Here is a 54,388-nt window from a genome sequence, read left to right as displayed (position 1 = left end):
GGCCACATCCTGCTCGCCGGCCATTTCCTCGGCTTCCATTCGACCGGCAAGGCCTTCGAGATTTTGATCCAGCTCGGCGCGATCCTCGCGATCCTCAGCGTCTATTTCCGCCGCCTCTGGAAGATGCTGCTCGAACTGCCGCATGACCGGCTGACAAGGCATTTCGTCATCGGCATCCTCATCGCCTTCCTGCCGGCGGCGGTCATCGGCGCGCTGGCGCATGACTTCATCAAGACCTTCCTGTTCGAATCGCCGCGCCTGATCTGCATCATGCTGATCATCGGCGGTGTGGTGCTGCTCGCCGTCGACCGCATGAACCTGAAGCCCATCTACCGCGACGTCGAGCGCTTCCCGACCAGGCTTTATCTCCAGATCGGCCTGTTCCAGTGCCTGTCGCTGATACCCGGCACCTCGCGCTCCGGCTCGACCATCGTAGGCGCGCTGCTCTTGGGCGTCGACAAGCGCGCGGCGGCGGAGTTTTCCTTCTTCGTTGCCATGCCGACTATGGTCGGCGCCTTCGCCTTCGATCTGTTCAAGAACCGCAACGTGCTGACCTCGGCCGACCTGCCGATCATCGCCGTCGGCTTCATCGCCGCCTTCGTCACCGCGCTCTTCGTGGTGCGCTTCCTGCTCGATTACGTCTCGCGCAAGGGCTACTCGCTGTTCGGCTGGTGGCGCCTCGTGGTCGGCGGGCTCGGACTGATGGCGCTGATGATCTGGGGGTGAGTGACAGGCCCGCTCAATAGCGCAACGTCGAGTTCCTTCGCGCCCCCTCTGTCCTGCCGGACATCTCCCCCACAAGGGGGGAGATTGGCAGCTTCGCCGAAGGCGCTATCTCCTGCAACATTGGCGATTGGCGAAGGCGACGGCGACATCTGATCTCCCCCCAAGTGGGGGAGATGGCCGGCCAAGAGGGGGCGCTGTCCCGCCGACGCCTCGCAAGCTACGGCCGCACAGCCCCTCAACTCCTTCCATAAAACGCATTCTCGACATGCACCGGCCAGCGCCAGGGCAGCACCGCCACCATGTCGAAGCGCACCGAAAGCCTGCCATAGTCGGGCTGGCGCGACAGCCAGAGGTCGGCGGCGCTTTCGATGCGCCGTTCCGAGGCGTGGGCGATCGCTTCCATCGCCTCCATCAGCGTCCGCCGCGCCTTGACCTCGACGAACAGCACCAGGTCGCCGCGCCTGGCGATCAGGTCGATCTCGCCGAGCCTTGTGCGATGGCGGCGCGCAAGGATGCGATAGCCCTTCAGCATCAGCGCCAGCGCCGCCAGCCATTCGCCGCGATGGCCGCGCCGATAGGCTTTTCGCCGATGACCGACGGTGCGCTCAGCCATTTTCTTGTTTGACCATGATCTCTTCCAAAAACCGGTTTCCACTTTTTGGGATCATGGTCTGTCCTTCAGCTCGATCAGCCGGCGGTAGAGCGCCTGTTTCTGGCCGCCGGTCATCTTCGCCGCTTCCGCCGCTGCCTTGGAGGCCGGCATTTCGGCGGCCAAAGACAACAGCAGCCGGTCGATGTCGGCCGGCTGGTCTTCGGCCGCCTCCGGCGGGCCGACGCAGACGACGATTTCGCCTTTGGGCGTCTCGGCCGCCGCATAGTGATCGGCAAGCTCTCCGAGCGTCCCCGTTCGCATCTCCTCGAACGCCTTGGTCAGCTCGCGGCCAATCGCCGCTTTGCGCGCTCCGCCAAGCACTTGCACCATCGCACCAAGCGTCTCGGCCAGCCGGCGCGGCGATTCATAGAAGATGAGCGTCGCCGGCACCTGCCTGAAGCTTTCGAGCTTGGTGAGCCTCTGGCCTGCCTTGGCCGGCAAGAAACCGGCGAACAGAAAGGCGTCGGAAGGCAGGCCGGAAGCGGTCAGCGCGGCAAGCGCCGCCGACGGTCCGGGCACCGGAATAACGCGGATGCCGCGCTCCAGCGCCTCGCCGACCAGCCGGTAGCCGGGATCGGAAACCAGCGGCGTGCCGGCATCCGAGATCAGCGCCACGCTTTGTCCGGCAGCGAGCGACTCGATCAGCTTCGGCCCGGCCTCGGCGGCATTGTGCTCGTGATAGGCCGTGGTGCGCCGGCGGATGCCGTAGCGCTCCAGCAGCACGCGCGAGACGCGGGTGTCCTCGCAGGCAACGATGTCGGCGCCGGCCAGCGTCTCCAGCGCACGCAGCGTGACATCGGCGAGATTGCCGATCGGCGTCGCCACCAGATAGAGCGCCGGCTCCAGCGGCCGCGCCGCAATCTCGGTCTGCCCGATTACATAGCTGCGTTTGTCGCCGGTCAACTGAGGCCCTCCCCACGCGCCACTGTTTGCCACGGCTCATCCCCGGTTGCAAAACGTGATGGCGACGAAAGCGAATCGCCATGCCTTTGCCATGATGCGGAACCAAACCGCGTAAGGCGTATTTTACCCCTGATTCCCCGAGGAGGAGGACAGGATGGACAGCCTGATCATTCAAGACGCTTTCACGCCCTATTATTCGGGCTGCAAGCGCTTTGCCGGATCGGAGAAGATTGCCGGTTCGGAGAATCGGGAACCCTCCGCCAGGACAAAGGACAAGGAAGTGATGAAGCCGCTTCCAAGCCCCGCGGTTCAAGACGCCTCGACCGAAACCGAAAGCACGACGGAGCACTGACCGGACGATGCCCAATCGCTTCGACATTTTCATCACACGACTTGAAAGCAAGACCGCCCGCGAGGGCATTCCTTCGCATCCGATCGCCGCCCAGCACGGGAACCGCCGCGACAAGGCTGACCTGAAGCAGGGCCGTTCCGGCGAGGCGCATGCGGAAAAGGATCGCGGGAAGCACCGCCAGAAGCACGACGCCTAGAACAGTCGCGACCCTTCGCGATCTCTCGCCTCATCCCAGGCGGAGCGAGGAGCGAGTCGACGCGGCGCAGACCCTGGGCCTCACATCGAAGCCCTCGCCAACGGTGCTCCGCCCCAGCCACGGCATGATCCTCGGGTCAAGCGCGCTCAAGCCCGAGGATGACGAAAGCGCCGCGCTCGGCCGTTCAACCACGCCATTCAGCCAAGATATTTCGAGACCTTCGCCTCGAGCAGCCGCACCAGCTCCGGATCCATGAACGCGTAGTTGTCCGGAATGTCGAGGCAAATCATTCTGGCGCGCTTCAGGCTTGACCGGAACTTCTTCTGCAGCTTGGCCCGATGCGCCTTCTCCATGACGAAGATGATGTCGGCCTACGCGACGAGCTCATGCGTCACCGGGTTGTCGGCATCGTGATTTGGTGCCGGCCGATTCGACCTCGATGTCGCGACGCCTGGAAAATACCTGTTCGGCGGTCGGACTGCGCAAGCGGTTCTGGCTGCAGACGAAGAGAACCTTTTTCACCGCGCGAGGTCTGCCACCACCGCATCCAGCACGATCATGCCGGCGGTCGTGGCGCGGAGCCGTGCATTGCCGACCGGCGCCACCAGCCCTTCGTCCTGCAGCACCGAGAGCCTTGCGCTGGAAAGGCCGCGCCCGGCAAGCGTCTCGTAGCGCTGAAGGTCGATGCCTTCGGCCAGCCGCAGCCCCATCAGCAGGAACTCGTCGGCCTCTTCGGCGCGCGTCAGCACCTCGCCGCCGGTGACGCCATGACCCCTGGCGTCGACCAGATTGGCCCAGGTCTCCGGCATTTTTTCCGCGACCGTCACGGTGCGGCGGCCGTTCTCGACGAAGCGGCCATGCGCGCCCGGCCCGACGCCGACATATTCGCCATAGCGCCAATAGGTCAGGTTGTGCCGGCTTTCCGCGCCCGGCCGCGCGTGGTTGGAGATCTCATAGGCCGGCAGCCCATGCGCCGCCGTCACCTCCTGCGTCAGCGCGTAGAGATCGGCGGCATGATCATTGTCGGGCAGGACGAATTTCCGCGCCGCATGCAGCGCATGGAAGGGCGTGCCCTCCTCGATGGTGAGCTGGTAGAGCGAGAGATGGTCGGCGGCGTGGCCGATCGCCTGCTCAAGCTCGGCCTGCCAAGCCTCAGGCGTCTGGCCGGGCCGCGCATAGATCAGGTCGAAGGAAAGCCGCGGAAAGATTTCCCGCGCCAGCCCGATGGCGTGCAGCGCCTCCTCGACATTGTGCAGCCGGCCGAGGAAGCGCAGATCCTTGTCGTTCAGCGCCTGCACGCCCAGCGACACGCGGTTGACGCCGGCCGCCCGGTAGCCGCGGAAGCGCTCGGCCTCGACCGAGGACGGGTTCGCCTCCAGCGTCACCTCGATGCCGGCAGGCACCGTCCAGTTCTTCGCCACGGCTTCCAGAACCGCTGACACAGTTTCCGGCTTCATCAGCGACGGCGTGCCGCCGCCGAGGAAGATGCTGGTCACCTCGCGCGGCCCGGTGCGGGCGCGCATGGTCTTCAGCTCCGTCTCGAAGGCCCGCGCAAAACGCTCCTGGTCGACGGGCTGATGGCGAACGTGGCTGTTGAAGTCGCAGTAAGGGCATTTGGCCGCGCAGAACGGCCAATGGATATAGACGCCGAAGCCGGGGCTGCGGTCGAGCGGCATGGTTTGCCCGGCCCCGATCATTTTGACCCGAGCCGCGCCAGATCCGGCCGCGCCAAATCCAATCGGGCTTGCGCAAACTTCTGGAAGGCGCGGGCGCGGTGCGACAGGGCTGTTGCCTGGCCGGGCTTCCAGCCATGCTTTTGCTCGGCGCTCATCTCGCCAAAAGTCTTGTCGAAGCCGTTGGGCAGGAACACCGGATCGTAGCCGAAGCCGAGCGTGCCGCGCGGCGGCCAGACCAGCGTGCCTTCGGCCTCGCCGCGGTAATATTCGGCCTCGCCATCGGGAAAGGCGAGGCAGATGACGGCGACGAAGCGGCCGGCGCGCTGCGCCGGCTCGGTCGCGCCGACCTCCTGCAACGCCACTTCGGTGCGCTGCATGGCCATGCCGAAATCGCGTGTGCCGCCCGCCGTCTCGGCCCAGTTGGCGGTGTAGACGCCGGGCGCGCCGTCGAGCGCATCGACACAGAGCCCCGAATCGTCCGACAGCGCCGGCAGGCCGGTGGCCTTGGCCGCGGCATAGGCCTTGATATAGGCATTCTCCTCGAAGGTCGTGCCGGTCTCGTCCGGTTCGGGCAGGCCGTATTCCTTGGCCGATTTCGCCTCGAAGCCGAACGGCGCCATCAGGTCGGCGAATTCGCGCAGCTTGCCTTCATTGTGGCTGGCAACAACGATCTTTTGTCCGTTCAAAGAATGCATCAGAGGCCCCAGATCCTTGGCTCGGCGAACTCGATCGAATTGCCCGAAGGGTCGCGGATATAGATCGAGTGCCCGCCCTGCGGCCATTCGAAATCGCTTTCGATGGCGATGTTCTTGGCCGCCAGATGGTTGCGCCATTCGGCGATCTCTGCCGCAGTCGCGGTGAAGCAAAGATGCCCTTCGCCGATCGTGCCGTGCGGCGGCACCTTCAGCCTGGCGTCGGGCGCCGGCGGAATTTTCGTCGCCTCGGCATTGAAGAGGAGCAGCACGCCGTTGCCGCAGCGGAAGAAGACGTGGCGGCCTTCGACCTTGCCGACCGCCTCGAGGCCGATAATGTCGCGATAGAAGGCCTCCGCGGCATTGAGATCAGTCACGTAGAGCGTCGATTCCAAAATCGCCGAGGGAGTCACGACGCACCCCCCTCTGTCCTGCCGGACATCTCCCCCGCAAGGGGGGAGATTGGCAGCTTCCGAGTCGCCGCACACTCTGCAACGTTGGTGATTGGCGAAAGCCAAGACAACGCCCAATCTCCCCCCTTGCAGGCGAGATGGCCGGCAGGCCAGAGGGGGGTGCGAAGGATCGCCAACCTCATCAATAACCCTACGCCACAGCCATCTGTTGCAGGCTCACCAGCCGAGAAATACCTTTTTTGGCCAGTCCCATCAGCGCCGAAAACTGCTCTTCGGAGAAGGGCTCGCCTTCCGCCGTGCCCTGGATCTCGACGATGCCGCCCTTGCCGGTCATGACGAAATTGGCGTCGGTGCCGGCCGAGGAATCCTCGAGATAATCGAGATCGATGACCGGCTGTCCGTCATGGATGCCGCAGGAGATCGCCGCGACATGGTCCTTGAGCACCTTGGAAACGCTGGCCATCTGGCGCGCTTCCATCCAGCGCAGGCAATCGTATAGCGCCACCCAGCCGCCGGTGATCGAGGCGGTGCGGGTGCCGCCGTCGGCCTGGATGACGTCGCAGTCGACGGTGATCTGCTGTTCGCCCAGCGCCTGCAGGTCGACGACGGCGCGCAACGAACGACCGATCAGGCGCTGGATCTCCAGCGTGCGGCCGCCCTGCTTGCCGGCGGAGGCCTCGCGGCGCATGCGCTCGCCCGTCGAGCGCGGCAGCATGCCGTATTCGGCCGTAACCCAGCCCTTGCCGGAATTGCGCATCCAGGCCGGCACCTTTTCCTCCAGGCTCGCCGTGCACAGCACATGCGTGTCGCCGAACTTCACCAGGCACGAGCCTTCGGCATGCTTGGAGACGCCGCGCTCGAAGGAGATGGCGCGCATTTCGTCGGGCTGGCGTTTGGAGGGGCGCATTCGGCCTTCTTTCCTTTGGTTTTGGATTCGTCGGCGGCTTGTAGACGCATGCGACGGACGGCGCAAAGGAAAAGGGCGCCAAGGAAGCGGGGCGCAAGGGAAAATGGCCCGGGTTGCGCCAGGGGGGCTTAAGTCTATATCTTTCAATAGGAGGTTTTTCGCTGGAATGAACAAGGCAGTCGATCCCGCATCGCAGCCGCCCGTGCTTCAATCGCTCGATATGCGTTCGCGCGACATCTTCCGGCGGATTGTCGATTCCTATCTGCGCGACGGCGAGCCGGTCGGCTCGCGCAGCTTGTCGCGCATCCTGCCGTCGTCGCTGTCGCCGGCCACCATCCGCAACGTGATGAGCGATCTCGAGCATCTGGGGCTGATCTACGCGCCGCATATCTCGGCCGGCCGCCTGCCGACCCAGACCGGCCTGCGCTTCTTCGTCGATGCCTTCATGGAACTCGGCGATCTGTCCGACGAGGAGCGTCGGGTCATCGAGGCACAGGTGCGCGCCTCGGGCTCGGGCGCCACGCTGGAGCATATGCTGACCGAGGCCAGCCAGATGCTCTCCGGCATGTCGCGCGGCGCCGGCCTGGTGCTCGCCGCCAAGAACGAGGTGGCTCTGAAGCACATCGAGTTCATCCAGTTGGAACCCACCAAGGCGCTCGCCGTCCTGGTGTCGCAGAACGGCGACGTCGAGAACCGCGTTGTCGACCTGCCGGCCGGTATCACCGTCTCGCAGCTGCACGAGGCCTCGAACTTCCTCAACGCCCATATCCGCGGCCGCACGCTGGCCGAGGCGCGGGTCGAGATCGCGCGCATCAAGGACGAGACCAGGGCGGCTCTCGACACGCTGTCGCAGGAGCTGGTCGAGAAGGGCCTCGCGGTCTGGGCAGGGGCCGAAAGCGGCCTGCCGGCGCGCCTCATCGTGCGCGGCCGCGCCAATCTTCTGGAAAACGTCACGGCCCAGGCCGATCTCGAATTGCTGCGCCATCTGTTCGAGGATCTGGAAACGCAGGACGGACTGCTGCAGCTCCTCGACCTCGCCGAGGAAGGTCCGGGCGTGCGCATCTTCATCGGCTCGGAGAACAAGTTGTTTTCGCTGTCCGGTTCGTCGCTCGTGGTCGCGCCCTATCGCGACAAGGATGCGCGCGTCGTCGGCGCGCTGGGCGTCATTGGCCCGACGCGATTGAACTATGCCCGCATCGTCCCGATGGTCGACTATACGGCCCAGTTGATTTCGCGCATGCTGAGGTAGGCGAGCGGGGAACGTCGCAAGGAGGGTGGAAATGGCGCTGGAATCGATCAAGGCCCAGATCAGCCTGCTGCTCGAGGAGATGGTGAACCAGCCGGAAGACGATCACGAAATCCAGGAGCAATTGCGCGAGAAGCTAAGGGAAATGCGCGCCATGGGCCTGCCTCTGCCGGCCGATCTGGTCGCGCTGGAAAAGCAGCTCGACGACGATCTGGATATCGAAGAGAGCTGATCGGCCGGCGCTTCCCGCCAAAAATCTGCATGCCCGGCTTCTCTTTTGGAAAGCCTGCCCGATATTCGCTGTCTGGTTGCTGATCGTGACATAGACGTTGGCGAATAACGGAGAACAGCATGATACGGATCGCCGGCCTTGCGGCCCTCGCCTTGCTCATGGCCTCCGGCGCCTTCGCGCAGCAGGCCGACCAGCCCTTGCTCACTGGCAAAAGGGCCTTCGGCGACTGGAAGGCCGACCGGCCCGGCGTGCGGCGCCTCATCCGGCCTGACGATCTCCCGAAGCCGAATGTCGCCGAATCCGCCTCGAACGGCGGCGGTGTCACCGATCGCCCCGAGGATGCCAAGCCGGCCCTTCCAGCCGGCTTTTCGGCCGAGCTGGTGGCTTCGGGCATCGACAGCCCGCGTGTCGTGCGCGTGGCGCCGAACGGCGATCTTTTCGTCGCCGACAGCCGGGCGAACCAGGTCCGCCTCTATCGACTGCCCGAAGGAAGCGCCAAGCCCGCCGAGAAGTCGGTCTTCGCCAAAGGCCTGACCCGGCCCTATGGCATCGCCTTCTATCCGCCGGGCGACAAGCCGCAATGGGTCTATGTCGCCAACAGCAACAGCGTCGTCCGCTTTGCCTATCGCGACGGCGACCTCAAAGCTTCCGGCAAGCCCGAAACGATCGTCTCGGACATCCCGTCGAGCCATCACTGGACGCGCGACATCGCTTTTTCGCCCGACGGCAAGACGCTATATCTCTCGGTCGGCTCGGGCTCGAATACCGCAGAGGGCATGGGAGCGAGGCCGAAGGGCGGTGTCGAAGAATGGGCGAGATCGGCGCCGCTCGGCGCCACCTGGGGGGCGGAGGAAGGCCGAGCGGATGTGCTCGCTTTCGATCCTGACGGCAAGAACCGCAGGATGGTCGCCACCGGTCTGCGCAACTGCTCGGGCATGACGGTGCAGCCGGCTACGGGCGCGCTCTGGTGCGTCGTCAACGAACGCGACGAGCTCGGCGACAACGTGCCTTTCGAATATGCGACCGCCGTCAAGGACGGCGCCTTCTATGGCTGGCCCTGGTACTATATCGGCGACAATGAGGATCCGCGCCACAAGGACGCGCGGCCCGATCTCGCCGGCAAGGTCACGGTGCCGGACGTGCTGATCCAGGCACATTCGGCCCCGCTCAACATCGCCTTTTACGAGGGTGGCAACTTCCCGGCAAACTACAAGGGCGACGCCTTCGTCACCCTGCACGGCTCGTGGAACCGCAATGTCCGCACCGGCTACAAGGTGGTGCGGCTGAAGTTCAAGGATGGCAAGCCGACCGGCGAATATGAGGATTTCGCCACCGGCTTCGTCATCGCGGACGATGCGGTCTGGGGCCGGCCGGTCGGTGTCGCCGTGGCGAAGGATGGATCGTTGATCCTGACCGAGGACGGCAACGGCACGATATGGCGCGTCACTCATGGCGACGACCGGTCCTGAAGCGGCGCTGGTGCAACCGAATCCGGTCGCAAGGGAATTAACGTCGCCCTGGCGCCGTGGTAAGAGGCTGCCGCTCTGGATCCCGATCTCGGGATAGCGCTGGGTTCAAACCATGACACTGACAGGATTTCTCGCCTACAGCGCCGCCCTCGGCGTCGCCGCCGCCATTCCGGGCCCCGGCGTGACGGCGCTTGTTGCCCGCGCGCTCGGCTCCGGCTTCCGTTCGTCGCTGGCCATGTCGTTCGGTCTCATGCTCGGCGACATCACCTACCTCACCGCCGTCGTGCTCGGCCTCGCCTTCGTCGCACAGACCTTCGGCATGGTGTTTCTCGCCATCAAGTGGGCGGGCGTCGCTTATCTCGCCTTCCTTGCCTGGCGCTTCTGGACGAGCGGCATCTCGCCCGAAACGGTCGAGGCGCGGAAGGGCAAGAGCGGCGGCCTGGCGTCGAGCTTCATCGCCGGGCTTGCGGTGACGCTCGGCAACCCGAAGACAATGATCTTCTATCTCGCCATCACGCCGACCATCGTCGACCTGAAGACGATCACGCCGGCCGATTACGGCATCCTCGTCGCGCTTACCGTCGTCGTGCTGTTCGTGGTGCTGGTCCCCTATCTGGCGCTGGCTGCCAAGGCGCGCTGGTTCCTGAAATCGCCGCGCGCGCTGAAGGTGCTGAACCGCACCGCCGCCGGCTTCATGATGGGAGCGGCAGCCGCCATCGCGGCCCGTCAATAGGCCGCATTCTCAACCGGCCCGCATTTCGGGGAAAGCATCCGTGAAACGGGCCGATCCGGAAAATGCATTTCCGGCGCGGGGAGGTTTTCAGCAACCGGCCCACTCGGATATTTTCGGCGGGCAGCCTATCTTGCGCGGCTGAAAGCCTTATTCTGTTTGCCTATGCCTTTGCCTTGGGAGCGAAACCAATGAACAAGCCCGTCACCTCCGCGCGCGTCCCCGGCCGCGGCCGCATCTTCAACTCGATCACCGAGACGATTGGAGACACGCCGCTGGTGCGGCTGGATAAATTCGCCAAGGAGAAGGGCATCGTCGCCAACGTGATGGCCAAGCTCGAATTCTTCAACCCGATCGCCTCGGTCAAGGACCGCATCGGCGTCTCGATGATCGAGGCGCTGGAGGAGGCTGGCAAGATTGCGCCCGGCAAGACCACGCTGATCGAGCCGACCTCCGGCAACACCGGCATCGCGCTGGCCTTCGCCGCCGCCGCCAAGGGTTACAAGCTGATTCTCACCATGCCGGAGACGATGTCGGTCGAACGTCGCAAGATGCTGGCGCTGCTCGGCGCCGAATTGGTCCTCACCGAAGGGCCGAAAGGCATGAAGGGCGCCATCGCCAAGGCCGACGAGCTTGCCGCGACGCTGCCCAACGCCATCATCCCGCAGCAGTTCGAGAATCCGGCCAATCCGGAAATCCACCGCCGCACCACGGCAGAGGAGGTTTGGAACGACACCAATGGCGAGGTCGACATCTTCGTCGCCGGCATCGGCACCGGCGGCACCATCACCGGCGTCGGCCAGGTGCTGAAGAAGCGCAAGCCCTCGCTGCAAGTCGTCGCGGTCGAGCCGGAAGCCTCGCCGGTGCTCTCCGGTGGCCAGCCCGGCCCGCACAAGATTCAAGGCATCGGCGCCGGCTTCGCTCCCAAGATCCTCGACACCACGATCTATGACGAGATCGTCAGGGTCTCGAACGAGGATTCGGTCGCCAATGCACGCCTCGTCGCGCGCCTCGAAGGGGTGCCGGTCGGCATCTCGTCGGGTGCTGCGCTGCAGGCGGCGATCGTCGTCGGCTCGCGGCCGGAAAACAAGGGCAAGAACCTCGTCGTCGTCATCCCGTCCTTCGCCGAGCGCTATCTTTCGACAATCCTGTTCGACGGACTGGGGGCGTAGGGCAGTCCAGGAATCGGCCTGGCCATCACGAAGCGCCGCTGGACCGCTGAAAAAAGGCGTTGGCAGCGCCAGCCTCTCGCTTGAGCCGGCAGTTGCTTCCGGTTCAAATCGCCGCCGGCCTCGAATCGGCCGGCGGGAGGATTTTATGTACAAGCTTTACACGCGCCCCGGCAGCGGTGGCTTCGTCGTCGAGGCGGCCCTGGCCATGGCCGGCGCGCCTTTCCAGCAGATCGACGTGCCGAAGAAGGATCCGCCCGATCCTGCTTTCCTCGCCATCAGCCCGTTGAACCAGGTGCCGGCGCTGACGTTGCCCGACGGCCGCTCGATGACCGAATCGGCGGCGATCTGCATCCTGCTCGCCGAGCGTCATCCAGAAGCGCATCTGGCGCCGCTAGCTGGCTCGCCGGCCCGCGCCGATTTCCTGCGCTGGATGGCCTTCATGTCGTCGGCGCTCTATCCCGCGATCCTGAGGCTCTATTATGCCCACCGTTACACCGCCGACGCCGACACCGTGCAGGCGGTGAAGGAGGCAGCTATCGCCGAAATGGAGCGCGGCTTTGCCATCGTCGACAGCGCGCTCGCCGGCCGTGAGTGGCTGGCCGGTGAGGAACTTTCGCTTGCCGACATCTATCTCGTGATGCTGGTGGCCTGGCATCCCGACACCAAGGGCGCTCGCGTGGTCTGGCCCAACATCGAACGGCTGTGGGGCAAGTTGCGCCGGCATACGATCATGCGGAAGCTGAACCTTTCTCATGAGATGTGGCCGCAGGAGTAATTGCCAGAACTGGCGTCTCGTCTCAGTTGCGGACTAGCTTCCCCCGCTCGGCCTGCAGGAAACGGCGCAAGGCCGGATCGCGCTCGAGTCCGATCGCCCGATCATAGGCCTCGGCGGCCTCGGCTGTCTTGCCGAGCCGGGCTGAGAGCTCCGCCCGCGCCGCCCAGTAAGGCTGGTATTCGCCAAGCCGCTTGTCGCTGCCGATCTCGTCGAGCGCGGCAAGACCCTCGGCAGCGCCCTCGGCTTCGGCGATCGCCACGGCGCGGTTGATCGCCACCACCGGCGAGCCGGCAATCGCCATCAGCGCGTCGTAAAGCTGACGGATCGCGGTCCAGTCGGTGCGGCCGCTCCGCCGTCTTGCAGTGTGCGCCGACTGCACCGCAGCCTCCAATTGGTAGCGGCCGATGGTTCCCCTGATCGCGGCGCGCCTGAGCAGCGCTTCCGCCTCGTCGATCAGCTTGTCGTCCCAAAGCGCGATGTCCTGCTCCGCGAGCGGCACGAAATCGCCGTCGGGGCTGCGCCGCGCCAAGCGCCGGGCGTCGGCGAAAAGCATCAGCGCCAGGAGCCCGAGCGTTTCCGGCTCGTCCGGAATCAGCGACGCGACCAGCCGGCCGAGCCAGATGCCTTCCGTGGCCAGGTTGCGTCGGCGCGTCTCGGTGCCGGCCGGATCCGACCAGCCCTCGGCGAAGGTGGCGTAAATCGCCTCCAGCACCGCCTCGAGCCGCTCGCCGAGCTCGGCCCGCTCCGGTACCCTGAAGGGGATGCCGGCCTCGCGGATGCGGCTCTTGGCGCGCACCAGGCGCTGGCCCATCGTCGTCGGCGAGACCAGAAAGGCCGAGGCGATGGTTGCGGCGTCGAAGCCCAGCACGGTCTGCAGGATCAGCGGCGCGCGTACGCTGGCCTCGATCGCCGGATGTGCGCAGGCAAACATCAGCCTCAGCCGCTCGTCGGGCAGATCCTCATTCGTCATGCGCGCCTCCGCCTCTTCGGCAATCAGCTGCAGGTGGTCGCGGGCCGCCTCGCCGGTCAGTCGGCGCCGCACGGCGTCGACGTCGCGGCGGCGCGCCACCGCCAGCAGCCAGGCCTCCGGCTTTTCGGGCACGCCGCTCTTCGGCCAGCGCTCCAGCGCGGCGGCGAACGCGTCGGCCAGCGCGTCCTCGGCGCCGGCAACATCGCGCATGCGGGCCGCGAGATAGGCGACCAGCTTGCCGTAGCTCTGCCGGGCGGCCGCCTCGGCCGCCGCCCGCGCCGTCTCCGGGCGCTTGTCCATATTGCTAGGACAGGTAGTCGGTCATTTCCCAGATCGGCCGCACCTCGACCGTGCCGGTGCTGGCTGCCGGACAGCGCGCACCCCATTCCATCGCGGTGTCGATGTCGGTCGCTTCGATCATGTAGAAGCCGGCAAGCTGTTCCTTGGTGTCGGCGTAGGGGCCGTCGAGCACATTGGTCTTGCCGTCGGCGAGCCGTATCGAAGTGGCCGCCTGGGTTGGGCGCAACCTTTCGCCGGCGAGGTACGCGCCGGATTTCTTCAGGGCTTCGGTATAGGCACCGTAGGCTGCAAGCGTCTGTTCGGTCTTGTCGCGCGGCGCATTCGCCATTGCCGCTTCGTCATTGTAGATCAAAAGCATGTATCGCATGGTCTTCTCCGTTTTCTCGAAGGCCGCGTTGTCGCGGGCCGACCTATGTCGTGCGGCCACGGCCGATTTCGACAGGCGCCGCGGAAATCTTTCGTCCCCAAAGCAATCGAGCGCAAGCCGGCGCTTTCTGCACCCCTCAACCGTTCGTCTAGACCATGATCCCAAAAGGTGGATTCCGGTTTTTGGAAAAAGATCATGGTCAAACAGAAGGGTCTGCAATTGCGGGTTGGCATTTGGCGCCTCCTGTCTAAACTCCTAGCTTCGCGCCGAGCGGAGGCGGCGCGACCATTTCAGGAGGAGGAAAGCATAATGCTCAATTTCAGGACGAAATTTGTTGCCGCCGGCGCTTTGGCATTGTCGCTCGGCCTCGGCGCCATGTCGGCTGGGGCACAGGAATTCATCAACGTGCTGACCGGCGGCACGTCGGGTGTCTATTATCCGCTCGGCGTCGCGCTGTCGGAGATCTACGGCAAGGGCATCCAAGGCGCCCGCACCCAGGTGCAGGCAACCAAGGCGTCGGTCGAGAACCTCAACCTGCTGCAGCAGGGCAAGGGCGAGATCGCCTTCGCGCTCGGCGATTCCGTCAAGCTCGCCGCCGAAGGCAACACCGAGGCCGGCTTCCCCGGCAAGCTCGACAAGCTGCGCGGCATCGCCGCCATCTATCCCAACTATATCCAGATCGTCGCCAGCAAGGAGTCCGGCATCAAGACGCTTGCCGACCTCAAGGGCAAGAGCCTGTCGGTCGGCGCGCCCGCCTCCGGCACCGAGCTCAACGCCCGCGCCATCTTCGCCGCCGCCGGGCTGAAATATGAGGATCTCGGACGGATCGAGTACCTGCCATTCGCCGAGTCGGTCGAGTTGATCAAGAACCGGCAGCTCGACGCCACGCTGCAGTCGGCGGGCCTCGGCGTCGCCTCGATTCGCGACCTCGCCACCTCGCTGCCGATCAATGTCGTCGCCGTGCCGGCCGAGGAGGTCGCCAAGATCGGCTCGCCCTATCTTTCGGTCGTTATTCCCAAGGGCACCTATGAGGGCCAGACCGAAGACGTCGCCACCGCCGCGGTCGGCAATTTCCTCGTCACCCGGGCCGATGTTTCCGACGAGACCGCCTATCAGATGACCAAGCTGATGTTCGAGCATCTCGACCAGCTCGCCGCCGCCCATGCCGCCGCCAAGGCGATCGATCCGGCCAAGGCGCTGGACGGCATGCCGGTGCCGCTGCATCCCGGCGCGGAGAAATATTACAAGGAAAAAGGGCTCATCAAGTAAGCGAGGATGCGTCGGCAATCTGCTATGTCTTCGCCAAGCACTCCCCTTGCCGGCCATCTCCCCCTCGAGGTGGGAGATCAGCAGCGTCGGTGTTGGCCGTCGTCCTGCAACGTCGGCGATTGGCGAAGGCTGTCGCGATGGCCAATCTCTCCCCTTGAGGGGGAGATGCCCGGCAGGGCAGAGGGCGGCGCCTCGCGCTACAATTCGCTCGCTTTGGAGCGCGTTCGATGAGCGAAGCAACGTCTGGAACAACGACCGACGGCAATTCGACCACTTTTCATCTCCCTGTCGCCGAAGAACAGGTCGAGGGCCTGCCGCCGGGCTTCGGCAACGGCATCGCCGGCAAGGCGGCCTTCCTGATTGCCGTCGCCTTCTCGGTCTTCCAGATCTACATCGCCGCCTATGGCAGCCTGCCCAGCCAGGTGGTGCGGGCCATGCATGTCGGCTTTCTGCTGCTGCTCGGCTTCGGCCTGATCGCCAATCTGCGCGCCACGAGCATACCGGCCAAAACAGTGTTCTGGACGCTTGGCGTGCTGGGCTTCGCCACCGGCCTCTACAACTGGGTGTTCTACACCGATCTTATCCGCCGCTCCGGCTTCCTCACCACGCCGGACCTGATCGTCGGCACGCTACTGGTGGTGCTCGTTTTCGAAGCGGCAAGGCGGCTGATGGGGTTGCCGCTCGCGGTGATCGCCTTCATCTTCCTCGCCTATTGCTTCGTCGGCAATCATCTGCCGCCGCCCTTCATCCATCGCGGCTATGATTTCGCCCAGTTGGTCGACACCTTCGCCTTCGGCACCGAAGGCATCTACGGCACGCCGGTCTATGTTTCGGCCGCCTACATCTTCATCTTCGTCGTCTTCGCCGCCTTTCTCGAACGCGCCGGCATGATCGCGCTGTTCAACGATTTCGCGCTTGGCCTTGTCGGCTCCTGGCGCGGCGGCCCGGCGCAGGTCTGCGTGCTCTCCTCGGCGCTGATGGGCACCATCTCCGGTTCGGGTGTCGCCAATGTCGTAGCGAGCGGCCAGTTCACCATTCCGCTGATGAAACGCTTCGGCTTCCGCTCGGCCTTTGCCGGCGCCGTCGAGGCGACCTCCTCGATGGGCGGCCAGATCATGCCGCCGGTGATGGGCGCGGTCGCCTTCATCATGGCCGAGACGCTGAACATCCCTTACGCCGAGGTGGTGAAGGCGGCGATCATTCCGGCGCTGCTCTATTTCGGCGCCTGTTTCTGGCAGGTGCATCTGGAGGCGGGCAAGGCCGGTCTGCGCGGCATGGCCAAGGGCGAGCTGCCCAATCCCTGGGACGCGGTGCGGCAGCACTGGCCGCTGGTGCTGCCGCTTGCCGTGCTGGTCTACCTGCTCTTCGCCGGCTACACGCCGATCTTCGCCGGCACCATGGGCCTGGCACTAACCATCGTGCTGATCCTCGGCACGCCGCTGGCGGCCCTGATCGGACCGTTCGCCTTCCGCGTCGTCTTCTGGCTGGCGCTCGGACTTGCCGCCGCCTCCTTCATGCGCTTCGGCGTCAACATCCTCGGCCTCGTCATCGCGGCGCTCGTCGCCGCCTGCGTCACCTTCAAGGGCGGCCGCGAGACGCTGCGCATCTGTGTCGAATCGCTTGCCGAAGGGGCGAAGAACGCGCTCCCGGTCGGCATCGCCTGCGCCATCGTCGGCATCGTCATCGGCACGCTGACGCTGACCGGCATCGCTTCGACCTTCATCGGCTGGATCATCTCCATCGGCGAGAACAATCTGTTCCTGTCGCTGGTGCTCACCATGATCACCTGCCTGGTGCTCGGCATGGGCATCCCCACCATCCCCAACTACATCATCACCTCCTCGCTCGCCGGCCCGGCGCTGCTGTCGCTCGGCGTGCCGCTCATCGTCAGCCACATGTTCGTCTTCTATTTCGGCATCATGGCCGATCTCACCCCACCGGTGGCGCTTGCCGCCTTCGCCGCGGCGCCGATGGCCAGGGAAAGCGGGCTGAAGATCGGCATCCAGGCGACCAAGCTCGCCATTGCCGGCTTCGTCGTGCCGTTCATGGCCGTCTACACGCCGGCGCTGATGCTGCAGGATGCGGGCCCGATCGCCGCTTCGTTCGGCTACCCGGTCGAGGTTGCCTACATCGTCGTCAAGGCCTGCATGGGCATCGTGCTCTGGGGCGCCGCCGCCGTCGGCTTCCTCGCCCGCCGCATGGCCTGGTGGGAGCGCTTGGTCGCCTTTGCCGCCGGCGTGCTGCTGGTGGCGGCGCTGCCGCTCACCGACGAAACCGGCTGGGCCATAGCGCTGCTCTGGATCGGCTGGCACTGCTGGCGCGCGCGCCAGGCATCCGCGGCCGGCCCTGCATGAGCCTGTGCATTCTCGGAGCCGGCAAGACGGTGACGCTTGCCGTTGCCGCCTTTACCTTGTCCTGGACGCATTCGGTGGAACGGACGCGCTGGCAGGAGGATTGGAAGGTGACGCCGGCAGGTCTGCGCGTCGTCGAAGCGCGCATAAAGGGCTCCGGCGCCGGCATGGAGCCGCCCGAGGGCTCGGTGCTGCAGGACGGCTGGTGGGTCTTTGCGCCACGGATCGGGCCACAGCCGCGGCTGGTGCTCGCGGCATCCGGCGCAACCGGGGAGGGCTGGACCTTGTGCACGGCCAAGGGTTGCCGGGAACTGGGCAAGGCAGAGGGAGAACCGACCGTGCTCGAACCTTGCGAGGACCAGGGCCAGTCGCGATAGCAGGGCAACACGCCCGCCAGAGCGAGCGCCGGGGCGAGGCTGTCCGTGATGATGAAAAGAGAAGGCTTCGGGCAGGTCGGTCAGTCGGCCCCGGCTGCTCGTGCCTCAAGGCACCAAGCCAGCCGGCGGCCGCGTCAAAGTCGCGGCGTTGTCGCACGCCTGCCGTCGGCGACGGCGGGGCGCTCGTCACGATAGGTCGTGGCGCGGGTGTCTGCGGCCGGCTTGCAGATCCGGCTGTTGTGGCGGCTGTCGAACATCGTGGTCAGTGCGTGCCGATGCCGAGCGAGTTGCCGCGCCGTGCGCAGGCCGGGCCCGGGCCGCGCATGTAATAGCGCTCGGGCCGATAGGTCGGCGCGACGAATTCGCGGATGGCGGCGGCATAGCCGGCGATGTGATTCCAGAAGTTCATTTTCCCTGTCCCTGTCCCGTTTTCGGATGTCCCTTCCGAATTGCGAGGATCGTAGCCTTGAGGCGTGAATAGTCGGTGAACGCGATGTTAATTTCTGGTCCGAAACGCGTTGCATCGTGGCTGGAATGCGGCTGATTCGCGGTCTTTCGATGCCTTTTGCCGCGTTTTCGGCTCGTGTGACTTTTGCATCACATATGTTTCGTCTGAATGTCGCTTGGGCGCGCTTCTGTTTCAGGCACCGCGGGCGGCTTGAAATTTCCTTCCGGCGTCGTCCGGCGGCAGGAACTTGCCCTGCGCGCTGACGTTGATCGATCAAGGCCGGGCCCGAACCCGGCCGCGTTGGCGGCGGACCGGCCGCGCAACTTCCGGACAACACCAGACATGGAAGGCAACCGCCATGGGTTTCTTTTCGAAGGACATCAAGACGCTGGACGACCTCTTCGTCCACACGCTGCGCGACATCTACTATGCCGAAAAGCAGATCGAGAAATCGCTGCCGAAGATGATCGACAAGGCGACGGATTCGCAATTGAAAGCCGGTTTCGAGAAGCATCTCGCGCAGACCAAGGGCCATATCGAACGGGTCGAGCAGGTGTTCGAGCTGCATGGCGTCAAGGCCAAGACCGTCAACTGCCCCGCCATCGACGGCATTCTCGAGGAGGCTGACGACGTGAGCGGCGACGTGGAGGACAAGGAAGTCCTCGATGCCGCACTGATCGCCTCGGCCCAGGCCGTCGAGCACTACGAGATAACGCGCTACGGCACGCTGATCGCCTGGGCCAAGCAGCTCGGCCGCAGCGACTGCGCCAATGTGTTGGCCAAGAACCTCAAGGAAGAAGAGGCGACCGACCGCAAGCTCACCGAGATCGCGGAAAGCAAGGTCAACCTGCAGGCTGCCGAATAGCTAGTCGTGAGCCCGAACGGCCGGCGGGGAACCGCCGGCCTTTCGCATGCCCGGAACCGAAGCGGAGCCTTGGCCGTTGCGGTGGCACCCGCATGCCAAGGAGGTCGCCGTGGCGTCTACGTCCAGGCGCAGATCCGCATAGGAGCACGATGTCATGGCCGGCCTCGAGCAATATCACGCCAAGCGCGATTTCCGGAAAACCTCCGAGCCGGCCGGCAAGCTCGCGCCCCGCAAGAAGGGCGACGGCGGCGGCATCTTCGTTGTCCAGAAGCATGCCGCGACGCGGCTTCACTATGACTTTCGGCTCGAGCATGAAGGCGTGCTGTGGAGCTGGGCGGTCACGCGCGGACCGAGTCTCGACCCGCACGAGAGGCGGCTGGCGGTGCATGTCGAGGACCACCCGATCGACTATGCCTCTTTCGAGGGCACCATTCCGAAAGGCGAGTATGGCGGCGGTTCCGTCCTCGTCTGGGACGAAGGCCGGTGGATTCCCGACGGCGACCCGGCCAAGGGGATGAAGAAAGGCCATATCGACTTCGAGCTCGAAGGCCAGAAGCTCAACGGCCGCTGGCATCTGGTCAGGCTGAAGCCGCGCCCGCGCGAAAAGCGCGACAACTGGCTGCTGATCAAATCCAACGATGTCGCCGCCCGCCCTGGTGAAGACATACTTGTAGAGGCGCCGCAATCGGTAAAGTCGGGCTTGACGATCGAGGAGATCGGCGAAGGCAAGACGGCCAAGGGCGCCAAACCAAGGGTCTGGCATTCCAACAAGCCGGCTGCAGGCAAGGCAAAGTCTGCACGCCTCGAATTCGTCGAGCCGCAGCTGGCGACGCTCGAAAAGAATGCGCCTTCCGGCGAGGAATGGGTGCATGAGGTGAAGTTCGACGGCTACCGCATGCAGGCGCAGATCGCCGGGAGCGATGTCCGGCTGCTGACCCGCACCGGGCTTGACTGGACGAAGAAGTTCGAAGGTCCGGTCGTGGCCGAACTTGCCGGACTGAAATGCCGCGACGCCATCATCGACGGTGAGATCGTCGTGTTGGCCGACAGCGGCGTGTCCTCCTTCGCGATGCTGCAAGCGGATCTCTCGGCCGGCCGCACCGACCGCTTCATCTACTACGTCTTCGACCTAATGCGGCTCAATGGCGAGGACCTTCGCCGGGAGCCGCTGGTCGAGCGCAAGCAGGCGCTGGCCGAATTGCTCGGCGAGCGGTCCGAGCAATCCGCCGTCCGCTTTAGCGATCATTTTGCGGAACCCGGCAGCGTCATGCTGCAGCATGTCTGCCGCATGGGTCTCGAGGGCGTGGTGTCGAAGCGCGCCGACGCGCCCTATCGCAGCGGGCGCGGGCTCGCCTGGATCAAATCGAAATGCACGCTGCGCCAGGAATTCGTCATCGGCGGTTACTTGCCCTCGGACAAAACCGGGCGCGGCCTGCGCTCGCTGCTGGTCGGCTATCATGAAGGCGGCAAGCTCAACTATGCCGGCCGCGTCGGCACCGGCTTTTCCGGCAAGGTGGCTGCGGACCTGAAGAAAAAGCTCGACAGCCTCAAGGCGACGAAATCGCCTTTTTCTGCCGCGGTGCCGAAGGGCAAGGGCCTCGTCTGGGTCAAGCCCGAGCTTGTCGGCGAAGTGGAGTTCCGCAGCTGGACATCCGACCATATAATCCGCCACGCCTCGTTCCAGGGACTGCGCGAGGACAAGCCGGCGGAGGACGTGGTGCAGGAAAAGCCGAAGCAAGCCGACGGCAAGACGGAAAGCGGTGCAAAGGCGAGCAGCGGCAAGACCGCGCCGAAAACCTCGGCCGGAACGGCGAAGACCTCGGTGAAGCTGTCGCATCCCGACAAGCTGCTGTGGCCCGATGAAAAGGTCTCCAAGCAGGATCTCCTCGATCACTACGCCCTGGTCTGGCCGCGCATCGAAGCCTTCGTCGTCAACCGGCCGCTCAGCCTTGTGCGCGCGCCCGACGGCATCCACGGCCAGCGCTTCTTCCAAAAACATGCCTCACCGGGCATGAGCGACAAGATCGCCAGGATGAACGATCCGACCGACGGCGAGGAGATCTTGTTCATCAGGGATTTCGACGGGCTTGCAGCCCTTGTCCAATACGGCGTCGTCGAGGTGCATATCTGGGGCTCGACCGTCGACGAACTGGAAAGGCCGGACCAGATCATCTTCGACCTCGATCCGGACGAGGGCATCGGGGTCGAGGCGGTGCGTGCCGCCGCCCTCGATATTCGAGCCAGGCTGAACGATCTGTCGCTGCCGACCCTGGTCAAGACGTCTGGCGGCAAGGGCTATCACGTGCTGGTGCCGCTGAAGCCCTCGGCCGAATGGGACGAGGTGAAGGACTTCGCCCATGATTTCGCCCGCGCCCTGGAGCAGGCCTCGCCCGATCGCTACACGGCGACGCTGTCGAAGAAGGCGCGCACCGGCAAGATCTTCGTCGACTACCTGCGCAACGGCCGCGGCGCGACCACGGTCGCGCCCTATTCCTCGCGCGCCAAGAAGGGCGCCACGGTGTCGATGCCGGTGACCTGGCCGGAGATCGAAAAGGGCTTGCCGCCCAACGCGTTTCCGCTCGGCGACGCCACGACGCTTAAGCAGCTGAAGAAGGCCGACCCGTGGTCGGATTTCTTCAAGCTGGGCAAACCGCTCAAGCGAGGTTAGCGAGCAGCCGAGCCGGCCAGTCCGTCACGCCAGAAACACCCTCTCGAATTCCTGCTTGCCCTTGGGTGAGAACACCACGGCACGGCTGTCCTTCTCGCGCCTCGCCCATTTCTCGGCGATGACCTTGTCGAGGATGGCGGCGCCCAGCGCGCCGGCCAGATGCGAGCGTCGCACGCTCCAGTCGAGGCAGGCGCGGCAGACCGGCCGCCTGGCCTTGTCGTCGATCTCAATGCCGAGCGCGGCGAAATGCGAAATGGCTGACGGCGACAGCCTGATCTCGTTCTCCTCGCGCAACAGCAGCTTCCTGTCGACCAGACTGTCGAGCATCGCCACCGCCTGCTCGCCGGCAAGATGGTCATAGCACACGCGCGCCACGCGCATGGCCGCATCGCGCGGGCCGGGCCGCACCCGCTTCGGGCCGACCGCCTCGGCGACGCCGATGATCGCCTCGATCATGCCCGCCACCTGCGGGCCGGCGAGGCCGTAGTAGCGATGCCGGCCCTGGCTCGCCAGCGTCAGCAGCCCGCCATCCATCAGCTTGGAGAGATGCGAGGACGCGGTGGGCAGCGATACGCCGGCTTCCAGCGCCAGTTCCGATGCGATCAGTGCCGTGCCGCCCATCAGCGCGTTGAGCATGTTGGCGCGGGCCGGGTCGCCGACCAGGCTGGCGATGCGGGCGATATCGGGTCCTTCGCGCATAGTTCGATCCTCATCGAAGCATCCCCGTGAGGGAAGCACTATTCTCGGGCGAGCTCAAGGTGCCCGGCAAACGCTCCTGACAGAGAATGCCTAGCACAGCCAGTGAAGCGATGCTTCGACCGTGGTCGAACCGTCGTCGCCAGCAAGCCAACCGACCCAGTAAGCCAATCGAAGAGGAGACCGAAATGACCATCACCTGCTTCATCCGCTACGAGATCGACCCTTTCGGCAAGGCGGCGTTCGAGCAATATGCGCGCGCCTGGGGCCAGGCCATTCCGCGCTGCGGCGCTGAGCTGATCGGCTATTTCGCGCCGCATGAGGGTTCGGCCACCACGGCTTACGCGGCCTACAGCATCGACAGCCTCGCTGCCTACGAAGCCTACCGCGCGCGGCTTGCCGCCGACCCGGCCGGCAGGGCAAACTACGAGTTCGCGCGGCGCGAGAAATTCATCCTCAAGGAAGACCGGATCTTCCTGAAGCTGGTGTCGGCACCGCATGGCCCGAGGCAGCTCTTTCGCACCGTCGTGACGGTCAAAGAAGGGATAGAGGCATGATCGCCGTCATCTTCGAAGTTGAGGCGGCGGAAGGCAAACGTGACGCCTATCTCGGCATCGCCGCGGAGCTTAAGCCGCTGCTGGAAGGCATCGACGGCTTCATCTCGGTCGAGCGCTTCCAAAGCCTTACCGATCCGAAGCGCGTGCTCTCGCTGTCCTTCTGGCGCGACGAGGAAGCGGTCAAGGCCTGGCGCAACACCGAGGAGCACCGGCAGGCGCAGAAGGCGGGGCGCGGCGGCATCTTTGCCGGCTATCGGCTGCGCATCGCCCATGTTGTGCGCGACTATGGGATGGAGGAACGGGCGGAGGCGCCGCAGGATAGTAGGGCCGTAAATGGGTGAAACTCCACCTTCCCCCAAAAAAGAGGGAAGGAAAACTACGCATTGCCGATCAGCACACCCGCCCCGAACACCAGCGCGCCGCCCAGCACCACCTGGAAGGCGGCGCGCCAGAACGGCGTCTGCATGTAGCGGTTCTGGATGAAGGCGATCGCCCACAGTTCGAAGAACACGACGATCGCGGCAACGATCGTTGCCGTCCAGAAATAGGGAATGAGATAGGGCAGCGCGTGGCCGAGTCCGCCCAGCGTCGTCATGATGCCGACGGTGAGCCCCCGTTTCACCGGCGAGCCGCGCCCGGACAGCTTGCCGTCGTCGGAGGCCACCTCGGTGAAGCCCATCGAGATGCCGGCGCCGATCGAGGCGGCGAGGCCGACGAGGAAGGTCTGGAAGGTTGCATGCGTGGCGAAGGCGGCGGCGAAGATCGGCGCCAGGGTCGACACCGACCCGTCCATGAGCCCGGCCAGCCCCGGCTGCACATAGGTGAGGATGAACTGGCGCTGCTCGGTCGTCGCTTCCTCCTCCTTCACCTCGCCCGGGACGTGCTCCTGCTCGAGCTCCTGCGCGGAGTTCTCGTGCCCGAGTTCCGCCGCCGCCAGTTCGTCGAGCAGCTTTCGGGTCGACGCATCGGTGGTGCGCCTGGCCGCCTCGACATAGAAGCGATAAGCCTGCCGCTCCATATCCTCGGCCTGACGGCGCACATGCTCGATGCCGAGCGGCCGCACCAGCCAGTCGGGCTTGCGTTCGTAGTAGCCTCTCACATGCTCGCGCCGGATCAGCGGGATGCGCTCGCCGAAACGTCTGCGGTGAAGCTCGATGAGGGAATCGCGGTGGCCGTCTTCCTCCTCCGCCATGGCCTCGAACACCTTGGCCGATTGCGGAAACTCTTGTGCCAGCCCGTCGGCATAGGCCCGGTAAATGCGCCCGTCGTCCTCCTCCGACGAAATCGCCAGCGCCAGGATCTCCTGCTCCGACAACGAATCGAAAGAGCGGCGGCCAAAGCCGAAAACACGGGAAAGCATGAGGAAATCACCCTAGATTAGAACGATTCTAAACTAGGGATTCCAGCTTCGAGGGTCAATCACGAATGCCGCGGGACAAGCAGAATTCATCGAACCGATGGCGCATCCTTCATTATTGCCGAATGTTCACCTATATAGGACGCATCAGCAAAAAATGAAGGAAACACACGGGATGACGGACAAGAAGTCCCCGCACGCATTCGATCCAAAGCCTGTTCTCGATCTCATCACCAGCATCGAGGCCGACCTGCAGCGTCTCAAAGGCCTGATCGAGCAGCAGGCCGAAAAATTCGACCCGGCCAATCCGCACAACAAGACGCCGGACGGCAAGCTGACCGAGGAAGGCGTCGAATGCTGCTACCGCATGTTCGACGACGGCAAGTCGCGCTATACGGTCGCGCAGCAGATGAAGATCTCCTTCGCTGCCGCCACACATCGTTTCAACGGCTGGCGCAAGCTGGGTGGGAAGAAGAGGACGCGGGCGCTGCTGGGGTGAGGCGGTTGGCTGCAACTTGTGCAATGCCGGCGGGACAGCGCCCCCCTCTGCGAAAGCCGAGGTGACGGCTGATCTCCCCCCTTGTGGGGGAGATGTCCGGCAGGACAGAGGGGGGCGCGAAGGAACGCCAACTCGCCAAGACTGCCGAGCAACATTGTCTCCATCACATTTTTTCGTTGGCGCGCTACGGCCTTTTCCGTGCAGCATAGGGAACCGATCCTCGGAGGCCCACGCCCATGACCACCCCACCCGGCATCTCCGACATCCACGCCGCTGCCGCCAGGCTTTCCGGGTTGATCGTCGAAACGCCGCTGATCGAATCGCCGGAACTCAACAAGCGCTATGGCGCCCGCATCCTGTTCAAGCCGGAGACGCTGCAGCGCACCGGCTCCTTCAAGATCCGCGGCGCTTACAACAAATTGTCGTGCTTGAGCGAAGAAGAGCGCAGCCGCGGCGCCGTCGCCTTTTCTTCCGGCAATCACGCGCAGGGCGTCGCCGCTTCGGCCGCCATGTTCGGCGTCAGGGCGGTCATTGCCATGCCCGCGGACGCGCCGGCGCTCAAGGTCGGCAATGTACGCAAGATGGGCGCCGAGGTGGTGCCGTTCGACCGCTTCAAGGACGATCGCATGACGATCGTTCGCCCCTATATCGAAAAGGGAATGGCGCTGGTGCCGCCTTTCGACGATCCGGCCATCATTGCCGGCCAGGGCACGATCGGGCTGGAGTTGATGCGCCAGGCAAAGGCGCTGGGCGTCAGCCTCGATGCGGTGGTCGTGCCCTGCGGCGGCGGCGGGCTCTCGAGCGGCATTTCCGTCGCTGTGAAGGACGCCTCGGCACAGACGCAAGTCTGGGCAGTCGAGCCGGAGCATTTCGACGACACGCGCCGCTCGCTCGCCAAGGGTGAGCGGGTCTCGAACCAGCCCGGCCACACCTCTATTTGCGATGCGATCCTGACCGCCAAGCCCGGCGCCATCACCTTCGAGATCAACCGCAAGAACCTCGCCGGCGCCGTCGCCGTCTCCGACAAGGCAACGGCGCAAGCCATGCGCGACGCCATGGCGTACCTGAAGCTGGTGGTCGAGCCCGGCGGCTGCGTCGCGCTGGCCGCGCTCGCCTCCGGCGAGATCGACCTCGCCGGCAAATGCGTGGCGGTGGTGCTCTCCGGCGGCAATGTCGATTTCGGAACCTACGCGGAGATCATGGCGGCGGCGGCCTGATAAGTCAGTCGCGGCTCAATCCAGCGTCCGCCGGAACCGCACCAGCGCAACGCCGGCAAACAACGCCACGAACACCACGAGCCAGCCGATCTCGGTTGCCACAGCCGGCAGTTCCGCGCTCTTCAGCATGACGGCGCGGGTGATGCGCAAAAAATGCGTCAGCGGAAAGATCTCGCCAAGGATCTGCGCCCAGCCCGGCATGCCGCGATAGGGGAACATGAAGCCCGACAGCATGATCGAGGGCAGGAAGAAGAAGAATGTGAGTTGCAGCGCCTGCATCTGGGTGCGCGCGATCGTGGAGATCGTGTAGCCAAGCAGCACCAGCGCCAGCACGAACACCAGCACCGCCGACAGCAAGAGCGACAGCGATCCCATGAAGGGAATCGCAAACAGAAGCTTCGCCGCCGCCAGCACCACCACCACCTGTACCGCGCCGACCACCAGGTAAGGCAGCACCTTGCCCAGCATGATCTCGAGCGGGCTGGACGGCATGGCCAAAAGGTTTTCCATGGTGCCGCGCTCGGTCTCGCGCGTCAGCGCGATCGAGGTCATCATCACCATCGTCATCTGCAGGATGACGCCGAGCAGGCCGGGAACGATGTTGTATTGCGAGATGCCTTCCGGATTGTAGCGCCGGTGCACGACGACATCGAGTTGGCCGCGCGCCGCCTCCTTCGCCGCTTCCTGCATGCCTTGCGCTCTCAGCAGCGCCTGGCCGGCGACGGTGCTCAGCGTCGAGATGGCGCCGCTGGCCACCGCCGGATCGGTGGCGTCGGCCTCGATCAGGATCTGCGGATTGTCGCCGCGCTCCACCCGCCGCGCGAAATCGGCCGGGATGGTGACGACGAAGGCGACATCGCCGCGCGACATCAGGAATTCGGCTTGCGACGCACTTTGCGTCACATGGTCGAAGCGATAGTAGCCGGTGGTCTGCAGCGCCGAAACCATTGCCCGCGTGTAGGGATCGCTGCTGGTCGCGACGAGTGCAGCCGGCAGGCTCTTCGGGTCGTTGTTGATGGCGTAGCCGAACAGCACCAGCTGTATCAGCGGCACGCCCAGCATCATGGCGAAGGTGATGCGGTCGCGCCGCATCTGGATGAATTCCTTGATCAGCAGCGCGCCGAGTCTCGCGAAGGAAAAGATCGCTCTCACGCCATCTCTCATGCCATGTTGTCCTTCGAGCCGGACATGAACTGGATGAAGACATCTTCCAGGCTGGTCTCGCCGGGCGTCGCCGTCACGCCCTTGTGCTCCTTCTCGACATCGGCGAGCGCCTTTTCGAGTGCTGCCTTGTCGGAGCCGACGATATGCAGCGTGGCGCCGAAGGGCGCCACCTGGTCGACGCCCGGACGCCCCTGCAGCGCCTCGGCCACGCGGTCGAGCCGCGGTCCCTGCAACACGAAGGTGGTCAGGCCGGCATTCCTCACCACCTCGTCCACGGTGCCGGTGGCCAGCATCTTGCCATAGGAGATGTAGCTGATGCGGTGGCAGCGCTCGGCCTCGTCCATGTAGTGGGTGGAGACCAGCACGGTGAGCCCGCCGCTGGCCAGGCGGTGGATCTCGTCCCAGAACTCGCGCCGCGCCTTCGGGTCGACGCCAGCCGTCGGCTCGTCGAGCAGCAGCAGCTTCGGCTTGTGCATGATGCAGGCAGCGAGTGCCAGCCGCTGCTTCCAGCCGCCGGAAAGCGTGCCGGCGAGTTGGTTGCGGCGCGTGGTCAGGCCGAGCTCCTGCAATGTTTGCGAGACATACTCCTCGACCGGTTTCATTTGGTAGAGCCGCGCCACGAATTCGAGATTCTCGCCGATCGTCAGATCCTCGTAGAACGAGAATTTCTGCGTCATGTAGCCGACTTCGCGTTTGATCTTGAGCGCGTCGCTAAGAATGTCGAAGCCGAGCACCGTGCCCTCGCCCGCATCCGGCGTCAAAAGTCCGCACATAATGCGGATGGTCGTCGTCTTGCCCGAGCCGTTCGGTCCGAGGAAGCCGACGATCTCGCCCTCGGCGACCGTCATCGTCACATGGTCGACGACGGTCTTGTCGCCGAAGCGCTTGACCAGCCCGCGGACGTCGATGACGTTCATCTGCCGATATCCGCCAGGTCGACATCGACGATCTGGCCGGGCTGCAGCGGATGGGCATCGCCCTCCGGCCGCGCCTCGACGAGATAGACCAGCTTCTGCCGGTTCTCGAGCGAGTAGATCACCGGGGGGGTGAACTCGGGATCGGGCGACACATAGCTGACGCGTGCCTTCAAATCCGGCCCGCAGCCGTCGCAACGGACGCTGAGCAGCGTGCCGACCTTGACCGAGGAGAAGGCGGTCTCCGGCACATAGACGCTGAGCTTTACCGCGCCGTCGGGCAGCATCGAGATCACAGGCGCGGTCGGTCCGGCCGTATCGCCGGGATTGCGGATCACGTCGTCGATGCGGCCGGGCGAGGGCGCCGCCAGCACGCGCTTGGACAGTCGCCACTCGGCCTGCCCCAATTCCGATTGCGCCTGCTTGACCTGGTTCTCGGCCGCCCTGATCGTTTCGGCCCGCGCCGGCAGGCCGCCGACGGCAAGGTTGGCCTCCGCCTGGCCGACCTGCGCGTTGGCGGTCTCCAGCGAAGCCGAGGCGGTGTCGTAGTCGGCCTGGGTGCCGGTGCCGCGCTTGTAGAGATCGCTGGCGCGGTCATATTTGCGCTTGGCGTCGGCGGCCTGCGCCTTCGCCATGTCCACCTGCGCCTTGAGCACGGCGATCTCTTCCGGCCGCTTGCCCACCTTGAGGTCGGCAAGCTGCGCCTGCGCTTGGGCGAGCGCGGCCTGGGCTTGCGCCACGGCGATCTTGGCGTCGGCGCTTTCGAGCGTCACCACCGGCGCGCCCGGCTCGACACGGTCGCCGCGCTTGACCGTCACGGTCTCGACCTGCGCGACTTCGATCGGCGCCAGCAGCACATATTCGCCTTCGACATAGCCGACGGCCAGCGGCGCGGCCGGCGCGCAGGCGCCGAACAGCTGGGCCGCGAGCGGCAGCGAACACAGTAAGCTCATGATTTGACCTTCCTGTCGGCGGCTGCATCGCGCGCCGCCAGCATTGCCCTGAGGTTGGCGGTCGCGACCGCCACCACCTTGGCGGCCTCCGTGTCGCCGATCTCGCGCCAGCCCATCCTGCGCATCACCGCCTCACGTCCGATGCGGAAATAGATGACCTGCCCGATGATGGTGAACACGGTGAGCCTGGTGGCCTCGCTCTCGGCCGGTTCGCCGGTCGCCTGCTCCCAGATCTGGCACAGCCGCCGATGCGTCGGTTCGAACACGCCGGCATAAATGCGATCGAGCGCCGCCGTCGGATGCGAGAGCTCGCGCAGTACGAATTGTACGATCTCGCCGGCCTGGGGACTTGCCACGACAAAGCCGACCATCCGCGCCAGCGCGGCAAAGAGTTGCGCCCGCGCGGCTTCGGGGCTCGAAGGAGCCCCCGCCTGGGGTGCGCCGAGCGCCTGACCGGCGATACCCTGGATGGTCTCGACGATGAAGTCGGCGGCGGCGGCGCGCAGCCCCTCCTTGCCGCCGAAATGATAGGCGATGGAGCCGATATTGGCCTTGGCCTCGGCCGCGATCTCGCGAGTCGAGGTGCCGTCGAAGCCCTGCCGGCCGAACAGCTTGAGCGCGGCCTGCACCAGCGCTGCGCGCGTTTGATCGGCGGGAGAGGTTTCGCGTGGGGCCCTTTTTGGGTGCGCTTGTTTGCTCATCCTTTGCATTTAATCAATCGATTGATTAAAGTCAAGTTGAATCCGAACTCGGCTTGCCATCTTCTTGCGCGCGGGCTTTAGTGCGCGGCCATGGGCAAGGAAGTCGAGCGCAAGTTCCTGGTCGCTGATCCCGCCTGGCGCAGCCTGGTCGAGGCGCATATCCGCATTCGCCAGTTCTACGTCGCCGCGCAACCCGGACGCACGGTTCGCGTACGCATCAGCGACGGAGGCTCCGCCAAGCTGACGCTGAAGTTCGGCAACAAGGCGCGCGAGCGGGACGAATTCGAATATCCCATCCCGCTTGCCGAGGCCGAGGAATTGATGGGCTTCGCGATCGGGCGTGTCATCGAGAAGACACGTCACCATGTTAGGCACCGCGGCTATCTCTATGAAGTCGATGTGTTCGGCGGAGTGCTCTCGGGGCTGGTGGTCGCGGAGCTGGAGACGCCGGAGGACGTACCTGACGAAATGCTGCCCGACTGGCTCGGTCGCGAGGTCACCGGCGAGTCGAGGTTTTACAACGCGTCGCTGGCCCTCGGGGGGATTCCGGAGATAGCCGCATGAGCTTTCGCATCGATCCGCGCTTGCCGCTGACCGGCGAGGTCAGGCGCATATTGGCCGACGAGATCGGCAAGGTGCTTGGCCAACTCGAGACGGCGCGCGACAAGCCGGAGCAGGGGCTGCACAAGTGCCGTAAGCGGCTTAAGTGCGTGCGTGCCTTGCTGCGCCTGGTTCGTTCCGGTGACGAACCGTTTTGCCAGACCGAGAACGAATGCTACAAGCAGGTGTCGGCGCTGCTTGCCGGCCCGCGCGAGGCGACCGCTCTCATCGAGACCATCGACCGTCTGACCTCCGCCTTTCCGGATGAGACCGCGGCCGGCGGGCTCGATCCCGTCCGCGAAAGGCTGGTGCTGCGTCAGCATGAGCTCCATGCCGGTCCCGGTCTCGACGCCGCCATAAACGCGGCGGTCGCTGCCTGCCGGGAAGGGCTGGAGCGTATCGACAGGCTGTCCCTGCCCGATCAGCCCGAGCAGGCGGCCGACATACTGGCCGAAGGCGCCCGCGCCACCTTGCGGCGGGCGAAAAAGGCGCTGGATAAGGCGAGCTCGCGCGGCGAGGCCGATGACTTTCACGACCTGCGCAAGGCGGCCAAGACGCATTCGATGCATCTGTCGCTGCTCGGTCGCTTGTGGCCGGCGCCGATCAAGGCGCGCCGCAAGGCGGTCGACAAGCTTGGCGAACGGCTGGGCGAACTGCATGACGTCTTCGTCATGCGCGCGCTGCTCGCCGCCGATGGCGAGCCGCTCGGTTCGCCCGAAGACACCAAGCTTCTGCGCAAGCTGTTGAAGCGTTCGGAAAAAAGCCTCGGCAAGACCTGTCTCGCCGATGCCGCCGAACTGTTCGGCGACAGCCCCAACCGCTCGGCCAGAAAGCTCGCGCGCAAGGCGCGCGACGACCTCGCGCCGCCGCCTGAGGAAGCAGGCTCGGCCGCGGCCTGACGCCCTACGCCGGCAGCGCCCGCCTTGCTTTCGACCCGCCATTCGTCCGCGCGCCGGCATCGCGCGGATGCGGCCCGATCGGCATGATCGCCGGAAACGGCGTCGCGCCGAAGGCAAAGGTCCATTTGTAGCCGATGAGCTGGTCTTCCGGCGTGGTGTGCTGGTCGTGATGCGCAAGCAGCCTGACGCGCTCTGCCAGGTCCTCCGCCTCGCGCCGCACCATCTCCGCCGTTTCCGGCCGCATACGCCGCGAGAAGCTGACAAAGGTCGCTTCCCGTTCCAGATGGGTTATCGCCCAGCCGACAAAATTCTTGTTGGTTGTCTCGAAGTGCGGCCGCAGCGGGCCCTCGAAATCCCACTGGATCGGCGTCTCGACCAGCAATCTTGCCGACAGGCCGCGCCCGAGCGCCACCAGCCCAAGCTCTTCCAGGTCGCGCAGATAAAGGAACATCGAGGCTTCGCTGAGACCCTGTGAGCGCATGATGCCTTCGGGCGTGAATTTTTCGGACAGCATGATGAAGACGAAGAGCAGCGCCGGCCGCGCGGCCAGCTTGCGCTCGATCTCCGGCGCGACATGGTTGGCCGGTCCCGGTCCCCGATTCATCGAGCCTAGCACATTCTCCAGTTCCACGTTCGCAGCGGCGCAGATCTCCATCAGCCGATCGAGCTTGCAGTTGCGCTCATGGAAGATGCGCTTCACCGTCGGCTCGGAAACGCCCATGCGCTCGGCCAGCGCCCGGTAGGTCAGGCCCTTGGCCTTCAATGTCCGTTTCAGCGCCTCGAAGATCGGGCCGTTCATGAAATGCACCTCGTTTGCGCGAATTCGTATCACTCCTCGATACTACGCTCGAACTGGCTTCCGGGAAAGTATCGAAAAGCCTAGCTCTCGATCATCATCACAGGAGAGAATCATGAAAACCCTCATCGCTTCGACCTTTCTCGCCATCGCCGGCATCGCAACGGCTTCCGCCGCCCAGGCCGGCGAGATCTGGCGCGCCGGCGGCTTCGAGCAGCCGGAATCGACGCTGGTCGATGCCGCCAACAAGCGCATCGTCGTCTCCAACATCGTCGGCAATCCCGGCGAAGTCGACGGCAACGGCTATTTGTCGCTGCTGTCGCTGGACGGCAAGGTCATCAGCCGCCATTGGGTGGACGGCATGGACGCGCCCAAGGGCATGGCGATCGCCGGCGGCAAGCTCTACGCCGCCGACATCACCAAGGTCCGCGTCGTCGACCTCGCCAGCGGCAAGCTGGTCTCGACCATCGATGTGCCCGGCGCCGTCTTCCTCAACGACATGACCGCCGATGCCTCGGGCGAGGTCTATGTCACCGACATGCTCGCCGACACGATCTACCGTATCGACAGCGACAGGCCGGAGATGTTCATCAAGGATGCGCTGCTCGCCTCGCCCAATGGCGTCTTCGCCGATGGCGACCGGCTGATCGTCGCGTCCTGGGGCAAGGGCATCAAGCCCGATTTCAGCACGGCGGCGCCGGGCGGCCTGCTGGCCGTCGACCTCGCCAGCAAGAAGGTGACGCCGCTGCCGGGCGCGCAAAACTTTGCCGACCTCGACGGAGTCGTCGCTATCGGCGACACAATCTTTGCCACCGCCTATATGACCGGGACCCTCTACCGCTACAAGGGCGGCGGCGCGCCGGAAGCGATCGCCACTTTCAAGCCGGGCAGCGCCGATATCGGCACCGACGGCAACTCGACCATCTATGTTCCGCTGATGAACGAAGGAGGGGTCGCGGCGCTGAAGATCGACTGAGGACCATTTCGGCAACGAGGTCGATCGGGGCTGGACCGCCATATCGACGGGGGCTGCCATCTGGTTCAGCCGGTCGCTCCGGGATATCCGGCTGCAACCCGTCACATGAGCCCAGCCGTGAAGACATCCAGCCTGACCGGCGCCGCCGTTTCACCGATGATCCCAGTGCTCGTATGCGCCCTGGCGATCTTCCTCTTGTCCGGGATGGACGCGGCGATGAAGTCCCTGGTCATCGCGGTCGGTGTGTACAACACAGTGCTGTGGCGCAGCATGGTATCGACCTTGATCGCCGGCGCGGCCTGGTCGGCGGGGCCGCGCTCGAAGCCGGCTCTTCCGGTGCTGGGGCTGCATGCGCTGCGCGCCGCGGTCGTCGGCATCGTCCTGGTTTCGTTCTTTTGGGGTCTCGCCAGATTGCCGCTCGCCGAGGCGATCGGGCTCAGCTTTGTCGCGCCCCTGTTTGCGCTGCTCCTCGCCGCACTATTGTTGGGCGAACGTATAAAGCGCCAGGCTGTGTGGGCGTCGCTGGCCGGCATCGCCGGCGTCGCGATCATTCTGGCCGGCCAGTTTGGGGCCGCAAGCCGTTCGCAAGATGCCCTGCTGGGCACGGCCGCGGTGCTGGTATCGACGGTGTTCTACGGCTACAATCTGATCCTCGCGCGGCGGCAGGCGCTGGTGGCCAAGCCGGTCGAGATCTTGCTGTTCCAGAACCTCTGCATCGCAGTCATCCTTGGTCTCGCCGCGCCGTGGCTCGCCGTCGCGCTGCCGAGAGACCTGTGGCTTCACCTCGTCGGGGTGGCGATGCTGTCGCTTGCCGGGCAATTCCTGATGAGTTGGGCCTACGCCCGCGCCGAAGCGCAATATCTCATCCCGACGGAATACTCGGCCTTCATCTGGGCGATCGCGCTCGGCTGGTTCTTCTTCGGCGAGGAGGTAGCCTGGACCACGCTGACCGGGGCTTGCCTGATCGTCGCCGGCTGCCTGATCGCCGCGCGCGCCAATCCAAAACTTGCCGAGCCGATCGAAGCGGTAGTTTGAGAGGACATGTCGCTCTACGCGGTCTGCACTTTTCCTCTCAGCTGCGCCCGCGCGTCGCCAATCGAGGCGGCATAGGTGACCAGCGGCCGCTTGAGGCCGTGGTTGATCAGCAAGCGCCTCGTCTGCGGCGCGGCACCCGCGATGATGAAGCGCACGCCGGCTTGTCCGGCCTTGCGCGCGGCGCCCTCGATGACGTTTGCCGCCGTGGAGTCGAGGAACGGCACCGCCGAGCAATCGAGGATGAAATTCTTGCGCTGGTCTGCAATGCGGTCGAGCACGGCACCGACGGTCGAGGCGGCACCGAAGAAGAAGGCCCCGGAGATTCGATAGATGACGGTATCGGCGTCGGCCGCCTGGCTCGAATCATAAGTGGCGGCGCGATCGGCGACGTCCTCCGGCACCAGCGGCAGATCGGCCTCGACGGCGATGGACTTGGCCATGCGATCGACGAACAGGATCGACCCAAGCGCGAAGCCGACGACGATGCCTTCCGTCAGATCGCGGAAGATGACGATCAGGAACGTCGCCATCAGCACCAGCGCGTCGCCACGCGAGGCTCTGAGCAGCGTGGCGAAGGCCTGTTTCTCGAACATGTTCCAGCACACGATGGCGAGTACGCCGGCCAATGCGGCGAGCGGGATGTAGCTGGCCAAGGGCGCCGCCGCCAGCATCAGGACAAGCAGGATCGCCGAATGCAGCATGCCGGAGACTGGGCCATGCGCGCCGGCCCTCACATTGGTGGCCGTGCGAGCGATCGTGCCGGTGGCACATATGCCGCCGAACAAGGCCGACGCGATGTTGGCGAAGCCTTGCGCCACCAATTCGCAATTGGAGCGGTGCCGCCTTCCGCTCATACCGTCGGCGACCACGGCCGAGAGCAGCGACTCTATCGCTCCGAGCAGCGCGAAAGCGATCGCGTCCGGCAGCACGTCGATCATCCTGTCGAAGCTGACCAGCGGCAGGGCTGGCCATTGCAGGCTCCGCGGGATGCCGCCATAGCGCGTGCCGATCGTTTCCGCAGGCAAGGCGAACAGCCCCACGACCAGCGAGGCGATGCCGATGGCGATCAGCATCGCGGGCCATCTCGGCCGCCAGCGCCGCAGTAAGACAATAGTAAGGACCGTCAGCCCCGCCACGAAGGTCGCGGCCGGACTGATCGTGCCGATCGCCTCGCCGATCGCGGTCAACTTCGGCACCAGCGGCCCGGGCTCCTTGCCGGCGAGTTTCAGTCCGAGCAGTTCGACGATCTGCCCGGAGAAGATGATGACCGCAATGCCGGCGGTGAAGCCGACGGTCACGGGATAGGGAACGAACTTGATATAGGTGCCGAGCCTGAGATAGCCGATGGCGAGCAGGAAGACGCCGGCCATCATCGTTGCGAGCAGGAGCCCCTCGACGCCGACGCGCGCCACCGTCGCCGCTACCAGCACGATGAAGGCGCCGGCCGGGCCGCCGATCTGGAAGCGGCTGCCGCCAAGCGCGGAGATGATGAAGCCGCCAACGATCGAGGTGTAGAGGCCTCGCTCCGGCGTCACGCCGGACGCGATGGCGATCGCCATGGACAACGGCAGCGCGACGATGGCGACCGTCAACCCGGCGACGGCGTCGGCCCTGAAATGCGCCAGCGTGTAGCCTTCGCGCAGCACCGTGACCAGCTTGGGCGTGAACAGCTCGGCAAAGGACGGCCCCGCCTGGGGGTGGATTGACCGCCGGACCTGATCCATGGACTGCCTCTTCCGCTCCGTAAGGGCGGCGGGATCGTCGGCAGGGCTGTCGGCGGTCGCCGTCGCGACTTCTTGTGCGGCTCAGCCTTGGGAGTTCTGCGGCGAGGCAGGCTTGAGGCGCACGCCCCTGCCGCCGCGCTCGCTGGCCTGGTTCTCGCCGATCAGCTCCACCCCGGCCTCGTCGAGTGCCTGGATGACCTTCATCAGCGTGTCGACCACGCCTCTGACGACACCTTCACTCGCTTCCATGCGTTGGATGGTCGGAAGCGAAACCCCGGCGCGCTCGGCGAGCGTTTTCTGGTCGATACCGGCCAACGCCCTAGCGGCGCGCATCTGCGCGGCAGTGATCATCGGCCAGAACCCCTGTCTGAGTCTGCAGTATCAATGGATAATGCCAATATGATGATGTTTCAAGCATCATAATAAACAGTTGAAACATTAGCAATCATTCGCTGTCCGCCACCACTTTGCGCCGCTGCAGCAGGCGCGCTGCAAGCCAGCACAACATGGCCCAGGCAAAGCCGGCGCACCAGCCGGCAAGCACGTCGGACGGCCAATGCACGCCGAGATAGACGCGGCTGGTTCCGACCAGCACCGTGATGAGCACGGCGAGGCCGAGCACGAAGATCTTCGTCCTGCGGTTCGGCAGGAAGCGCGCGGCGAGCGAGCCCAGCGTGAGATAGGTCACCGCCGACAGCATCGCGTGGCCGCTCGGAAAGGAGAGCGATGTCTCGTTGACGAGGTGCGACACGAGATCGGGCCGCGGCCGGTCGACCTCGAACTTGAGCAGGCTGGACGCCGCCTGGCCGCCCGCCACCGAAACGAACACGAACAGCGCGGTCGTCGGTCGGCGCATCAGCAGAAAATAGACGATCACCGCAGTCGTGATCAGCACCAGCACGCTGGTGCTGCCGAGCGCGGTGATATCGCGCACCGCGCCTTGCAGCCAAAGCGGACCGACCGGGCTGTCCGGCTGCCCGGCATGGCGGAAGGCGAGCAGGATTTCCGTGTCGAGGGCATGCGGAGTCGTGCCGCGCGCCACGCCCATGAGTTCCACCAGGGCCCATAGCCCGCAGGCAATGGCCAGCCCGGCCACAAGCACCGGGAACTCGATTCTGTTGAGCAGCGACTTGGCGGTCGATTTCATGCGGAGCCTGGGTCCAACTACAGCCGCTGCATATAGGGTCCGAGCGTGATCAGCGCGACGGCGGCGATCGCCAGCGCGACGCCTGTCGCTTGCAACGCGTTGAGGCGCTCTCCAAAGAAGACCAGCGCCACGACATTCACCGACACCAGCTGGATCACTGCCGACAGGCTGAACGACACCGACATGCCGAATTCGCGGATCAGCCTGAGCATGATCAGATTGCCGGCGGAGTAGAGCGCCAGCGTCAGCACGATCTTGCCGAGACTCGGCGCCAGTCCCCATTGTTTGGCCGCCATCGCGGCCAGCAGGAAGATCACAGTCGAAACGCCAAGCTGCGCCAGTCCCCAGAGACTCACGTCCATCCCTCCTGAAGCGGCCTTCGCCGCGCCGCTCGCCGCTTTTGTTTCCGAAGCGCGCGAAGCCGTCAAGCTGATCGCGTCGGGCAAGCTACGCTGCGACGGGATCGAAGGCGAGATCACGCAAAGCAAGCCCCGCAGCTATGGTTGGCGCCCTTGTGCCGAGGCCGCTCGGGAACCTGCTCGCCGTGTTGTTGTGCCCCTTGATTGGCGTCAATGCGGGCGCGGCCGGAGGCGAACAGTCATCAGCCGGCAAAATGGCATTGTTTAATGGGCCTGTTGTCACGAAAGTGTGATCGGCCGCCTATAGGGATCGACCGGTTACTCGTTCCAGCCACCTCAAGAGCCAGAGGACAGCCCATGACCCAATCCCCTGAGATCCGCTTCCGTACCAGCCAGCTCGAGGAGAATGACGGCCCGCCCGTCAATCCTACCGACAACCGCACGATGGGCGAGATCATCGCCGCGCGGTTCTCGCGCCGCGACTTACTCAAGGGTTCGCTCGCCGTCTCGGCCATCGCCGCCACCGTGAGCCCGCTGGCGCTCGTCGCGGCAGACGAGGCGCGCGCCGCCGAGGCCTCGGCCTTCAAATTCGACGAGCTCGACGCCGGCATCGACGACAAGCACCACGTCGCGCCGGGCTACGATGCCGACGTGCTGTTGCGCTGGGGCGACCCGCTCTTCGCCGATTCGCCGGAATTCGACCCGGCAAAACAATCGGCCGAAGCCCAGGCAAGACAGTTCGGCTACAACAACGACTATATCGGCTATATCGCGATCGACGGCTCGGCCGAGCATGGCCTGCTGGTCGTCAACCACGAATACACCACCCCCCATCTGATGTTCCCCGGCATGGTCAAGATCGTCGACAAGGACGGCAAGAAGGCCGCCGAGGTGGCGCCGCTCAGCAAGGAGCAGGTCGATGTGGAGATGGCGGCGCACGGCGGCAGCATCGTCGAGATTCGCAAGGAGAGGGGCAAATGGCAGGTGGTGCGCGACGGCAAGCTCAACCGCCGCATCATGTCCACCACCGAGATGGCGCTGTCCGGCCCCGCGGCCGGCCATGATCGCCTCAAGACCAATGCCGACCCGTCCGGCACCAAGGTCATCGGCACTCTCAACAACTGCGCCGGCGGCGTCACGCCCTGGGGCACCTATGTGATGGCCGAGGAGAACATCCACGGCTATTTCTCGGGCGAGCTGCCGGAAGGCCACAAGGAGGCCGCCAACTACAAGCGCCTCGGCATTCCGGAGGGCGCCTATGAATGGGGCGCGCATTACGATCGCTTCAACCTCTCCAAGGAACCGAACGAGCCCAACCGCTTCGGCTGGATCGTCGAGGTCGACGTCAACGACCCGAATTCGGTGCCGAGGAAGCGAACCGCCATGGGTCGCTTCAAGCATGAGGGCGCCGAGTCGATCGTCGCCAAGGATGGCCGCGTCGTCTTCTATCTCGGCGACGACGAGCGCTTCGACTATGTCTATAAATTCGTCACAAAGGCTACGTTCAATCCGAACGACCGCGCCGCCAACATGAACCTGCTCGACGAGGGCACGCTCTCTGTCGCCAAATTCGCCGAGGACGGCTCGGTCGAATGGATGCCGATCGTATTCGGCGAAGGTCCGCTGACGGCGGAAAACGGTTTCTCCGGTCAGGCCGACGTTCTGATCGAGACGCGTCGCGCCGCCGACCTGCTCGGCGCAACCAAGATGGATCGACCGGAAGACATCCAGCCCAATGCCGGCAACGGCAAGGTCTATGTCATGCTGACCAACAATTCGAAGCGCAAGGCCGAGCAGGTCGACGCCGCCAATCCGCGCGCGGCGAACGCCTTCGGCCACATCATCGAGATCGTCGAGGACGGCGGCGATTTCGTTGCCACGAAGGGCAAGTGGGAAGTGCTCCTGAAATGCGGCGATCCCTCGGTGGCCGATGTCGGCGCCACCTTCTCGACCGCCACCACGGCCAATGGCTGGTTCGGCATGCCGGACAATTGCGCCGTCGATTCCGCGGGCCGGCTGTGGGTCGCAACCGACGGCCAGGGCCCGAAGGCCACCGGCCGCACCGACGGCCTGTGGGCGGTCGACACCGAGGGCGCGGCGCGAGCGACCTCAAAGCTGTTCTTCCGCGTGCCGATCGGCGCCGAAATGTGCGGCCCGCTGTTCGCGCCGGACGACCAGACCGCCTTCGTCGCGGTCCAGCATCCGGGCGACGGCGGCGAGGACTGGGAAGCCTTTGGTCGCCCCTCCTATTATGAGGACCCGTCGACCCGCTGGCCGGACTTCAAGCCGGACATGCCGGTGCGTCCGGCGGTGGTCGCCATCACCAAGCAGGGTGGCGGCAAGATCGCGGTCTGATAGGCGGCTTCGCCTAAGCAGGGGAAGGGTTGCGGTGATCCGCGACCCTCCCTCACCTTGCAATTATTCCATGCGATTTTCCCGAACTGCAGGTTGAGCGCTATGAAAAATCTCAGGCTTTCATCAGCCACTCATGCTCGGCGGCGTTGTGGAATTTCCACGTCCGCTTCGGGCCGGCCATGACGTTGAGGTAATAGAGATCATAGCCGTGGCAGGCCGCACAGGGGTGGTAGCCCTTCGGCACCAGCACGACGTCGCCATCCTCGATCGCCATCGCCTCGTCCAGATCGCGCACGCCATTCCTGTCGGCGTCGGTGTAGACGCGCTGGAACGCGAAACCCTGCGGCGGGTTGAGGCGGTGGTAATAGGTCTCCTCGAGATAGGACTCGGCCGGCAGATTGTCCTGGTCATGTTTGTGCGGCGGATAGCTGGAGGTGTGGCCGCCGGGCGTGATGACCTCGACCACCAGCAGCGAGTCGGCCGGCTTGCCCTCGGGCAGAATGTTGGTGACGTAGCGGGTGTTGGTGCCCTTGCCGCGCACTTCCTGACCGAGATCGTCGGGCGCAATGACGCGAGCGGGCAGGCTGCCGCCGAGGCCCGGCGCCGAGCAGACGGCAAGCTCCAGCTCGGTGTCGGCGGTCACCGACCAATCGGAGCCTTGCGGCACATAGACCGACCAGGGCTTGCCTTCGAAGGGCGACATGCGCTCGCCGAGCAGGCCGAGATCCTTGCCGCCGGCCGCAGCCTTGCCCTTGCCGGTGACGAAGACCAGGCAGACCTCGCGCTCGGCCGTCTTGCCGGCCGCCGTGTCGCCGGGCTTGAGCCGATGAAGATCGAAGCCGACATAGGTCCAGCCGGCGCTTTTGGGCGTGACATGGGCGACGCAGCCGTGGCCCTTGTCGGCCTTGACGAGCAGTTTCGACATTTGTTGTCTCTCCTAGTTCCTCGACGCTTTGACTTTGACAAGTCGCAGGCGGTTGGCAGCCAAGATTTCACGCGCGTCGATGGACCGTCGCGAAACCTTGGAGATTGGCCGAGGCCTCTCAACTTCGTCATCCTAGGGCGAAGCAGGAGCGAAGCTCCGTCGCGAAGACCCTAGGATGACGAAGCGAGGGGCGTTCCGGCCAACCGCCAATGCATGCGATCCGCGACGCTCGCTGCGTCCGATCCACAAAAGCGTTTTCGCCATGGCCGTCATTCCTTCGGCTCGGCCGGAGGCTTGGGCTCCTCGGCCGGCTTGTAGAGGTAGAAGAACTGCCACACCGCGTAACCGGCGAAGCCCAGCGCGATGACGCCCCAGAACGGCGTGCCGGAGGCGAATTCGATCACCGACCAGACGAGGCAGACGGCCACGACGGCAATGCGCCGCCACAGCGGCCGGAAGAAGGGGTGCTCATAGTCTTTCATCGCGCCAATCCAGGATTTGCCCAACGCGCATCAGATAGATCGAGCGCCAGGCCAAATCCACCGTTTAGGCCGGGAAGCCCTGCGTCTCGACCGTATAGCCGGCGGCCGTCATCACCCGCATCAGCTCCTTGTGGCCGACCTCAGCCATCTTCAGCGGCGGGTTCTTCTTCGGATCCTGCTCGGCCTCGACCACGAACCAGCCTTCATAGCCGTAGTCGGCGAAGCGCTGGACGATGGCGCCGAAATCGAGCGAGCCGTCGCCCGGCACGGTGAAGGCGCCGAGCGCGACGGCATCGAGGAAGGACTGTTTCGTGCGGTCGAGCCTGTCGATCACGTCCATGCGAACATCCTTTACATGGACGTGGTTGATGCGCTTGTGATGGTTGTCGATGGCGCGCAGCACATCGCCGCCGGCAAAGGCGAGATGGCCGGCATCGAGCAGCAGCGGGATGCCTTCGCCGGAATGGCGCATGAAGGAATCGAGTTCCGGCTGGGTCTCGACCACTGCCGCCATGTGATGATGGTAGGAGAGCTGCATACCCTGGTCGGCGCACCATTCGCCGAATTCGGTGACGCGGCGGCCATAGGCCTTCATCTCGTCGCCGGAAAGCTTTGGCTTGGTGGCAAGAGGCTTGGAGCGGTCGCCCTGGATGGAGTGGCCGACCTCGCCATAGACGATGCAGGGCGCGTTGACCGCCTTGAACAGGTCGATCATCGGCTGGATGCGATCCTTGTTCCGAGAGATGTCCTCATTGACCAGCGTGCCGGAGAACCAGCCGCCGCAGAGCGTGACGTCGGCCTCCTTCAGGATCGGCAGCATCACCTTCGGGTCGTTGGGGAAGCGGCGGCCCATCTCCATGCCGGTGAAGCCGGCCGAGCGTGACTGACGCAGGCATTCCTCCAGCGACACGTCATCGCTCAATTCCACGAGATCGTCGTTCCACCACGCAATGGGGGACATGCCCAGTTTGGCTTTCAAGTCGTCACTCCAGCTTCAATCGTTCAATTTTCGCTCGTCGGCCCTGCCCTCATCCGCCTGCCGGCACCTTCTCCCCGTGAAGGACGGGGAGAAGGGACAAGCTCCGGCGCTGGCGACCCCCTCTCCCTGTTCTTCACGGGGAGAGGGTAAGGGTGAGGGGCGGCGCCAGCTCTAATCACCCAAGCTCTGCATGAGCTTTTTCTCCTCATACGCCTTCCGCGCGGCGTTGACTTCGCGACGCGACGAGACCTCCGGCACGGCGACGTCCCACCAGTGGCCGCCGGCCTCGGTCGACACCAGCGGATCGGTGTCGATGACCAGCACGGTGGTCTTGTCGTTGCCCTTCGCCCTGGCGAACGCCGTCTCCAGCTCCGCGATCGAGGCCACTTTCTCGGCGACCGCGCCGAGACTTGCCGCATGGGCGGCGAAGTCGACGTCGGGCACCACCTCGTGGCGAGCGTCCTTCAAAAGATTGTTGAAGTTGGCGCCGCCGGTCGCCATCTGCAGCCGGTTGATGCAGCCATAGCCGCGGTTGTCGAGCAGCACGATGGTGAGTTTCAAACCCAGCATCACCGAGGTGGCGATCTCGGAGTTGAGCATCAGATAGGAGCCGTCCCCGACCATGACGACGACCTCCTGATCAGGCTTGGCCATCTTGACGCCGAGGCCTCCAGCGATCTCGTAGCCCATGGTCGAGAAGCCGTATTCGGCATGGTAGGACCCTGGCGCGCCCGCTTGCCAGAGCTTGTGCAATTCGCCCGGCAGCCCGCCGGCGGCATGCAACAGCGTGACGCCCGAACCCATGGCGCGCTGCACGGCGCCGATCACCTGCGCGTCCGAGGGATAGGCGGCATTAGTCGATGCCGTCACCTTGGCGGCTGCGGCCTGCCAGTCCTTCTTGCCCTTCAGCGCATTGTCGGTCCAGGCGCTTGGCGCCTTCCAGCCTTTCAGCGCGGCGGAAAGCTCGGAGAGCCCCTCGGCCGCGTCGGCGACCAGTGGCAGCGCCCAGTGCTTGCCGGCATCGAAGACCTGCGTGTTGAGCCCGATGATCGTCTTGCCGGCATTCTTGAACAGCGCCCAGGAACCGGTGGTGAAATCCTGCAGCCTTGTGCCGACGGCAAGAACCACATCGGCCTCTTCCGCCAGCCGGTTGGCCGCCGATGTGCCGGTGACGCCGACCGCTGCCATGTTGAGCGGATGATCGTCGGGCAGCGAGGATTTGCCGCCTTGCGTTTCGCAGACCGGAATGCCGGCGCCTTGCACCAGCTTGGCCAGCTCTCCGGAAGCCTGCGAATAGAGGACGCCGCCGCCGGCAATCACCAGCGGCTTCTTCGCCCCCTTCAGCGCCGCGACGGCGGCGGCTAGCTCGTTGCGGTCCGGGCGCAGCCGGCGCGGCATCCAGACGCGCTCGGCAAACAGGCTTTCCGGATAATCATAGGCCTCCGCCTGCACGTCCTGGCAGAGCGAAAGCGTGACCGGGCCGCATTCGGCCGGATCGGTCAGCACCTGCATGGCGCGGTTGAGCGCCGGGATGATCTGCTCCGGCCGCGTGATGCGGTCGAAATAGCGCGAGACGGGGCGGAAGCAGTCGTTGACGCTCGCCGTGCCGTCGGAGAAATCTTCGGCCTGCTGCAGCACCGGGTCGGGCAAGCGGTTGGCGAAGACATCGCCGGGCAGCAGCAGCACCGGCAGGCGATTGACGTGGGCGAGCGCCGCAGCCGTCACCATGTTGAGCGCGCCGGGGCCGATCGAGGTGGTGGCGGCCATGAAGCGGCGGCGGAAATTCGCCTTGCCGTAAGCGATCGCGGCATGCGCCATCGCCTGCTCGTTATGGGCGCGGAAGGTCGGCAGCTCGTCGCGCACCTGATAGAGCGCCTCGCCGATGCCGGCGACATTGCCATGGCCGAAGATCGCCCAGACGCCGCCGAAGATCGGCGCCTTTTTGCCCTCGATCTCGGTGATCTGGCGCGACAGGAAGCGGGTTACCGCCTGCGCCATCGTCAGGCGAATTGTCTTGCTCATCTTGTTTTCCTCCGCTGTCCTTATGCCGCCTTGCGGCCGCGCGCGGCAAGCCATGCCTCGGTCAGCTGCTCGAAGCGGGACGCCATATCGACGACCGCCTCTTCATCCGACATCTTGCCGGCCAGCCATTGTTCGGCGGCGTTGATGAAGATGGTGCGACCGACGGCGAAGCCCTTGACGATTGGCGCGTTGGCGGTGGCGGCAAAGGCGGCTTCCAGCTCGTCCTGTGGAGCCTCCAGGCCGAGCAGCACGACACCGCGGCACCATGGATCGTTCCTGACGATCACCTGTTCGATCCTAGCCCAGGCATTGGCCGAAGCCTGCGGCTCGAGCTTCCACCAGTCGGGCTTGATGCCTAGCGCATAGAGTTCCTCCAGCGCGCGCGGGATGGTGGTGTCGTCGAGCTTGCCGTGCTTGCCGGCGATGATCTCGACCAGCAATTCGCGGCCGACCTTGCGCGCGGCCTCGAACAGGCTGCGCAGCTTCTGCTGCTGTTCCAGCTTCAGCGCCTCAGGGTCGTCCGGGTGGTAGAAGCAAAGGCATTTGATGCAGTGCTCGACCGGCCAGTCGATCAGCTGCGAGCCGATGTCCTGCGAGAACTCGAAGCGCAGCGGCCGCGATCCGGGCAGCTCGACCGGGCGGCCAAGCCAGGCGAAGGGGTGGCGGGCGAATTCGAACATCGCGTCGCGGCCATATTTCTCGTCGAGCAGCATGCCGTAGCCGGCGCGGCCGGCGGCGACCCTGGCAGCCGCCTTGACCGTCAGCACCTTGAAATCCTCGATGCGCGCGACATCGGCACCAGCCTTGGCGGCGACGTCCTCGAGCTGGATTCGATGGTCACAGGCCAGTGCCATCAGCGAGGGAACGTCGCGCCGGCGCGTCGTCGCCCAGTGGATGTGGTTGATCGCCTCGTCCTTGCGCAGCGCCAGATGCTTGCTGCCGTGCTTCAAGAAGAACTGCAGTTCCTCGAAGGTCGGATATTCCGGCGCGCAGAGCAGGCGCGACACGGCGAAGGCGCCGCAGGCATTGGCCCAGGTCGCCGCCATGGCAAAGCTTTCGCCGCCGAGCCAGCCACGCAGGAAGCCTGACATGAAGGCGTCGCCGGCTCCGAGCACGTTGTAGATCTCGATCGGAAAGCCCTTGCCGACGATGCCGTCCTCGAGGTCGTCGCTGATCGGCCCGTCATAGACGATGCAGCCCTTGGCGCCGCGCTTGAGCACGATGGTGGCGGCCGACAGCGCGCGGATCGTCTTCAGCGCGCTCAGACAATCGTCGGCGCCCGACGCGATCATGATCTCCTCTTCGGTGCCGACGATGAGATCGCAATCCGGCAGCACCGTCTTCAACTGCGCCGAGACTCGATCCGACTTGACGTAGCGCTCGAAGCCTTCGGCATGGCCGGCGAGCCCCCACAGGTTCGGGCGGTAGTCGATGTCGAATACGACCTTGCCGCCCTTGGCCTTCATCAAACGGATCGCCTTGCGCTGTGCGGCATCCGAGTTGGGGCGCGAGAAATGCGTGCCGGTGACGACGACGGCGCGCGCCGAGGCGATGAAAGCCTCGTCGATGTCCTCTTCGGCGAGCGCCATGTCGGCGCAGTCGGAGCGGTAGAAGATCATCGGCGAGACGCCTTCGTCCTCGACGGAAAGCAGCACCAGCGCCGTCAGCCGCTCCTTGTCGGTCTTCAACCCGTCGACCGAGACGCCTTCACGCCTGAGCTGCTCGCGGATGAAGCGGCCCATCTGCTCGTCGCCGACGCGGGTAAGCAGCGCCGAACGGAGGCCGAGCCTGGCCGTGCCGACGGAAATATTGGCCGGGCAGCCGCCGACCGACTTGGCGAAGGAGGTGATGTCCTCCAGACGCGAGCCGATTTGCTGGCCGTAGAGATCGACCGAGGCGCGGCCGATCGTGATGACGTCGAGCGGCGGATATTTCGCTTCCACGGCTTCGCCCATTCGAACCTCCCATCGGCCTTGTTGTGCAGAGCAGCGTCGTTTTGGGCAGCACGCGCAAACGGCAGCGTGAGACCGTCAATATGAAATAATAATTCCAATCTATAGTCAATATGGAATGAGCATTCTCGGGTGGAAAAACGCCTGTTCGGGGCCGCTCAGGCCTTGCGTCTGCGGCCGGCGTCTCGCCGCTTCTCGCCGACGGCGACGGTCAGCGCCATGGCGAGCGCCATCGTCGCCGACAAAGAGCGGAAGCCGCCGAAATCGGATTCGGCCACCTCGAACCAGACCTTGGCGAATTGGGCGAGCGGCGAAAAAGAGCTGTCGGTGATGGCAACGATCGGCACGCCCTGCTCGGCGATCGAGCGCGTCTCTTCGATGGTCGCAGGCGCGTAAGGCGAGAAGCTGATGGCGATCACGGCGTCGCGCGGCGTAGCGAAGCCGATCATCTCGGCATTCAAGCCTGCGGCCGACTCGATCAGTTGGTTGCGGATCTTGAGCTTGCCCAGCGCATAGGCGATGTAGGAGGCGACCGGATAGGAGCGGCGCTTGGCCAGCACATAGATTGTCTCGGCTTTTGCCAGGAGCGTGATCGCCTGTTCGAAATGCGCATCGTTCAGCGCGCGCGAAATGTCGCTGAGCGAGGTGCTGGCGGCAGCGACGAAGCCGTCGAAGATCGCCCGGTGCCCGGCGCCTTCCTCTGCCTTGGCGCGCAGCGCCGCAAGCCGCTCGTCATAGGAGGAATTGCGTTCGCGCAGCCGCTCACGAAACACCTGCTGCAGGCTGGTGAAACCGTCGAAGCCGAGCTGCTGGGCGAAGCGGATCAGCGTCGAGGGCTGGACGCCGGCGGAAGCCGCGATGCTCGCCGCCGTGCCGAAGGCGATGTCGTCGGGGTTGTCGAGCGCATAGGCGGCGATCTGCGCGATGCGCTTGGGCAGGCTCGTGCGCCGCTCCAGGATCGTCGTGCGCAAGGTCTCGAAATCGCGAGGCACCCGTCCGTCCATCGTCGCTCCGCCCACGGCCATGCTGGTGTTCCCTCTCCTGCCTCATCATAGCGGTTTCGCGCAAGAACACCATAAAAAATGATTTGGACGTTCCATTCTCGGCTGAAATGGATTAATTCATCCATACGAATTCTTCCCAGACCGGTCCCGCGAAACGCGGAACCAGTCTACCTGTTTGTTGACGCAATTCCGGGCGGAAAACCGCTTCACACTTTTCCTGGAATTTGCTCTAGCGCGGAGACATCGACATGGTCGGAGTGGGCCTCATCGGCACGGGCTTCATGGGCAAGTGCCACGCCATCGCCTGGAATGCGGTCGGCACCGTGTTTCCCGATGTCGAGAAGCCGAGGCTGGTGCATCTGGGTGAGGTCAATGACGAGCTCGCAAAGCGCAAAGCGGCCGAGTTCGGCTTCGCCCGAGGCTCGGGCGACTGGCGCGCCGTCGTCAACGATCCGCAGGTCGACGTCGTCTCGCTGACCACGCCCAACCAGTTCCATCCGGAAATGGCGATCGCCATCCTCGAAGCCGGTAAGCATCTGTGGTGCGAGAAGCCGATGGCGCCCAGTTTTGCCGAGGCCGAGGCGATGGCGAAGGCAGCGACGAAATCCGGCAAGGCCGCGGTGCTCGGCTACAACTACATTCAGAACCCGGCCATCCGCCATATCGGCGCGCTGCTCGAGGACAAGATCATCGGCGACGTCAATCTCGTGCGCATCGAGATGGACGAGGATTTCATGGCCGATCCCGAGGCGCTGTTCTTCTGGAAGCATGAGGCGGCTTCGGGTTATGGCGCGCTCGACGATTTCGCGGTGCATCCGCTGTCGCTGATCAAGGTGCTGTTCGGCCGCGTCGCCCGCGTCATGTGCGACATGGCGAAACCCTATGCCGACCGGCGCGTCGCCTCCGGCGGCCGCCGTGCGGTCGAGACCTACGATATCGCCAGCGTGCTGATGCATCTGGAGAACGGTGTCGCCGGCACGCTGCTGGTCAACCGGTCGGCCTGGGGCCGCAAGGGCCGTATCGCCCTCCAGATCTTCGGCTCGAAAGGCTCGATCCTCTACGACCAGGAGCGGATGAACGAGTTCCAGCTTTATCTGACCGCCGACCGGCCGACCGAGCAGGGCTACCGCACGATCCTGGTGGCGCCGCACCACAAGCCCTACGATTCGTTCCTGCCGGCGCCCGGCCACGGCCTCGGCTTCAACGACCTCAAGATGATCGAATGCCGCGAGCTGCTGATGCGGATCGCCGGCAAACCGGCGCGGATCATCGACTTCGACGAGGGGCTGGAGATCGAGCGCACCGTGCATGCGATGGCGCGATCGTTCCAGCAACAGCGCTGGGTGGATGTGAGGTAAGCCGATTCCCCTTCAGGTGCCGGCGGCTGCTGCCGCATTGATCTCCCAACCGTCCACCCAAACCTGCCGCAGTAGATCGCCTTCGCCTTTGAACCATAGGCCGGTTGGCTGGCAATCCTCGATGCGGTCGCTGCGGAAATTGCGGATCGCCTGGCGCAGCTCGCACCAGGCGACGATGTTGGCCGTCTCGGCGTAGTAGATGAGCGCGATCGGGCGGACGATACGCTGCGTGGCACGGCCGGCTTCGTCGCGATAGGCAAGGTCGAGCTTCTCCTCGTCGCGGATGGCGCGGCGCACCAGCGCCAGATCGACCGCCGCCGCGGAAGGTGCGGCAAAACCCCAGGCATGAAGAGCGTTGGCGTCGAGCGTCTGGCGCAAGGGCGGCGGCACGGCGCCGGCGATCTTGGCGCCGACGCGTTTTGCCGCCTGTTTGAGCTCATCGTCGCCGGTGCGTTCGAGCAGCGCCAGCGACAGCACGATCGCCTCCATCTCCTCGATCGAAAACATCAGCGGCGGCAGGTCGAAGCCAGGACGCAGGATATAGCCGATGCCGCGACCGCCCTCGATCGGCACGCGCATCGCCTGCAGCGCTACGATATCGCGATACACCGAGCGTACCGTCACTTCCAGTAGCTCGGCAATCGTCGCCGCCGTCACCGGCTTCTTGGCCAGCCGCAGTATCTGGATGATTTCGAACAGGCGCGAGGCCTTGCGCATTTCCTCACTCGATCGAAACGCAACTGACACACCCCCGTCAGTTGGGGTGACCTATAGGGCCGCGCACCGTTTTGAAAATCAACAGATTTCTCAGCGTCCTTGGTGGTCGCTGCGACAGGCAACTGACATGAGTTATGCGGAAAATCTCTGGCTCTTCTTCATCCTGCTGTTCGGCATCATCGCCGTTCCCGGCATGGACATGCTGTTCGTGCTGGCCAATGCGCTGACCGGGGGGCGCGACAGGGGACTGGCGGCGACCGGCGGCATCATGCTGGGGGGCGCGGTGCATACGCTGAACGGGGCGATCGGCGTCGGGCTGCTGATGCATTTCGTGCCGGTCCTGTTCAAGCCGCTGCTGATCGCCGGCGCCGCTTATATGGCCTATATCGGAATTTCGCTGATGCGCAGCTCGATTACCGTCGGCGATGACGGGCCGGCCGGCAGCCGCTCCGCCCGGAAAGCCTTTCGCCAGGGATTGGTCACCTGCCTGATCAATCCCAAGGCCTATCTCTTCATTCTTGCGGTCTATCCGCAATTCCTGAAGCCGGCTTACGGTCCGATCTGGATGCAGGCCTCCGTCATGGGACTGCTGACGGTCGCCACGCAAGCAGGGATCTATGGCGGGCTCGCCATCACGGCCGGGCGCAGCCGGGCGCTTCTGGTCGGCAATCCGCAGGCGACGGTCATTGCCGGCCGTGCGGCCGGGCTGCTTCTATTCGCGGTCTCGGTATTCACCGCATGGGAAGGGCTGAGGGCGGCGTGAACGCCGCCCTCAGCCAAGGTTGTCAGGCGGCGCCCTGACGGGTGGCGAGCAGTTCGCGCTTCACCGACCGGCGCCACTCGACCGCGCCGGCAAGACCGTGCAGCACCGTCTCGGTGGTCGCCCAGTCGATACAGCCGTCGGTGATGCTCTGGCCGTGGACGAGCGGCTTGCCGGGCACGACGTCCTGACGGCCGGCGACGAGATTGCTCTCGATCATGATTCCGATGATGCGCTCGTCGCCCGCTGCGACCTGGCCCGCCACGTCGTGCGCGACTTTCGGCTGGTTCTCCGGCTTCTTGCCGCTGTTGGCGTGACTGACATCGATCATCAGGCGCGGCGCGATGCCGATGCGGCCGAGCTCCGCGGCGGCCGCGTCCACACTTGCCGCGTCGTAGTTCGGCACGACCCCGCCACGCAGGATGACATGGCAGTCTTCGTTGCCGGTCGTCGCCGCGATCGCGCTGCGGCCGCCTTTGGTGACCGCCATGAAATGATGCGGCTGCGCCGCCGACTTCACCGCCTCGCCGGCGATTCTCAGATTGCCGTCGGTGCCGTTCTTGAAACCGACCGGGCAAGAGAGGCCCGACGCCAGCTCGCGGTGGATCTGGCTTTCGGTCGTGCGCGCGCCGATGGCGCCCCAGGCGACGAGGTCGGCGATGTATTGCGGCGTCGCCATGTCGAGGAACTCGGTCGCCGCCGGCAGGCCGAGATTGTTGACGGCCGACAGCACGTTGCGCGCCATCCGCAAGCCCTTGTCGATGTTGAAGCTGCCGTTGAGGTCGGGATCGTTGATCAGGCCCTTCCAGCCGACCGTGGTGCGCGGCTTCTCGAAATAGACGCGCATGACGATCTCGAGCCGGTCCGCCAGGGCCTCGCGCAGCGCCGCCAGACGGCTGGCGTAGTCCACGGCGGCGACCGGATCGTGGATGGAACAAGGGCCGACGATGACTACCAGTCGATCGTCGGCCCCGGTCAGGATGGAATGGATGGCGTTGCGCGAAGCGGCAACGGTGCGCGTCGCCGTCAGCGAGCGCGGTATCTCGCGCATCACCTCGTCCGGCGTGCTCAGGACTTTGAGTTCCTTGACCCGAAGGTCGTCTGTGGTGGTCAACACGGCTTTCTGCTCCTGGTTAGGAGACCTGCCGGCTGAAACGAAAAAGCCGCCAGGTCTGGCGGCTTTTCGGATTTAGATGCTGCAATCTTCAGATCGAGCGCAATCCTCCCGCCGCCAGCGAGCTGTCGTAGTAAAAGTACCAAAACGAGGCGGTCAGGTGGATCATGCGGCTCATATAGTCGATGCCGGGGCGCTTGTCACGTGCCTCTTCAGGCTACGCATTGTCTCAGTATCCAGTATGGGTACATTGAGGCATTTCCCTGTGACGGGGCACCTTGGGCGCTTTCGAGCCGCAATGTTCTGGTCATGCGATCCAAGGATCGAAGAGCTCAATCCCAAGGCCTTCGAAATCCTTCGTATTGTGCGTTGCCAAAGTGAGCTGCTGCGCAATCGCGGTGGCTGCGATCAGTCCGTCCATGGATGACAGACCGCGACCGCGGCGCTTGGCAAGACCCATCAGGTCACCCCAAGCCAGGGCAACCGACTCGTCCACCGGCAAAACTCGGTGTTCGAAGCGCTGCGGCAAGTCCCGGGCGAGCCATTCAGCCAGCGCCTCGCGTTTACGGCCCTCATTCATCAGAGCAACGCCGCGCCGAATCTCGGCGATCGACACGACGCTGATGAAGGAGCGGTCCTCGTCAAGCCCGTCCAGCCACTCCAAGACGCGAGCGTCCGGCGCCGGCCTTGTCACCTCGGACAGGACATTCGTATCGAGCAGCAGCCTCACAGCGGCAGGTCACGCGGTTCGTCCCGTTGACGCTCGAGGTTCAGATCGGAGCCGCGCAGCGGCGACTCCAGCAGGAACTCTGCAAGTGTCCCTTTGCGTGCGGTCTTCCGCCGCCATTCCTCTGCCGACACGACGACCACGCTTGGTTTGCCGTTTCGGGTGATCGTCTGCGGCGACGATTGCGCCCGATCTATAACCTCCGAGAGCCGGGCTTTTGCCCCTGCGACCGTCCAACTCGCATCTTCTTTGGGCAGCATTTTCAGCCCCATGACTACTCTGACTATCTTGACTATATGGGAATAGCGATGCTGCGGCAACAGAGGGCTTTCAGAGGCCGAACGCCGGGTAGGCGCGCGAGCTAATCACACCTGCACGCACAGCCGAGCTGGTTCTGGACGCGAGACTACTCGGTTGCCCTATTCCCCGACGACGCCGGCGATGTTCTGGTCGTAATCGACCAGCGAGCCGGTCATGACGCCGGCCTGCGGGCTCAGCATGTAGGTGATCAGCCGGGCAAGCTGCGCCGGCTTCACCAGCTGGCCCATCGGCTGCGCGGCCTCGGCCTTTTCCAGCCAGTCGTCCGGCGCATCGTGCCACTTCTTCTGCACGATCGCCTCGCCCTCGGTGTCCATCCAGCCGGGCAGCACGGCATTGCAGCGGATGCGGTTCCGTCGGTAGGCGCTGGCGACATTCTTGGTCAGCGTCATCAGCGCGCCCTTGCTGGTCGAATAGGGCGTCAGGAAGGATTGGCCGGCATGCGCCGACATCGACAGCACGTTGACGATCGAGCCCGGCGCCTTGCGCTCCAGGAGATGCGCGACGAGGCCCTGCATCAGGAAAAAGGGGCCGCGCACATTGGTGTCGAAGATCTGATCGAAAAGCTCTTCCGATGTCTCGACCAGCGAGCCGCGGGCAGAAGTGGCGGCGGCGTTGACCAGCGCATTCAAGGTGCCGAAATGCGCGAGCGCCGTTGCGACGGCGCGCTTGCAGTCGGCGACCTTGGCGACGTCGGCGCTGATGAAGATGGCATCGACGCCGTTCTTCTTGAGCGCTGCGACCGCCCTGTCGCCTTTCTCCTGCGAGCGGCCGACCAGCGCCAGCGCGCGGCAACCCTCGTCGGCCAAGGCTTCCGCAACGGCGAAGCCGATGCCCTGCGCGCCGCCGGTGACGATGGCGCGGGTTCCCGAATTGCGACCGGCCAAACCGTTCATCGCTCTGCTCCTGTGTTTGTGATTATCGATGGATTTTTGAGATTCATTGAGGTTCCGATCGGTTTCTCGGTGCCTTGCCCCATCCTCAACGTCGACATCCGAGGGCGAAGCAGGAGCGAAGCTCCGTCGCGAAGACCCTAGGATGACGACGTGATGGATGTTTCGGCTAATCACCAGCCCTGTAGACCGACAACCTGACCATCCTCAAAACGCTCGCCGGTGATTAGTCGACGCGGACGGTCTTGCCCGTCTTCGCAGACTCCAAAGCGGCATCCGCGAGCTTCAAGGCGACCAGTCCGTCCTTGCCGCTCGGCGCCGCCTTCTTGCCAGCAGTCGCGGCGGCAATGAAGGCAGCGATCTCGTTGGCATAGGCGTCAATGTAGCGGGTCATGAAGAAGTCGTGCAGCGGCGGGCGCGTGTAGCCCTTGTCGTTGGCGAGCTCGATCGACACCGGCCGCTGGTTCTCGGCCGCGACCATGCCTTTCGAGCCATGCACCTCGATGCGCTGGTCGTAGCCATAGGTGGCGCGGCGCGAATTGGAGATGACGGCCTGCTTGCCGGAAGCCGTTTCCAGGATGACGCTGACGGAATCGAAATCGCCCGCTTCGCCGATCTTCTTGTCGACCAGCACCGAGGCGTGCGCGCTGACGGCCACCGGCTCTTCGCCGAGCAGGAAGCGCGCCATGTCGAAATCATGGATGGTCATATCGCGAAAAATGCCGCCGGATCGCGCGATGTAGTCGAGCGGCGGTGCGCCCGGATCGCGCGAGGTGATGGTGACCATCTCGACATCGCCGATGGCGCCGTCGTCGATCGCCTTGCGGACGGCGGCGAAATGCGGGTCGAAGCGGCGGTTGAAGCCGACCATCAGCGTAGCATTGGCCTTCGCGACCACGGCCAGGCACTGCTCGACGCGCTTGACGTCGAGGTCGATCGGCTTCTCGCAGAAGATCGCCTTGCCGGCCTTGGCGAAGCGCTCAATCAGGTCGGCATGAGTGTCGGTCGGGGTGCAGATGATGACGGCCTCGATGTCCTTGGCCTGCTCGATGGCGTCGATGCTGCGCACCTCGGCGCCATAGGCGGTGGCAAGCTCCGTCGCCGCTTTCTCGAAGGCGTCCGCCACGGCCACCAGTTTGGCCTGCGGGTTGGAGGCAACGGCGCGCGCATGTACCTTGCCGATACGGCCGGCGCCGAGAAGAGCGAAGCGGAGAGTCATGGAATGTCCTTTGAGGTGATTCAGAAACTTGTCCGCGCCCGTTCGGCGCGGGTGATTAGTCATCCCGTCATGGCGCCTCGTCAGGCGGCCTGAAGCTCCGCCTGGCCGGTCTTGGCGCCGGTGATGTAAGCCACGATGTCGTTGCCGTCGGTGTCCTGCTTGCGCAAATTGGCAACGATGCGGCCGCGCCGGAAGACGACGATGCGGTCGACC

General features: G+C 64.9%; 58 protein-coding genes and 1 pseudogene (2 of these 59 only partly in view). 25 read left to right on the top strand and 34 right to left on the bottom strand.

Going from position 1 to position 54,388, the window contains the following annotated elements:
- Positions 1–726: the 3' portion of an undecaprenyl-diphosphate phosphatase gene (locus tag CK220_RS06435; RefSeq protein WP_095810695.1), read on the top strand. 81 nt of this gene lie to the left of the window's left edge; only the last 726 of its 807 coding nucleotides appear in the window; its start codon lies beyond the left edge, outside the window; its stop codon occupies positions 724–726.
- Between the two features lie 235 nt (positions 727–961).
- Here CK220_RS06435 and CK220_RS06430 read toward each other — a convergent pair whose 3' ends face one another.
- Positions 962–1,339 carry a YraN family protein gene (locus CK220_RS06430; RefSeq protein ID WP_095810694.1) on the bottom strand — a complete coding sequence of 126 codons (378 nt, stop codon included), beginning with the start codon at positions 1,337–1,339 and terminating at the stop codon, positions 962–964.
- Positions 1,340–1,390: 51 nt separating this feature from the next.
- The gene (rsmI, locus tag CK220_RS06425) at positions 1,391–2,281 is read right to left on the bottom strand and encodes a 16S rRNA (cytidine(1402)-2'-O)-methyltransferase (RefSeq protein ID WP_095810693.1); all 891 of its coding nucleotides are present in this window, start codon (positions 2,279–2,281) and stop codon (positions 1,391–1,393) included.
- A 154-nt stretch (positions 2,282–2,435) separates the two neighbouring features.
- Between rsmI and CK220_RS06420 the strand changes: the two genes are divergently transcribed.
- On the top strand, positions 2,436–2,633 hold the full coding sequence (locus CK220_RS06420) for a hypothetical protein (protein ID WP_095810692.1): 198 nt from the start codon (positions 2,436–2,438) through the stop codon (positions 2,631–2,633).
- Positions 2,634–2,640: 7 nt separating this feature from the next.
- On the top strand, positions 2,641–2,829 hold the full coding sequence (locus CK220_RS06415; protein WP_095810691.1) for a hypothetical protein: 189 nt from the start codon (positions 2,641–2,643) through the stop codon (positions 2,827–2,829).
- 197 nt (positions 2,830–3,026) lie between these two features.
- On the opposite strand, the pseudogene CK220_RS06410 reads toward CK220_RS06415, so the two are convergent.
- From CK220_RS06410 to rph, 5 genes and pseudogenes are all read right to left on the bottom strand, one after another.
- Positions 3,027–3,351 (bottom strand): annotated as a pseudogene (locus CK220_RS06410) (low molecular weight protein tyrosine phosphatase family protein).
- Complete coding sequence (gene hemW / locus CK220_RS06405) at positions 3,348–4,526, bottom strand: radical SAM family heme chaperone HemW (protein ID WP_095810690.1); 1,179 nt, start codon at positions 4,524–4,526, stop codon at positions 3,348–3,350. Before hemW ends, CK220_RS06410 begins: the two are co-directional and overlap by 4 nt.
- Positions 4,523–5,200 (bottom strand): RdgB/HAM1 family non-canonical purine NTP pyrophosphatase, encoded by a 678-nt coding sequence (gene rdgB, locus CK220_RS06400; RefSeq protein ID WP_095810689.1) that lies wholly within the window; start codon positions 5,198–5,200, stop codon positions 4,523–4,525. The genes hemW and rdgB overlap by 4 nt, the downstream gene beginning before the upstream one ends.
- Positions 5,200–5,610 carry a VOC family protein gene (locus CK220_RS06395; protein WP_095810688.1) on the bottom strand — a complete coding sequence of 137 codons (411 nt, stop codon included), beginning with the start codon at positions 5,608–5,610 and terminating at the stop codon, positions 5,200–5,202. The genes rdgB and CK220_RS06395 overlap by 1 nt, the downstream gene beginning before the upstream one ends.
- A 190-nt stretch (positions 5,611–5,800) precedes the next feature.
- A complete protein-coding gene (gene rph / locus CK220_RS06385) occupies positions 5,801–6,517 on the bottom strand; it encodes a ribonuclease PH (protein ID WP_067003199.1) in 717 nt (238 codons plus the stop codon).
- A 166-nt stretch (positions 6,518–6,683) separates the two neighbouring features.
- Here rph and hrcA point away from each other — a divergent pair, with 166 nt between their 5' ends.
- The 6 genes from hrcA (at position 6,684) to CK220_RS06355 (ending at position 12,141) form a co-directional block, all read left to right on the top strand.
- Positions 6,684–7,766, top strand: coding sequence for a heat-inducible transcriptional repressor HrcA (gene hrcA, locus CK220_RS06380; protein ID WP_095810686.1), 1,083 nt, complete (start codon positions 6,684–6,686; stop codon positions 7,764–7,766).
- 31 nt (positions 7,767–7,797) lie between these two features.
- The gene (locus CK220_RS06375) at positions 7,798–7,995 is read left to right on the top strand and encodes a hypothetical protein (protein WP_095810685.1); all 198 of its coding nucleotides are present in this window, start codon (positions 7,798–7,800) and stop codon (positions 7,993–7,995) included.
- A gap of 119 nt (positions 7,996–8,114) precedes the next feature.
- Positions 8,115–9,464, top strand: a complete 1,350-nt coding sequence (locus CK220_RS06370; protein ID WP_095810684.1) for a sorbosone dehydrogenase family protein — start codon at positions 8,115–8,117, stop codon at positions 9,462–9,464.
- 112 nt (positions 9,465–9,576) lie between these two features.
- Entirely contained in the window at positions 9,577–10,197 is a 621-nt protein-coding gene (locus CK220_RS06365) for a LysE family translocator (RefSeq protein ID WP_095810683.1), read from the top strand.
- Positions 10,198–10,385: 188 nt separating this feature from the next.
- Complete coding sequence (gene cysK, locus CK220_RS06360; RefSeq protein ID WP_095810682.1) at positions 10,386–11,366, top strand: cysteine synthase A; 981 nt, start codon at positions 10,386–10,388, stop codon at positions 11,364–11,366.
- Between the two features lie 145 nt (positions 11,367–11,511).
- The gene (locus CK220_RS06355) at positions 11,512–12,141 is read left to right on the top strand and encodes a glutathione S-transferase family protein (RefSeq protein WP_095810681.1); all 630 of its coding nucleotides are present in this window, start codon (positions 11,512–11,514) and stop codon (positions 12,139–12,141) included.
- Positions 12,142–12,163: 22 nt separating this feature from the next.
- Here the strand turns inward: CK220_RS06355 and CK220_RS06350 are convergent, their stop codons facing one another.
- Positions 12,164–13,411, bottom strand: coding sequence for a DUF6596 domain-containing protein (locus CK220_RS06350; RefSeq protein WP_095810680.1), 1,248 nt, complete (start codon positions 13,409–13,411; stop codon positions 12,164–12,166).
- Positions 13,412–13,415: 4 nt separating this feature from the next.
- Entirely contained in the window at positions 13,416–13,778 is a 363-nt protein-coding gene (locus CK220_RS06345) for a YciI family protein (protein ID WP_095810763.1), read from the bottom strand.
- 309 nt (positions 13,779–14,087) lie between these two features.
- Between CK220_RS06345 and CK220_RS06340 the strand changes: the two genes are divergently transcribed.
- The 3 genes from CK220_RS06340 to CK220_RS06325 all read left to right on the top strand — a co-directional run bounded on the left by CK220_RS06340 (position 14,088) and on the right by CK220_RS06325 (position 17,775).
- Positions 14,088–15,047, top strand: coding sequence for a TAXI family TRAP transporter solute-binding subunit (locus CK220_RS06340; protein WP_095810679.1), 960 nt, complete (start codon positions 14,088–14,090; stop codon positions 15,045–15,047).
- A gap of 227 nt (positions 15,048–15,274) precedes the next feature.
- Complete coding sequence (locus CK220_RS06330) at positions 15,275–17,401, top strand: TRAP transporter permease (RefSeq protein ID WP_095810677.1); 2,127 nt, start codon at positions 15,275–15,277, stop codon at positions 17,399–17,401.
- Positions 17,398–17,775 (top strand): DUF1850 domain-containing protein, encoded by a 378-nt coding sequence (locus tag CK220_RS06325; RefSeq protein ID WP_095810676.1) that lies wholly within the window; start codon positions 17,398–17,400, stop codon positions 17,773–17,775. Before CK220_RS06330 ends, CK220_RS06325 begins: the two co-directional genes overlap by 4 nt.
- Before the next feature lie 262 nt (positions 17,776–18,037).
- On the opposite strand, the gene CK220_RS06320 is transcribed toward CK220_RS06325, so the two are convergent.
- Positions 18,038–18,184 carry a hypothetical protein gene (locus CK220_RS06320; RefSeq protein ID WP_082980733.1) on the bottom strand — a complete coding sequence of 49 codons (147 nt, stop codon included), beginning with the start codon at positions 18,182–18,184 and terminating at the stop codon, positions 18,038–18,040.
- Between the two features lie 397 nt (positions 18,185–18,581).
- Between CK220_RS06320 and CK220_RS06315 the strand changes: the two genes are divergently transcribed.
- Both CK220_RS06315 and ligD read left to right on the top strand, forming a co-directional pair.
- Complete coding sequence (locus CK220_RS06315; RefSeq protein ID WP_067003177.1) at positions 18,582–19,088, top strand: ferritin-like domain-containing protein; 507 nt, start codon at positions 18,582–18,584, stop codon at positions 19,086–19,088.
- Between the two features lie 154 nt (positions 19,089–19,242).
- Positions 19,243–21,756 (top strand): DNA ligase D, encoded by a 2,514-nt coding sequence (gene ligD / locus CK220_RS06310; protein WP_095810675.1) that lies wholly within the window; start codon positions 19,243–19,245, stop codon positions 21,754–21,756.
- 24 nt (positions 21,757–21,780) lie between these two features.
- On the opposite strand, the gene CK220_RS06305 is transcribed toward ligD, so the two are convergent.
- A complete protein-coding gene (locus CK220_RS06305; RefSeq protein ID WP_095810674.1) occupies positions 21,781–22,455 on the bottom strand; it encodes a winged helix-turn-helix domain-containing protein in 675 nt (224 codons plus the stop codon).
- A gap of 185 nt (positions 22,456–22,640) precedes the next feature.
- Between CK220_RS06305 and CK220_RS06300 the strand changes: the two genes are divergently transcribed.
- Both CK220_RS06300 and CK220_RS06295 read left to right on the top strand, forming a co-directional pair.
- On the top strand, positions 22,641–23,009 hold the full coding sequence (locus CK220_RS06300; protein WP_095810673.1) for an NIPSNAP family protein: 369 nt from the start codon (positions 22,641–22,643) through the stop codon (positions 23,007–23,009).
- Complete coding sequence (locus CK220_RS06295; RefSeq protein ID WP_095810672.1) at positions 23,006–23,350, top strand: antibiotic biosynthesis monooxygenase; 345 nt, start codon at positions 23,006–23,008, stop codon at positions 23,348–23,350. The genes CK220_RS06300 and CK220_RS06295 overlap by 4 nt, the downstream gene beginning before the upstream one ends.
- Before the next feature lie 35 nt (positions 23,351–23,385).
- Here CK220_RS06295 and mbfA read toward each other — a convergent pair whose 3' ends face one another.
- Positions 23,386–24,369, bottom strand: a complete 984-nt coding sequence (gene mbfA, locus CK220_RS06290) for an iron exporter MbfA (protein ID WP_095810671.1) — start codon at positions 24,367–24,369, stop codon at positions 23,386–23,388.
- A 172-nt stretch (positions 24,370–24,541) separates the two neighbouring features.
- On the opposite strand from mbfA, the gene CK220_RS06285 reads away from it, so the two are divergent.
- Together CK220_RS06285 and CK220_RS06280 are read left to right on the top strand one after the other, a co-directional pair.
- Positions 24,542–24,865: a hypothetical protein gene (locus CK220_RS06285; RefSeq protein ID WP_095810762.1), complete on the top strand. Its 324-nt coding sequence runs from the start codon at positions 24,542–24,544 to the stop codon at positions 24,863–24,865.
- Between the two features lie 236 nt (positions 24,866–25,101).
- Positions 25,102–26,082 carry a threonine/serine dehydratase gene (locus CK220_RS06280; RefSeq protein WP_095810670.1) on the top strand — a complete coding sequence of 327 codons (981 nt, stop codon included), beginning with the start codon at positions 25,102–25,104 and terminating at the stop codon, positions 26,080–26,082.
- A gap of 15 nt (positions 26,083–26,097) precedes the next feature.
- Here the strand turns inward: CK220_RS06280 and CK220_RS06275 are convergent, their stop codons facing one another.
- From CK220_RS06275 to CK220_RS06260, 4 genes are read right to left on the bottom strand one after another with little or no spacing between them, the layout of a single operon-like run.
- The gene (locus tag CK220_RS06275; RefSeq protein WP_095810761.1) at positions 26,098–27,234 is read right to left on the bottom strand and encodes an ABC transporter permease; all 1,137 of its coding nucleotides are present in this window, start codon (positions 27,232–27,234) and stop codon (positions 26,098–26,100) included.
- Positions 27,235–27,242: 8 nt separating this feature from the next.
- Entirely contained in the window at positions 27,243–28,163 is a 921-nt protein-coding gene (locus CK220_RS06270) for an ABC transporter ATP-binding protein (protein WP_095810669.1), read from the bottom strand.
- On the bottom strand, positions 28,160–29,113 hold the full coding sequence (locus CK220_RS06265) for an HlyD family efflux transporter periplasmic adaptor subunit (RefSeq protein ID WP_095776791.1): 954 nt from the start codon (positions 29,111–29,113) through the stop codon (positions 28,160–28,162). The genes CK220_RS06270 and CK220_RS06265 overlap by 4 nt, the downstream gene beginning before the upstream one ends.
- Positions 29,110–29,814 (bottom strand): CerR family C-terminal domain-containing protein, encoded by a 705-nt coding sequence (locus CK220_RS06260; RefSeq protein ID WP_095810668.1) that lies wholly within the window; start codon positions 29,812–29,814, stop codon positions 29,110–29,112. The genes CK220_RS06265 and CK220_RS06260 overlap by 4 nt, the downstream gene beginning before the upstream one ends.
- 90 nt (positions 29,815–29,904) lie before the next feature.
- Here CK220_RS06260 and CK220_RS06255 point away from each other — a divergent pair, with 90 nt between their 5' ends.
- Both CK220_RS06255 and CK220_RS06250 read left to right on the top strand, forming a co-directional pair.
- A complete protein-coding gene (locus tag CK220_RS06255) occupies positions 29,905–30,378 on the top strand; it encodes a CYTH domain-containing protein (protein WP_095810667.1) in 474 nt (157 codons plus the stop codon).
- Positions 30,375–31,313, top strand: a complete 939-nt coding sequence (locus tag CK220_RS06250) for a CHAD domain-containing protein (RefSeq protein WP_095810666.1) — start codon at positions 30,375–30,377, stop codon at positions 31,311–31,313. The genes CK220_RS06255 and CK220_RS06250 overlap by 4 nt, the downstream gene beginning before the upstream one ends.
- Positions 31,314–31,317: 4 nt before the next feature.
- Here the strand turns inward: CK220_RS06250 and CK220_RS06245 are convergent, their stop codons facing one another.
- Positions 31,318–32,112, bottom strand: a complete 795-nt coding sequence (locus CK220_RS06245; RefSeq protein ID WP_095810665.1) for a helix-turn-helix transcriptional regulator — start codon at positions 32,110–32,112, stop codon at positions 31,318–31,320.
- Positions 32,113–32,224: 112 nt separating this feature from the next.
- Here CK220_RS06245 and CK220_RS06240 point away from each other — a divergent pair, with 112 nt between their 5' ends.
- Positions 32,225–33,085: an ATP/GTP-binding protein gene (locus tag CK220_RS06240; RefSeq protein ID WP_095810664.1), complete on the top strand. Its 861-nt coding sequence runs from the start codon at positions 32,225–32,227 to the stop codon at positions 33,083–33,085.
- 105 nt (positions 33,086–33,190) lie between these two features.
- Complete coding sequence (locus CK220_RS06235) at positions 33,191–34,120, top strand: DMT family transporter (RefSeq protein ID WP_095810663.1); 930 nt, start codon at positions 33,191–33,193, stop codon at positions 34,118–34,120.
- A 14-nt stretch (positions 34,121–34,134) separates the two neighbouring features.
- On the opposite strand, the gene CK220_RS06230 is transcribed toward CK220_RS06235, so the two are convergent.
- From CK220_RS06230 to CK220_RS06215, 4 genes are all read right to left on the bottom strand, one after another.
- On the bottom strand, positions 34,135–35,844 hold the full coding sequence (locus CK220_RS06230; protein WP_095810662.1) for a SulP family inorganic anion transporter: 1,710 nt from the start codon (positions 35,842–35,844) through the stop codon (positions 34,135–34,137).
- 81 nt (positions 35,845–35,925) lie between these two features.
- Entirely contained in the window at positions 35,926–36,195 is a 270-nt protein-coding gene (locus tag CK220_RS06225) for a helix-turn-helix transcriptional regulator (RefSeq protein WP_095810661.1), read from the bottom strand.
- Between the two features lie 94 nt (positions 36,196–36,289).
- The gene (locus CK220_RS06220) at positions 36,290–36,991 is read right to left on the bottom strand and encodes a phosphatase PAP2 family protein (protein WP_095810660.1); all 702 of its coding nucleotides are present in this window, start codon (positions 36,989–36,991) and stop codon (positions 36,290–36,292) included.
- Between the two features lie 17 nt (positions 36,992–37,008).
- The gene (locus CK220_RS06215) at positions 37,009–37,347 is read right to left on the bottom strand and encodes a hypothetical protein (RefSeq protein WP_095810760.1); all 339 of its coding nucleotides are present in this window, start codon (positions 37,345–37,347) and stop codon (positions 37,009–37,011) included.
- A 360-nt stretch (positions 37,348–37,707) separates the two neighbouring features.
- Here CK220_RS06215 and CK220_RS06210 point away from each other — a divergent pair, with 360 nt between their 5' ends.
- Positions 37,708–39,705, top strand: coding sequence for a PhoX family phosphatase (locus CK220_RS06210; protein ID WP_095810659.1), 1,998 nt, complete (start codon positions 37,708–37,710; stop codon positions 39,703–39,705).
- Between the two features lie 112 nt (positions 39,706–39,817).
- Here the strand turns inward: CK220_RS06210 and iolB are convergent, their stop codons facing one another.
- The 6 genes from iolB to CK220_RS06175 form a co-directional block, all read right to left on the bottom strand.
- Positions 39,818–40,630: a 5-deoxy-glucuronate isomerase gene (gene iolB, locus CK220_RS06205; protein WP_095810658.1), complete on the bottom strand. Its 813-nt coding sequence runs from the start codon at positions 40,628–40,630 to the stop codon at positions 39,818–39,820.
- Positions 40,631–40,899: 269 nt separating this feature from the next.
- Entirely contained in the window at positions 40,900–41,112 is a 213-nt protein-coding gene (locus tag CK220_RS06200; RefSeq protein ID WP_095810759.1) for a DUF3329 domain-containing protein, read from the bottom strand.
- Between the two features lie 64 nt (positions 41,113–41,176).
- The gene (iolE, locus tag CK220_RS06195; protein WP_095810657.1) at positions 41,177–42,091 is read right to left on the bottom strand and encodes a myo-inosose-2 dehydratase; all 915 of its coding nucleotides are present in this window, start codon (positions 42,089–42,091) and stop codon (positions 41,177–41,179) included.
- A gap of 171 nt (positions 42,092–42,262) precedes the next feature.
- A complete protein-coding gene (gene iolD, locus CK220_RS06185) occupies positions 42,263–44,113 on the bottom strand; it encodes a 3D-(3,5/4)-trihydroxycyclohexane-1,2-dione acylhydrolase (decyclizing) (protein ID WP_095810758.1) in 1,851 nt (616 codons plus the stop codon).
- A gap of 20 nt (positions 44,114–44,133) precedes the next feature.
- Entirely contained in the window at positions 44,134–46,068 is a 1,935-nt protein-coding gene (gene iolC / locus CK220_RS06180; protein ID WP_095810655.1) for a 5-dehydro-2-deoxygluconokinase, read from the bottom strand.
- A 155-nt stretch (positions 46,069–46,223) separates the two neighbouring features.
- The gene (locus tag CK220_RS06175) at positions 46,224–47,069 is read right to left on the bottom strand and encodes a MurR/RpiR family transcriptional regulator (protein WP_170950336.1); all 846 of its coding nucleotides are present in this window, start codon (positions 47,067–47,069) and stop codon (positions 46,224–46,226) included.
- A 248-nt stretch (positions 47,070–47,317) separates the two neighbouring features.
- Here CK220_RS06175 and CK220_RS06170 point away from each other — a divergent pair, with 248 nt between their 5' ends.
- Entirely contained in the window at positions 47,318–48,427 is a 1,110-nt protein-coding gene (locus tag CK220_RS06170; protein WP_095810654.1) for a Gfo/Idh/MocA family oxidoreductase, read from the top strand.
- A 12-nt stretch (positions 48,428–48,439) separates the two neighbouring features.
- Here the strand turns inward: CK220_RS06170 and CK220_RS06165 are convergent, their stop codons facing one another.
- Positions 48,440–49,144, bottom strand: coding sequence for a YafY family protein (locus tag CK220_RS06165; RefSeq protein ID WP_095810653.1), 705 nt, complete (start codon positions 49,142–49,144; stop codon positions 48,440–48,442).
- 127 nt (positions 49,145–49,271) lie between these two features.
- Here CK220_RS06165 and CK220_RS06160 point away from each other — a divergent pair, with 127 nt between their 5' ends.
- Complete coding sequence (locus CK220_RS06160; RefSeq protein ID WP_095810652.1) at positions 49,272–49,907, top strand: LysE family translocator; 636 nt, start codon at positions 49,272–49,274, stop codon at positions 49,905–49,907.
- A gap of 22 nt (positions 49,908–49,929) precedes the next feature.
- Here the strand turns inward: CK220_RS06160 and CK220_RS06155 are convergent, their stop codons facing one another.
- From CK220_RS06155 to CK220_RS06130, 6 genes are all read right to left on the bottom strand, one after another.
- Positions 49,930–51,021: a 3-deoxy-7-phosphoheptulonate synthase gene (locus CK220_RS06155; RefSeq protein ID WP_095810651.1), complete on the bottom strand. Its 1,092-nt coding sequence runs from the start codon at positions 51,019–51,021 to the stop codon at positions 49,930–49,932.
- A 304-nt stretch (positions 51,022–51,325) separates the two neighbouring features.
- Positions 51,326–51,748, bottom strand: coding sequence for a type II toxin-antitoxin system VapC family toxin (locus CK220_RS06150; RefSeq protein ID WP_095810650.1), 423 nt, complete (start codon positions 51,746–51,748; stop codon positions 51,326–51,328).
- A complete protein-coding gene (locus CK220_RS06145; RefSeq protein WP_245428989.1) occupies positions 51,745–52,017 on the bottom strand; it encodes a type II toxin-antitoxin system Phd/YefM family antitoxin in 273 nt (90 codons plus the stop codon). The genes CK220_RS06150 and CK220_RS06145 overlap by 4 nt, the downstream gene beginning before the upstream one ends.
- A gap of 147 nt (positions 52,018–52,164) precedes the next feature.
- Positions 52,165–52,959: an SDR family oxidoreductase gene (locus CK220_RS06140; RefSeq protein WP_095810649.1), complete on the bottom strand. Its 795-nt coding sequence runs from the start codon at positions 52,957–52,959 to the stop codon at positions 52,165–52,167.
- Between the two features lie 223 nt (positions 52,960–53,182).
- Positions 53,183–54,175: an inositol 2-dehydrogenase gene (gene iolG, locus CK220_RS06135; protein WP_095810648.1), complete on the bottom strand. Its 993-nt coding sequence runs from the start codon at positions 54,173–54,175 to the stop codon at positions 53,183–53,185.
- Between the two features lie 80 nt (positions 54,176–54,255).
- Positions 54,256–54,388, bottom strand: partial view of an ATP-binding cassette domain-containing protein gene (locus tag CK220_RS06130; RefSeq protein WP_067003269.1) — the 3' portion only. 638 nt of this gene lie beyond the right edge of the window; only the last 133 of its 771 coding nucleotides appear in the window; the start codon falls outside the window, past its right edge — the gene reads right to left on this strand; the stop codon is at positions 54,256–54,258.

Source organism: Mesorhizobium sp. WSM3860 (genome assembly GCF_002294995.1).
Taxonomy (GTDB): Bacteria; Pseudomonadota; Alphaproteobacteria; order Rhizobiales; family Rhizobiaceae; genus Mesorhizobium.
This window is presented reverse-complemented; position numbering and strand designations above follow the sequence as displayed.

What these genes read in the sequence shown, in the direction of transcription:
- hrcA (WP_095810686.1), top strand. Translation starts at nt 6,684, where the DNA reads ATGAACAAGGCAGTCGATCCCGCATCGCAGCCGCCCGTGCTTCAATCG.
- CK220_RS06355 (WP_095810681.1), top strand. Translation starts at nt 11,512, where the DNA reads ATGTACAAGCTTTACACGCGCCCCGGCAGCGGTGGCTTCGTCGTCGAG.
- CK220_RS06325 (WP_095810676.1), top strand. Translation starts at nt 17,398, where the DNA reads ATGAGCCTGTGCATTCTCGGAGCCGGCAAGACGGTGACGCTTGCCGTT.
- CK220_RS06320 (WP_082980733.1), bottom strand. Translation starts at nt 18,184, where the DNA reads ATGAACTTCTGGAATCACATCGCCGGCTATGCCGCCGCCATCCGCGAA.
- CK220_RS06240 (WP_095810664.1), top strand. Translation starts at nt 32,225, where the DNA reads ATGAAAACCCTCATCGCTTCGACCTTTCTCGCCATCGCCGGCATCGCA.
- CK220_RS06375 (WP_095810685.1), top strand. Translation starts at nt 7,798, where the DNA reads ATGGCGCTGGAATCGATCAAGGCCCAGATCAGCCTGCTGCTCGAGGAG.
- CK220_RS06165 (WP_095810653.1), bottom strand. Translation starts at nt 49,144, where the DNA reads ATGCGCAAGGCCTCGCGCCTGTTCGAAATCATCCAGATACTGCGGCTG.
- CK220_RS06200 (WP_095810759.1), bottom strand. Translation starts at nt 41,112, where the DNA reads ATGAAAGACTATGAGCACCCCTTCTTCCGGCCGCTGTGGCGGCGCATT.
- CK220_RS06330 (WP_095810677.1), top strand. Translation starts at nt 15,275, where the DNA reads ATGAGCGAAGCAACGTCTGGAACAACGACCGACGGCAATTCGACCACT.
- CK220_RS06430 (WP_095810694.1), bottom strand. Translation starts at nt 1,339, where the DNA reads ATGGCTGAGCGCACCGTCGGTCATCGGCGAAAAGCCTATCGGCGCGGC.
- CK220_RS06270 (WP_095810669.1), bottom strand. Translation starts at nt 28,163, where the DNA reads ATGAACGTCATCGACGTCCGCGGGCTGGTCAAGCGCTTCGGCGACAAG.
- CK220_RS06175 (WP_170950336.1), bottom strand. Translation starts at nt 47,069, where the DNA reads ATGGACGGACGGGTGCCTCGCGATTTCGAGACCTTGCGCACGACGATC.
- hemW (WP_095810690.1), bottom strand. Translation starts at nt 4,526, where the DNA reads ATGATCGGGGCCGGGCAAACCATGCCGCTCGACCGCAGCCCCGGCTTC.
- CK220_RS06315 (WP_067003177.1), top strand. Translation starts at nt 18,582, where the DNA reads ATGGGTTTCTTTTCGAAGGACATCAAGACGCTGGACGACCTCTTCGTC.
- CK220_RS06140 (WP_095810649.1), bottom strand. Translation starts at nt 52,959, where the DNA reads ATGAACGGTTTGGCCGGTCGCAATTCGGGAACCCGCGCCATCGTCACC.
- CK220_RS06370 (WP_095810684.1), top strand. Translation starts at nt 8,115, where the DNA reads ATGATACGGATCGCCGGCCTTGCGGCCCTCGCCTTGCTCATGGCCTCC.
- ligD (WP_095810675.1), top strand. Translation starts at nt 19,243, where the DNA reads ATGGCCGGCCTCGAGCAATATCACGCCAAGCGCGATTTCCGGAAAACC.
- rdgB (WP_095810689.1), bottom strand. Translation starts at nt 5,200, where the DNA reads ATGCATTCTTTGAACGGACAAAAGATCGTTGTTGCCAGCCACAATGAA.
- CK220_RS06305 (WP_095810674.1), bottom strand. Translation starts at nt 22,455, where the DNA reads ATGCGCGAAGGACCCGATATCGCCCGCATCGCCAGCCTGGTCGGCGAC.
- CK220_RS06230 (WP_095810662.1), bottom strand. Translation starts at nt 35,844, where the DNA reads ATGGATCAGGTCCGGCGGTCAATCCACCCCCAGGCGGGGCCGTCCTTT.
- CK220_RS06365 (WP_095810683.1), top strand. Translation starts at nt 9,577, where the DNA reads ATGACACTGACAGGATTTCTCGCCTACAGCGCCGCCCTCGGCGTCGCC.
- CK220_RS06160 (WP_095810652.1), top strand. Translation starts at nt 49,272, where the DNA reads ATGAGTTATGCGGAAAATCTCTGGCTCTTCTTCATCCTGCTGTTCGGC.
- CK220_RS06235 (WP_095810663.1), top strand. Translation starts at nt 33,191, where the DNA reads ATGAGCCCAGCCGTGAAGACATCCAGCCTGACCGGCGCCGCCGTTTCA.
- rph (WP_067003199.1), bottom strand. Translation starts at nt 6,517, where the DNA reads ATGCGCCCCTCCAAACGCCAGCCCGACGAAATGCGCGCCATCTCCTTC.
- CK220_RS06415 (WP_095810691.1), top strand. Translation starts at nt 2,641, where the DNA reads ATGCCCAATCGCTTCGACATTTTCATCACACGACTTGAAAGCAAGACC.
- CK220_RS06340 (WP_095810679.1), top strand. Translation starts at nt 14,088, where the DNA reads ATGCTCAATTTCAGGACGAAATTTGTTGCCGCCGGCGCTTTGGCATTG.
- CK220_RS06145 (WP_245428989.1), bottom strand. Translation starts at nt 52,017, where the DNA reads ATGGGGCTGAAAATGCTGCCCAAAGAAGATGCGAGTTGGACGGTCGCA.
- iolC (WP_095810655.1), bottom strand. Translation starts at nt 46,068, where the DNA reads ATGGGCGAAGCCGTGGAAGCGAAATATCCGCCGCTCGACGTCATCACG.
- CK220_RS06265 (WP_095776791.1), bottom strand. Translation starts at nt 29,113, where the DNA reads ATGAGCTTACTGTGTTCGCTGCCGCTCGCGGCCCAGCTGTTCGGCGCC.
- CK220_RS06250 (WP_095810666.1), top strand. Translation starts at nt 30,375, where the DNA reads ATGAGCTTTCGCATCGATCCGCGCTTGCCGCTGACCGGCGAGGTCAGG.
- iolB (WP_095810658.1), bottom strand. Translation starts at nt 40,630, where the DNA reads ATGTCGAAACTGCTCGTCAAGGCCGACAAGGGCCACGGCTGCGTCGCC.
- iolG (WP_095810648.1), bottom strand. Translation starts at nt 54,175, where the DNA reads ATGACTCTCCGCTTCGCTCTTCTCGGCGCCGGCCGTATCGGCAAGGTA.
- CK220_RS06280 (WP_095810670.1), top strand. Translation starts at nt 25,102, where the DNA reads ATGACCACCCCACCCGGCATCTCCGACATCCACGCCGCTGCCGCCAGG.
- CK220_RS06225 (WP_095810661.1), bottom strand. Translation starts at nt 36,195, where the DNA reads ATGATCACTGCCGCGCAGATGCGCGCCGCTAGGGCGTTGGCCGGTATC.
- cysK (WP_095810682.1), top strand. Translation starts at nt 10,386, where the DNA reads ATGAACAAGCCCGTCACCTCCGCGCGCGTCCCCGGCCGCGGCCGCATC.
- CK220_RS06220 (WP_095810660.1), bottom strand. Translation starts at nt 36,991, where the DNA reads ATGAAATCGACCGCCAAGTCGCTGCTCAACAGAATCGAGTTCCCGGTG.
- iolD (WP_095810758.1), bottom strand. Translation starts at nt 44,113, where the DNA reads ATGAGCAAGACAATTCGCCTGACGATGGCGCAGGCGGTAACCCGCTTC.
- CK220_RS06260 (WP_095810668.1), bottom strand. Translation starts at nt 29,814, where the DNA reads ATGAGCAAACAAGCGCACCCAAAAAGGGCCCCACGCGAAACCTCTCCC.
- CK220_RS06245 (WP_095810665.1), bottom strand. Translation starts at nt 32,112, where the DNA reads ATGAACGGCCCGATCTTCGAGGCGCTGAAACGGACATTGAAGGCCAAG.
- mbfA (WP_095810671.1), bottom strand. Translation starts at nt 24,369, where the DNA reads ATGCTTTCCCGTGTTTTCGGCTTTGGCCGCCGCTCTTTCGATTCGTTG.
- CK220_RS06170 (WP_095810654.1), top strand. Translation starts at nt 47,318, where the DNA reads ATGGTCGGAGTGGGCCTCATCGGCACGGGCTTCATGGGCAAGTGCCAC.
- CK220_RS06345 (WP_095810763.1), bottom strand. Translation starts at nt 13,778, where the DNA reads ATGCGATACATGCTTTTGATCTACAATGACGAAGCGGCAATGGCGAAT.
- CK220_RS06285 (WP_095810762.1), top strand. Translation starts at nt 24,542, where the DNA reads ATGACGGACAAGAAGTCCCCGCACGCATTCGATCCAAAGCCTGTTCTC.
- CK220_RS06420 (WP_095810692.1), top strand. Translation starts at nt 2,436, where the DNA reads ATGGACAGCCTGATCATTCAAGACGCTTTCACGCCCTATTATTCGGGC.
- CK220_RS06210 (WP_095810659.1), top strand. Translation starts at nt 37,708, where the DNA reads ATGACCCAATCCCCTGAGATCCGCTTCCGTACCAGCCAGCTCGAGGAG.
- CK220_RS06350 (WP_095810680.1), bottom strand. Translation starts at nt 13,411, where the DNA reads ATGGACAAGCGCCCGGAGACGGCGCGGGCGGCGGCCGAGGCGGCCGCC.
- CK220_RS06255 (WP_095810667.1), top strand. Translation starts at nt 29,905, where the DNA reads ATGGGCAAGGAAGTCGAGCGCAAGTTCCTGGTCGCTGATCCCGCCTGG.
- CK220_RS06300 (WP_095810673.1), top strand. Translation starts at nt 22,641, where the DNA reads ATGACCATCACCTGCTTCATCCGCTACGAGATCGACCCTTTCGGCAAG.
- CK220_RS06295 (WP_095810672.1), top strand. Translation starts at nt 23,006, where the DNA reads ATGATCGCCGTCATCTTCGAAGTTGAGGCGGCGGAAGGCAAACGTGAC.